General features: G+C 71.6%; 53 protein-coding genes (1 of these 53 running past the window's edge). 29 read left to right on the top strand and 24 right to left on the bottom strand.

The annotated features are described in order from the left end of the window. The 3 genes from LXN57_RS19355 to LXN57_RS19365 all read right to left on the bottom strand — a co-directional run. A partial coding sequence (locus tag LXN57_RS19355) for a hypothetical protein (protein WP_251799580.1) occupies nt 1-214 on the bottom strand: 214 nt, incomplete at its 3' end. A 31-nt stretch (nt 215-245) separates the two neighbouring features. Further along, the gene (locus tag LXN57_RS19360; protein WP_251799581.1) at nt 246-1,658 is read right to left on the bottom strand and encodes an SDR family NAD(P)-dependent oxidoreductase; all 1,413 of its coding nucleotides are present in this window, start codon (nt 1,656-1,658) and stop codon (nt 246-248) included. Nucleotides 1,659-1,935: 277 nt separating this feature from the next. Then, the gene (locus LXN57_RS19365; protein WP_251799582.1) at nt 1,936-2,847 is read right to left on the bottom strand and encodes a LysR family transcriptional regulator; all 912 of its coding nucleotides are present in this window, start codon (nt 2,845-2,847) and stop codon (nt 1,936-1,938) included. Between the two features lie 70 nt (nt 2,848-2,917). On the opposite strand from LXN57_RS19365, the gene LXN57_RS19370 reads away from it, so the two are divergent. Continuing rightward, nucleotides 2,918-3,823, top strand: a complete 906-nt coding sequence (locus tag LXN57_RS19370; protein ID WP_251799583.1) for a DMT family transporter — start codon at nt 2,918-2,920, stop codon at nt 3,821-3,823. 317 nt (nt 3,824-4,140) lie between these two features. Further along, complete coding sequence (locus LXN57_RS19375; RefSeq protein WP_251799584.1) at nt 4,141-4,878, top strand: SDR family NAD(P)-dependent oxidoreductase; 738 nt, start codon at nt 4,141-4,143, stop codon at nt 4,876-4,878. A gap of 22 nt (nt 4,879-4,900) precedes the next feature. Here LXN57_RS19375 and LXN57_RS19380 read toward each other — a convergent pair whose 3' ends face one another. Both LXN57_RS19380 and LXN57_RS19385 read right to left on the bottom strand, forming a co-directional pair. Next, entirely contained in the window at nt 4,901-10,306 is a 5,406-nt protein-coding gene (locus LXN57_RS19380) for an MMPL family transporter (protein ID WP_251799585.1), read from the bottom strand. Between the two features lie 62 nt (nt 10,307-10,368). Then, nucleotides 10,369-11,262, bottom strand: coding sequence for a hypothetical protein (locus LXN57_RS19385; protein WP_251799586.1), 894 nt, complete (start codon nt 11,260-11,262; stop codon nt 10,369-10,371). Nucleotides 11,263-11,502: 240 nt separating this feature from the next. On the opposite strand from LXN57_RS19385, the gene LXN57_RS19390 reads away from it, so the two are divergent. Further along, the gene (locus LXN57_RS19390; protein WP_251799587.1) at nt 11,503-12,123 is read left to right on the top strand and encodes an FKBP-type peptidyl-prolyl cis-trans isomerase; all 621 of its coding nucleotides are present in this window, start codon (nt 11,503-11,505) and stop codon (nt 12,121-12,123) included. A 14-nt stretch (nt 12,124-12,137) separates the two neighbouring features. Here the strand turns inward: LXN57_RS19390 and yaaA are convergent, their stop codons facing one another. After that, nucleotides 12,138-12,935: a peroxide stress protein YaaA gene (gene yaaA / locus LXN57_RS19395; RefSeq protein WP_251799588.1), complete on the bottom strand. Its 798-nt coding sequence runs from the start codon at nt 12,933-12,935 to the stop codon at nt 12,138-12,140. 9 nt (nt 12,936-12,944) lie between these two features. Then, entirely contained in the window at nt 12,945-13,280 is a 336-nt protein-coding gene (locus LXN57_RS19400) for an STAS domain-containing protein (RefSeq protein WP_251799589.1), read from the bottom strand. 180 nt (nt 13,281-13,460) lie between these two features. On the opposite strand from LXN57_RS19400, the gene pgm reads away from it, so the two are divergent. Together pgm and LXN57_RS19410 are read left to right on the top strand one after the other, a co-directional pair. Further along, nucleotides 13,461-15,104, top strand: coding sequence for a phosphoglucomutase (alpha-D-glucose-1,6-bisphosphate-dependent) (pgm, locus tag LXN57_RS19405; RefSeq protein WP_251799590.1), 1,644 nt, complete (start codon nt 13,461-13,463; stop codon nt 15,102-15,104). A gap of 70 nt (nt 15,105-15,174) precedes the next feature. Further along, nucleotides 15,175-17,484: a putative bifunctional diguanylate cyclase/phosphodiesterase gene (locus LXN57_RS19410; RefSeq protein WP_251799591.1), complete on the top strand. Its 2,310-nt coding sequence runs from the start codon at nt 15,175-15,177 to the stop codon at nt 17,482-17,484. Here LXN57_RS19410 and LXN57_RS19415 read toward each other — a convergent pair. Next, the gene (locus LXN57_RS19415) at nt 17,388-18,416 is read right to left on the bottom strand and encodes an FAD-dependent oxidoreductase (RefSeq protein ID WP_251799592.1); all 1,029 of its coding nucleotides are present in this window, start codon (nt 18,414-18,416) and stop codon (nt 17,388-17,390) included. The genes LXN57_RS19410 and LXN57_RS19415 overlap by 97 nt on opposite strands. A 234-nt stretch (nt 18,417-18,650) precedes the next feature. Beyond that, a complete protein-coding gene (gene gnd / locus LXN57_RS19420) occupies nt 18,651-20,090 on the bottom strand; it encodes an NADP-dependent phosphogluconate dehydrogenase (protein WP_251799593.1) in 1,440 nt (479 codons plus the stop codon). Between the two features lie 174 nt (nt 20,091-20,264). Between gnd and LXN57_RS19425 the strand changes: the two genes are divergently transcribed. From LXN57_RS19425 to LXN57_RS19435, 3 genes are all read left to right on the top strand, one after another. Beyond that, the gene (locus LXN57_RS19425; protein WP_221380991.1) at nt 20,265-20,579 is read left to right on the top strand and encodes a type II toxin-antitoxin system PemK/MazF family toxin; all 315 of its coding nucleotides are present in this window, start codon (nt 20,265-20,267) and stop codon (nt 20,577-20,579) included. A 155-nt stretch (nt 20,580-20,734) separates the two neighbouring features. Continuing rightward, nucleotides 20,735-22,594, top strand: coding sequence for a SpoIIE family protein phosphatase (locus LXN57_RS19430; RefSeq protein WP_251799594.1), 1,860 nt, complete (start codon nt 20,735-20,737; stop codon nt 22,592-22,594). Between the two features lie 21 nt (nt 22,595-22,615). Then, nucleotides 22,616-24,490, top strand: coding sequence for a substrate-binding and GGDEF domain-containing protein (locus tag LXN57_RS19435; protein WP_285904644.1), 1,875 nt, complete (start codon nt 22,616-22,618; stop codon nt 24,488-24,490). Here the strand turns inward: LXN57_RS19435 and LXN57_RS19440 are convergent. Continuing rightward, nucleotides 24,444-25,346, bottom strand: a complete 903-nt coding sequence (locus LXN57_RS19440) for a ricin-type beta-trefoil lectin domain protein (protein ID WP_251799596.1) — start codon at nt 25,344-25,346, stop codon at nt 24,444-24,446. The genes LXN57_RS19435 and LXN57_RS19440 overlap by 47 nt on opposite strands. A 138-nt stretch (nt 25,347-25,484) precedes the next feature. Between LXN57_RS19440 and LXN57_RS19445 the strand changes: the two genes are divergently transcribed. Genes LXN57_RS19445 through LXN57_RS19465 form a run of 5 tightly spaced genes read left to right on the top strand, consistent with a single transcriptional unit; the run spans nt 25,485 to nt 29,169 of the window. Beyond that, nucleotides 25,485-25,883, top strand: a complete 399-nt coding sequence (locus LXN57_RS19445) for an NUDIX domain-containing protein (protein WP_251799597.1) — start codon at nt 25,485-25,487, stop codon at nt 25,881-25,883. A 17-nt stretch (nt 25,884-25,900) separates the two neighbouring features. Beyond that, nucleotides 25,901-27,091: an acyltransferase family protein gene (locus LXN57_RS19450; RefSeq protein WP_251799598.1), complete on the top strand. Its 1,191-nt coding sequence runs from the start codon at nt 25,901-25,903 to the stop codon at nt 27,089-27,091. Beyond that, the gene (locus LXN57_RS19455) at nt 27,072-28,325 is read left to right on the top strand and encodes an erythromycin esterase family protein (RefSeq protein ID WP_251799599.1); all 1,254 of its coding nucleotides are present in this window, start codon (nt 27,072-27,074) and stop codon (nt 28,323-28,325) included. Before LXN57_RS19450 ends, LXN57_RS19455 begins: the two co-directional genes overlap by 20 nt. A 56-nt stretch (nt 28,326-28,381) precedes the next feature. Continuing rightward, nucleotides 28,382-28,714 (top strand): ArsR/SmtB family transcription factor, encoded by a 333-nt coding sequence (locus tag LXN57_RS19460; RefSeq protein ID WP_251799600.1) that lies wholly within the window; start codon nt 28,382-28,384, stop codon nt 28,712-28,714. Then, entirely contained in the window at nt 28,711-29,169 is a 459-nt protein-coding gene (locus LXN57_RS19465; protein WP_251799601.1) for an SRPBCC family protein, read from the top strand. Before LXN57_RS19460 ends, LXN57_RS19465 begins: the two co-directional genes overlap by 4 nt. 201 nt (nt 29,170-29,370) lie before the next feature. On the opposite strand, the gene LXN57_RS19470 is transcribed toward LXN57_RS19465, so the two are convergent. Continuing rightward, nucleotides 29,371-29,778 (bottom strand): nitroreductase family deazaflavin-dependent oxidoreductase, encoded by a 408-nt coding sequence (locus LXN57_RS19470; protein WP_251799602.1) that lies wholly within the window; start codon nt 29,776-29,778, stop codon nt 29,371-29,373. A 168-nt stretch (nt 29,779-29,946) separates the two neighbouring features. On the opposite strand from LXN57_RS19470, the gene LXN57_RS19475 reads away from it, so the two are divergent. Next, on the top strand, nt 29,947-30,351 hold the full coding sequence (locus tag LXN57_RS19475; protein ID WP_251799603.1) for a hypothetical protein: 405 nt from the start codon (nt 29,947-29,949) through the stop codon (nt 30,349-30,351). 4 nt (nt 30,352-30,355) lie between these two features. Here the strand turns inward: LXN57_RS19475 and LXN57_RS19480 are convergent, their stop codons facing one another. Then, nucleotides 30,356-31,405, bottom strand: coding sequence for an alpha/beta hydrolase family protein (locus LXN57_RS19480; RefSeq protein ID WP_251799604.1), 1,050 nt, complete (start codon nt 31,403-31,405; stop codon nt 30,356-30,358). Between the two features lie 104 nt (nt 31,406-31,509). Between LXN57_RS19480 and LXN57_RS19485 the strand changes: the two genes are divergently transcribed. The 5 genes from LXN57_RS19485 to LXN57_RS19505 all read left to right on the top strand — a co-directional run bounded on the left by LXN57_RS19485 (nt 31,510) and on the right by LXN57_RS19505 (nt 35,841). Then, nucleotides 31,510-31,734 (top strand): hypothetical protein, encoded by a 225-nt coding sequence (locus tag LXN57_RS19485; protein ID WP_251799605.1) that lies wholly within the window; start codon nt 31,510-31,512, stop codon nt 31,732-31,734. A 60-nt stretch (nt 31,735-31,794) separates the two neighbouring features. Then, the gene (locus LXN57_RS19490) at nt 31,795-33,075 is read left to right on the top strand and encodes a GlnX family signal transduction membrane protein (protein ID WP_251799606.1); all 1,281 of its coding nucleotides are present in this window, start codon (nt 31,795-31,797) and stop codon (nt 33,073-33,075) included. Between the two features lie 10 nt (nt 33,076-33,085). Further along, nucleotides 33,086-34,132: a phosphate ABC transporter substrate-binding protein PstS gene (gene pstS, locus LXN57_RS19495; protein ID WP_251799607.1), complete on the top strand. Its 1,047-nt coding sequence runs from the start codon at nt 33,086-33,088 to the stop codon at nt 34,130-34,132. A gap of 281 nt (nt 34,133-34,413) precedes the next feature. Beyond that, nucleotides 34,414-34,869: a hypothetical protein gene (locus LXN57_RS19500; protein ID WP_251799608.1), complete on the top strand. Its 456-nt coding sequence runs from the start codon at nt 34,414-34,416 to the stop codon at nt 34,867-34,869. 132 nt (nt 34,870-35,001) lie between these two features. Beyond that, the gene (locus tag LXN57_RS19505; RefSeq protein WP_251799609.1) at nt 35,002-35,841 is read left to right on the top strand and encodes a hypothetical protein; all 840 of its coding nucleotides are present in this window, start codon (nt 35,002-35,004) and stop codon (nt 35,839-35,841) included. Nucleotides 35,842-36,049: 208 nt separating this feature from the next. Here LXN57_RS19505 and LXN57_RS19510 read toward each other — a convergent pair whose 3' ends face one another. The 6 genes from LXN57_RS19510 to LXN57_RS19535 all read right to left on the bottom strand — a co-directional run bounded on the left by LXN57_RS19510 (nt 36,050) and on the right by LXN57_RS19535 (nt 40,850). Continuing rightward, on the bottom strand, nt 36,050-37,069 hold the full coding sequence (locus tag LXN57_RS19510; RefSeq protein ID WP_251799610.1) for a helix-hairpin-helix domain-containing protein: 1,020 nt from the start codon (nt 37,067-37,069) through the stop codon (nt 36,050-36,052). Nucleotides 37,070-37,245: 176 nt separating this feature from the next. Continuing rightward, nucleotides 37,246-37,509 carry a GlsB/YeaQ/YmgE family stress response membrane protein gene (locus tag LXN57_RS19515; RefSeq protein ID WP_251799611.1) on the bottom strand — a complete coding sequence of 88 codons (264 nt, stop codon included), beginning with the start codon at nt 37,507-37,509 and terminating at the stop codon, nt 37,246-37,248. Nucleotides 37,510-37,539: 30 nt separating this feature from the next. Next, a complete protein-coding gene (locus tag LXN57_RS19520) occupies nt 37,540-38,331 on the bottom strand; it encodes an ABC transporter ATP-binding protein (protein WP_251799612.1) in 792 nt (263 codons plus the stop codon). A gap of 10 nt (nt 38,332-38,341) precedes the next feature. Then, nucleotides 38,342-39,106: an ABC transporter permease gene (locus LXN57_RS19525; RefSeq protein ID WP_251799613.1), complete on the bottom strand. Its 765-nt coding sequence runs from the start codon at nt 39,104-39,106 to the stop codon at nt 38,342-38,344. Beyond that, the gene (locus tag LXN57_RS19530; protein ID WP_251799614.1) at nt 39,103-39,876 is read right to left on the bottom strand and encodes an ABC transporter permease; all 774 of its coding nucleotides are present in this window, start codon (nt 39,874-39,876) and stop codon (nt 39,103-39,105) included. Before LXN57_RS19530 ends, LXN57_RS19525 begins: the two co-directional genes overlap by 4 nt. Next, nucleotides 39,873-40,850: an ABC transporter substrate-binding protein gene (locus LXN57_RS19535; RefSeq protein ID WP_251799615.1), complete on the bottom strand. Its 978-nt coding sequence runs from the start codon at nt 40,848-40,850 to the stop codon at nt 39,873-39,875. The genes LXN57_RS19530 and LXN57_RS19535 overlap by 4 nt, the downstream gene beginning before the upstream one ends. A 226-nt stretch (nt 40,851-41,076) precedes the next feature. On the opposite strand from LXN57_RS19535, the gene LXN57_RS19540 reads away from it, so the two are divergent. From LXN57_RS19540 to LXN57_RS19565, 6 genes are all read left to right on the top strand, one after another. Further along, complete coding sequence (locus tag LXN57_RS19540; protein ID WP_251799616.1) at nt 41,077-41,859, top strand: IclR family transcriptional regulator domain-containing protein; 783 nt, start codon at nt 41,077-41,079, stop codon at nt 41,857-41,859. A 211-nt stretch (nt 41,860-42,070) separates the two neighbouring features. Then, complete coding sequence (locus tag LXN57_RS19545) at nt 42,071-42,577, top strand: EXPERA domain-containing protein (protein ID WP_251799617.1); 507 nt, start codon at nt 42,071-42,073, stop codon at nt 42,575-42,577. Then, entirely contained in the window at nt 42,574-43,008 is a 435-nt protein-coding gene (locus LXN57_RS19550; RefSeq protein ID WP_251799618.1) for a hypothetical protein, read from the top strand. The genes LXN57_RS19545 and LXN57_RS19550 overlap by 4 nt, the downstream gene beginning before the upstream one ends. Before the next feature lie 23 nt (nt 43,009-43,031). After that, complete coding sequence (locus LXN57_RS19555) at nt 43,032-44,363, top strand: cytochrome P450 (RefSeq protein WP_251799619.1); 1,332 nt, start codon at nt 43,032-43,034, stop codon at nt 44,361-44,363. Nucleotides 44,364-44,773: 410 nt separating this feature from the next. Beyond that, complete coding sequence (locus LXN57_RS19560) at nt 44,774-46,135, top strand: glycoside hydrolase family 10 protein (protein WP_251799620.1); 1,362 nt, start codon at nt 44,774-44,776, stop codon at nt 46,133-46,135. Then, nucleotides 46,132-47,430 carry an extracellular catalytic domain type 1 short-chain-length polyhydroxyalkanoate depolymerase gene (locus tag LXN57_RS19565; RefSeq protein ID WP_251799621.1) on the top strand — a complete coding sequence of 433 codons (1,299 nt, stop codon included), beginning with the start codon at nt 46,132-46,134 and terminating at the stop codon, nt 47,428-47,430. Before LXN57_RS19560 ends, LXN57_RS19565 begins: the two co-directional genes overlap by 4 nt. A gap of 197 nt (nt 47,431-47,627) precedes the next feature. On the opposite strand, the gene LXN57_RS19570 is transcribed toward LXN57_RS19565, so the two are convergent. The 6 genes from LXN57_RS19570 to LXN57_RS19595 form a co-directional block, all read right to left on the bottom strand. Further along, nucleotides 47,628-48,449, bottom strand: coding sequence for a polysaccharide deacetylase family protein (locus tag LXN57_RS19570; protein ID WP_251799622.1), 822 nt, complete (start codon nt 48,447-48,449; stop codon nt 47,628-47,630). A gap of 197 nt (nt 48,450-48,646) precedes the next feature. Further along, on the bottom strand, nt 48,647-49,759 hold the full coding sequence (locus tag LXN57_RS19575) for a hypothetical protein (RefSeq protein WP_251799623.1): 1,113 nt from the start codon (nt 49,757-49,759) through the stop codon (nt 48,647-48,649). Further along, nucleotides 49,756-50,469 carry a TIGR03943 family putative permease subunit gene (locus LXN57_RS19580; protein WP_251799624.1) on the bottom strand — a complete coding sequence of 238 codons (714 nt, stop codon included), beginning with the start codon at nt 50,467-50,469 and terminating at the stop codon, nt 49,756-49,758. Before LXN57_RS19580 ends, LXN57_RS19575 begins: the two co-directional genes overlap by 4 nt. Next, on the bottom strand, nt 50,466-51,407 hold the full coding sequence (locus tag LXN57_RS19585; RefSeq protein WP_251799635.1) for a permease: 942 nt from the start codon (nt 51,405-51,407) through the stop codon (nt 50,466-50,468). Before LXN57_RS19585 ends, LXN57_RS19580 begins: the two co-directional genes overlap by 4 nt. Nucleotides 51,408-51,662: 255 nt before the next feature. After that, nucleotides 51,663-52,820, bottom strand: a complete 1,158-nt coding sequence (locus LXN57_RS19590; RefSeq protein WP_251799625.1) for a 4-hydroxybenzoate 3-monooxygenase — start codon at nt 52,818-52,820, stop codon at nt 51,663-51,665. 45 nt (nt 52,821-52,865) lie between these two features. Next, on the bottom strand, nt 52,866-53,585 hold the full coding sequence (locus tag LXN57_RS19595; RefSeq protein ID WP_251799626.1) for an IclR family transcriptional regulator: 720 nt from the start codon (nt 53,583-53,585) through the stop codon (nt 52,866-52,868). An 80-nt stretch (nt 53,586-53,665) separates the two neighbouring features. Between LXN57_RS19595 and pcaH the strand changes: the two genes are divergently transcribed. The 4 genes in view from pcaH to pcaDC are tightly spaced (at most 10 nt apart) and all read left to right on the top strand, a layout consistent with a single transcriptional unit that may run on beyond the window. Continuing rightward, complete coding sequence (pcaH, locus tag LXN57_RS19600; RefSeq protein ID WP_251799627.1) at nt 53,666-54,391, top strand: protocatechuate 3,4-dioxygenase subunit beta; 726 nt, start codon at nt 53,666-53,668, stop codon at nt 54,389-54,391. Beyond that, a complete protein-coding gene (gene pcaG / locus LXN57_RS19605) occupies nt 54,388-54,930 on the top strand; it encodes a protocatechuate 3,4-dioxygenase subunit alpha (RefSeq protein WP_251799628.1) in 543 nt (180 codons plus the stop codon). The genes pcaH and pcaG overlap by 4 nt, the downstream gene beginning before the upstream one ends. A 10-nt stretch (nt 54,931-54,940) precedes the next feature. Further along, entirely contained in the window at nt 54,941-56,377 is a 1,437-nt protein-coding gene (locus tag LXN57_RS19610) for a lyase family protein (protein ID WP_251799629.1), read from the top strand. Next, on the top strand, nt 56,377-57,053 hold the 5' portion of the coding sequence (pcaDC, locus tag LXN57_RS48600) for a bifunctional 3-oxoadipate enol-lactonase/4-carboxymuconolactone decarboxylase PcaDC (protein WP_251799630.1). It continues 466 nt past the right edge of the window; the window shows 677 of its 1,143 coding nt (coding positions 1-677); its start codon is at nt 56,377-56,379; its stop codon lies beyond the right edge, outside the window. Before LXN57_RS19610 ends, pcaDC begins: the two co-directional genes overlap by 1 nt.

Below are 57,053 nucleotides of genomic sequence, written 5' to 3' on the forward strand. Positions count from 1 at the left end.
CCGCGACCGTCGTGACGGTGACCGTCGTGACGGTGACCGTCGTGACGGTGACCGCCGTGACGGTGACCGCCGCGATGGCGACCGCCGTGACGGTGACCGCCGCGATGGCGACCGCCGTGACGGTGACCGCCGTGATGGTGACCGCCGTGATGGTGACCGTCGCGATGGCTGACCTGCGGTCCCACAGCTGATAGAGCGACACGCGGCTAGCCACGACCCATCGCGGGTCGTGGCTCGTCCGCGCGTCACCAGTCGACCGGGGCGTAGTCCTTCAGGAAGACGCCGTACAGGTCCTCGCCCTTCTCGCCGCGCACAATCGGGTCGTACACCCGGGCTGCGCCGTCGACCAGGTCGAGCGGGGCGTGGAAGCCCTCCTCGGCGAGCCGCATCTTGGTCGGGTGCGGGCGTTCGTCGGTGATCCAGCCCGTGTCGACGCTGGTCATCAGGATGCCGTCGGCGAACATGTCGACCGCGCTGGTGCGGGTCAGCATGTTGAGCGCGGCCTTCGCCATGTTGGTGTGCGGGTGCCCGGCGCCCTTGTAGCCGCGGGCGAAGATGCCCTCCATGGCCGACACGTTCACCACGTAGCGCCGCGGGTGCGGCGAGCGCGTCATCGCCGTACGCAAGCGGCTGACCAGCACGAACGGGGCCGTGACGTTGCAGAGCTGCACCTCCAGCAGTTCCAGCGGGTCGACCTCGTGCACGCGGTCGCTCCAGCTGTTCGTCGGCGCGGTGTCGGGCACCAGGCCGCCGGCGTCGATAGCCACCGACCGGGCGGTCAGCGCCATCTCGGTGATCTGCTGCGGCGTGAGCACGGGAGCGCCCGAAGTCAGCGCGGCGGCCGGCGAGGCGCCCGCGGTGCCGAAATACTCCAGCTCGGGCAGCGGCCCGTCGGGCAGGGGCTCGGCCTCGGCGGCGGCGATGGCCGCGTACGAACCGGGCGAGCGACGCACCGTCTGGGCCGCGTTGTTGACGAGGATGTCGAGGTGGCCCCGGGCCGCCACCGAGTCGGCCAGCCCGACCACCTGGGCCGGGTCGCGCAGGTCGAGGCCCACCACCCGCAGCCGGTGCAGCCACTCGGCGCTGTCCGGCATGGCGGAGAATCGCCGCACCGCGTCGTGCGGGAAGCGCGTGGTGATCGTCAGGTCGGCGCCGTCGCGCAGCAGCCGCAGCGCGATGTACATGCCGATCTTGGCGCGGCCGCCGGTGAGCAGCGCCCGCCGGCCGGTGAGGTCGGTGCGGGCGTCCCGGCGGTCGTGGTTGAGGACGGCGCAGTCCGGGCAGAGCTGGTGGTAGAACGCGTCGACCTGGGTGAACCGCTGCTTGCAGACGTAGCAGCCGCGCGCCTGCCGCAGCACCCCGGCGGTGCCCGACCCGACCGAGGTGCGCAGCGGGATGCCCGCCGTCTCGTCGTCGATCCGCCCCGGCGCGCCGGTGGCCGTCGCCTCGGTGACCGCACGGTCGGCGGCCAGGATCGCGTCGCGTCGCTCCCGCCGGCGCGTGAGCTTCACCGTCTTGAACAGCCCGGCGGTGGCCCGCCGCACCGCGACCGCGTCGGGGTGTTCCGCGGGCAGCGCCTCCACCTCGGCGATCACCGAAAGGCAGAGCGCCAGGCGCTCCGCATCAACCCTGGCGGCCGTCACAGGTTCGCCCGTCATGCCCACTGACCATCCCTCACAAGCAAATTCTGACCTAGGAACTGTACTGATCCCGCAAATTCATCGGCCGCGGCCATCCCGTACGAAGAGCTTCCCACCGACTTCCGCTTCCACCACGGCCTGTGGATGGGGGACGTGCCGGTTCGGCGGGCTGTGGAAAACTCGGCGGCGAAATTTGGCGTTGTCTCTAGGGTGGGGGTCCCCCAGGGCGGGTGGGCTGTGGGGGCTGTGGGCTGTGGGGGCTGTGGGCTGTGGGGGCTGTGGGCTGTGGGGGCTGTCAGGCCGGCACGGGGAGGCCGGCGACAGTGTCTCGCAGGGCCTGGACCAGGGCGTCCGTCAGCGGATTGGGGCGACGGCGCGGGGTGACGATGCCGATGTAGCGGCACGGGCAGGGTGGGGCCAGCGGCACGGCGGCGAGGCCGGGCTGGGCCCCAGCGGTCAGGGCGATCTGGGGAATCATGCTGATGCCGACCTCGGCCCGCACCAGCGACTGGGCGAAGACGTAGTCGGTGCCGCGGCACGCCGTGCGGATCTCGAAGCCGGCCAGGGCCGCGTAGTGCCCGAGCATGTCGACGATCTCGAGGCAGCCGTGGACCCAGCGCTCGCCGGCCAGTTCGGCGATGGTGACCGACTCGCGGCCGGCCAGGGGGTGCGCCGCGGGCAACACGATCCACATCGGGTCGTCCAGGAGCGGCGCATAGGTGAGGCCGGAGCGGTCTCCCGGTCGTACGGGGGGAAGCTCGTCGAAGTGATAGACGAGCGCGAGGTCGGCGGCGCCGGAGCGCACGAGGGGCAGGGCGTCCTCGGGCTCGTTCTCGAGGACGGTGAACTCGACGCCTGGCCGTTCGGCGGCGAACCGGGTCAGCGCGGCGGGCAGCAGGCTCTGGCCACCGCTGGTGAACGTGGCCACGGTCAGGCTGTCGGCCGCGCCCAGCCGGGCTATCTCGTGCTCGGCGTGGGCCAGCTCGGCCGCGATCGCCTCGCCCGCGTCGACCAGCACCCGCCCGGCGCCGGTGAGCTCGACCCCGCGTGTGCTGCGGAGGACGACCGCCGTCCCGAGTTCGCGCTCCAGGGTGGCGATCTGCTGCGACACGGCCGACGGGGTCAGGCGCAGGGAGGTCGCGGCCCGGTTGAAGCTGCCGAGCCGCGCCACCTCGCGGAGCACGGCCACGCGGCGTACGTCGATCATAAGCTCACCTAATCACCACATCAGCAAGTCGGTACTACCGCTTACTACCGTACGGGAGCAGTGTCGAGGTGTGAATCGACGCGCCTGGTTTCTCTTCCTCGTGGTCTCGGTGCTCTGGGGCATCCCGTACTTCCTGATCAAGATCGCCATCGAGGACCTGTCGCCGCTGCTCGTGGTCTTCGGCCGGGTGGCGATCGCCGCGCTCGTGCTGCTGCCGATTGCCGCCGCCCGGGGCTCGCTGGCCAAGCTGCGCGGCCGCATGGGCCCAGTGGTCGTGCTGTCGTTCATCCACATCCTCGGGCCGTTCCTGCTGATCACGTACGGCGAGACGCACATCAGCTCCTCGCTGACCGGCCTGCTCATCGCCGTCGAACCGGTGGCGATCGCGCTGCTCATGGCGCGCTCCGAGCGGCTCACCCCGATCCGCGTCGCCGGTCTCGTGCTCGGCTTCGGCGGCGTCGCGCTGCTGGTCGGCCTGGACCTCTCCGGCGACCGCCTGGGCCTGCTCGGCGCCGGCATGGTCCTGGTGGCCGCGATCCTCTACGCGGTCGCCACGATGCTCGTGCAGCGCCGCCTGTCCGACGTGCCCACCGAATCGCTGGTCGGCGCCACCACCGGCATCACCGCGCTGGCGCTGCTCCCTTTCACGGTCTTCGCGCTGCCCACCGAACCCGTGCGAACCGAGGCCTGGGCGTCCCTGGCAGTGCTGGGCGTCTTCTGTACGGCGCTGGCCCTGCTCGCCTTCTACCAGCTCATCCACCAGGTCGGTTCGACCCGCGCCGGCCTGGTCACCTACGTGAACCCGGTGGTCGCCGTGCTGCTCGGCGTGGCCCTGCTCGACGAGCACTTCGGCCTCAGCACGCTCGCCGGCTTCGCCCTCGTCGCCGCCGGCTGCTGGCTCTCGACCCGCCCAGCGCCCGCCCTGCCAGCGCCGACGCAAACGCTACTCGCCACAGCCCTGGCCGAACACCGCTAGTCGTGCTACTGGGCCACCACACACCCCCGCCCACCCAGGGGCAGCGGAGCGATCCTAGAACTTTCCGCAACCGCCCCCTGAGTTATCCACAGCCCACCGTCAGTGAACGGCCCGGTGTAGCGATCGTCGCGATCGGGCACCATCAGGACAGGCGAGGCCGAGCGACCCAGCGCCAGCGGGCCGCTCGGCCTCGCCGCCTCGCTGCGCCGTCACGTTCGCGCTGGTCGCCCTCTGCGGGTCGTTCGTCCGGCGGGGTCGTTCCGCACATCGATCTTCACCTGGTCTTTTTCCGGGTTGATCGGCATAAGGTGAACGCCATGGGGCGGCGGATTCTGATCACTGGGGCTCGGCGTGGCATCGGGGCGGCCATCGCCGTCGGGCTGGCCCGGCCGGGGCACAAGTTGTGGCTGCATCATCTGGCCGCCGCCGAGGAAGCCGAGAGCGTCGCCCGGCTCTGCCGCGATCTGGGAGCCGAGGCCACGCTGCTCGACGCCGACCTGGGCGACCCCGGCGCGGTGCGCGACCTGGCCGACCGCGCCGGATCCATCGACGTGCTGGTCAACAACGCGGCCAAGGCCTCCAACGTGGACTTCGCCGAGCTGCCGCTTCCCGAGTGGCAGCAGACGTTCGCGGTCAACGTCACCGCGCCGATGCTGCTCGCCCAGGCGCTCAGCGCGGGCATGGCCGAGCGGGGCTGGGGCCGCATCGTCAACGTGGTCTCGCCGACCGTGCGGATGGGCGGCCCGTCCGGCCCGGCCTACGTGTCGAGCAAAGCGGCGCTGATCGGCCTCACCCGGTCGCTGGCCCGCGCGCTCGGTCCGGCCGGGATCACGGTCAACGCGCTGTCGCCGGGCGCCATCCGCACCGAGGGCGAGGCCGAGCTGGCCGGGGGACGTGACGTCGAGGCGCACGCCCCGCTGCTGGCCACCCAGGCGCTGCCGAGGGCGTTGGTCCCGGAGGACCTGGTCGCCACCGTACGGCTGCTGGTCTCGGAGGGCTCGGGCGCGCTCACCGGCCAGGTGCTCGAGGTCGGCGGCGGCCTGGTCTTCCGCTGAGCCCTCCGTCGTCCGGCCGGCGCTACTCGGCCGGCTTGTCGCTGTCGGGCTTGCGACGCGGTTTCGGCAGCTGGTCGGCCAGCGTGGCCGGTCGGCGTGCGGGCTTCGGCGCCTCGGCCGGGCGGTTCGTCTTCTCCGAGGTCGCGCGACGGGAACGGCTGCTGTACTGCGCCAGGTCGGCCGGGCGCGACTCCCGCAGGTGGTCACCGAGGTCGGCCGGGCGGGTCTCGCGCAGGTGGTCACCGAGGTCGGCGGGCCGGCGCGGGGGCGCCGACGGCGACGCGTGCGCCGGGGAGGGGTCGACCGGCGGGGCCGCCTCCAGGGCCGGCTGGGCCGGTGGCGTTGCCGGGCCGGCGGCCTCCTGGCCGGGCCGGAACGAGTACGGCTGTTGCCCCAGCGTCGCGGGCCGCCGCAGCGGGGTCGGGTCCGGCTCGGCGCCCCGGCGCGGGGAGAAGACTCCACCCAGGTCCGTGCGTCGCCCGCTGGTCTCGGCGACTGACGGGTCGGTCCGCGGCGGCTCGCCGGCGGACGGACGGGCCAACTCGGAACGGGGCGGCAGCGGATCAGCGGCGGGCGGCAACAGGGGCCGCCGGGGCAGCGGTTCGGCCACGGACGCGCTCGACGGCTCCGGCAGCGGCGGCGCGGAGCGCTGAGGCGGCACGATCCGCGAGGGCAGGGGTTCGGTCGCGGCGGGCGGTGTGACGTTCCGTCGGGGCAGAGGCTCTGTTGCGGCGGGCGGTGTGATGTTTCGTTGAGGGAGGGGCTCTGTTGCGGCGGGCGGCGTGACCCTCCGTCGCGGCCGGGGGTCGGCGGCGGTCTCGGCGGCCGGGGTGAGGCGTTTCGGCAGCGGATCCGCGCCCGTTCCGGGCACGAAAGGTACCGAGCGAGGGGAATCGGCGGCGGTCCCGGGGGCCGGCGCGGGGCGCTTCGTCCGGGGCTCGGCGGCCGGCGCGGGGCGCTTCGGCAGCGGGTCGGTCTTCGAGGTCGAGGATTCGAGGCGGCGGGCGCGTTCGATCGCGGTGGCGTCCAGCTGCCGGGTCGATTCGAGGCCGGGCACCTGGAGCCGCCGGGTGGCGTCGAGGTCGGGAGCTTTGAAGCTGCGGGTGACGTCGAGCTCCGGCTCGGGTTCCTCGACACTCGCCGGGGTCACGGCTGCGGCGTACGTCGACGCCGGCTCCGGCGTCGATACCGGCGAACTCGACGTCGATTCGGGAGCGGTGTCCGGGTAGCTCGACGTCGGCTCAGGTGCGGTGACCCGGAAGCTGGAGGTCGGCTCAGGCGCGGTGCTCGGGTAGCTCGACGTCGGCTCAGGTGCGGTGCTCGGGTAGCTCGACGACGCGGGAGTGGTGCTCGGGTAGGTCGGCGTCGGCTCGTCGGGTGTGGCGGCCGGTTGATCGGGAGTGGTGGGCTGGTCGAGGTCGGGCAGGACGATGCTGCCCGAGGTCGCCGGGTCGGGCGCCTCGAAGGTGCGGGCGACCTGCCGGTTCGGCGCCTCGAACTTGGGGGCTTCGAAGGTCGTCGTCGCATCCAGGTCGGGGGCGTCGAGGCTGCGCGTGAGGCTGAGGTCGGCGAGGTTGCGGGTGCTCTCGAAATCGGGCCGGTCGCCGAAGTAGGGGACCGTCGACTCCGGCGGGGACGGCAGCTCCAGCGAACTGGCGAACGTCCCGGCCGACGACGGCGCGAAGAAGAAGTCGTCGGGCGCCGAGTAGTCCGGGGGCGTGCTCCGCGACTCCGAGCGGTAGACGCCGGGCATCGGGTAGTACGGCTCCGGCAGGTACGAGGAAGCGAACAGCTGATCCGCTACGGGCTCGCCCTCGACCACCTCGTCGGCAACCGGATCCTCAACGGCAGCCGCCGAGGCTTCGGCGATCGGCGGCGCGGAATTCTCAGCGGTCGGCGAGGTAGCGGCGTCAGCGACGGGCGACCGGTAGCCCTCGGCGGTCGGCGAGGTAACGGTGTCGGCGCCGAAAGACGGGTGGCCCTCACTGGTCGGCGAGGTAGCGGCTTCAGCGACGGACGACGGGTGATCCTCGGCGATCGACGAGCCAGCGGCTTCAGCGACCGGCGACTGCCGACCCTCGCCGACTACCGATTCGTCGCCATCTGCGACCGGCGAGTCGGCGACCAGCGTGGCGTCACCGGCCGCCGGGGCAGTGGTTTCGGCGACCGGCGAGGAGTCGTCGCCAGCGGCCGTCGGCGCGCTCAGGCTAGGCGAGGCCGAGGGCGCATCCTCAGCGAGCAGTGAGCGGTTGTCGCCCGCGAACGGCGATGGGTCTTCGTCTACGGCCGTCGGGGCAGTAGTTCCCGTAACCGACAGGGGGTAGTCGTCGGCGGTTGCCGGCGCGCTGGGGGTGAGTGACGTCGAGGGCGCATCTTCGGTGAGCGGCGAGCGGTTGTCGTCCGCGAACGGCGATGGGTCGTCGTCATCGGCCGGTACGCCAGTGGCTTCGGCAATGAGCCGGGGGCCGTTGTCGGCGTTTGCCGGCGCGCTGGGGATGAGTGATGTTGAGGGCGCATCCTCAGGGACCGACGAGCGGTCTTCGCCCACGGCCGCCGACAGATCATCGTCAACAGACGGCGAAGCGGTGCTCTGAGCGGTCGGCGAAGGATCGTCGTCAACGATCGCCGACGCGTCATCCTCAGCGACCGGCGGGGCAGTGCCCTCAGCAATCGGTGCGGCGCCGGGTTCATCGGCGTCCGCAGAGTCAGCATCCACCGAGCTGATCTCATCGGAAGCACCGGAAGTAGGAGCCGAGGCAGCGGAAGCAGAACCCGAAGCGGCCGGAGCCGGAGCCGTCGGGGCAGCCGGGGCCGGAGCGGGCGAAGTTGAAGTGGCCGAAGCCGAAGCAGACGGGATAGAAGCGGCCTGCGCCGAGGGCTTCTCGTTCGAAGAAGCGGCGGTCAGGTCAACGTCGGGCGAGGCGTCGACCGCCTTCGCGGCGTCGTCCGCCGCGGGAGAGGCGGCGTCGTCCGCCGCGGGAGAGGCTGCGGCGGGGTGCTCGTCGACGATTTCCGCGTCGACGTGCTCGTCGTCCGGTTCGTCGTTTTCGGCCGGCGCGACCTCGTCGTCCTCGATGATCTCGGCGTCGACGATGTCGTCGTCCGCGGGCGGGGGCGGCGTCTCGCCGGTGATCTTCGGGAGGAGCTGGGTGGCTGCTTCCTCCCCGATGGGCAGCGGCCGCGCCATCATCCCCGGCGGCAGCAGCATCACGCCCGCCGCCTCGCGGTCCCAGGCGGAGTACTTCGGGGCTGATGGCCCCGGCGGCAGCGCGAGCACCACCGTGGACTCGCCCACCACTTGCCGCGCGGACGGCAACGCCGGCGGCTCTTCGCCCGCGTGCTCGGACAGGCCGGCCTTCTCCTGCAACCTTCGCAGTGCCGCCGGCGCCCACCAGGCCGCGTTGCCCAGCAGCCCCAGCACGGCGGGCACGAGCAGCATCCGGACGACCGTGGCGTCCAGCAGCAGCGCCACGATCATGCCGACGCCCACGAACCTCATGGTCGTCACCGACGACAGCGCGAACGCGCCGGTCACCACGATCAGCAGCACCGCCGCCGCGCTGATCACCCGGCCCGTACGGGCCAGGCCGATCGTCACCGCCTCGTTGGTCGAGGCGCCGTGGGCCCGCGCCTCCACCATGCGGGAGAGCAGGAAGACCTCGTAGTCGGTGGACAGCCCGAAGACCACGGCCGCCATCAGCACGACGATGCCCGCTTCGAGCGGCGCCGGCGTCACGTCGAGCCAGGAGGCGCCGTGGCCGTCCTGGAAGATCCAGACCAGGACGCCGAAGGTGGCGCTGAGGCTCAGCGCGCTCATCACCACCGCCTTGATCGGCAGCAGGATCGAGCCGAACGCGAAGAACATCAGCAGCAGCGTCGCCCCGACCAGCATGGCGACCATCAACGGCAGTTTCGCCGCGGTGGCCGCGAGGCTGTCGACGTTGCGGGCCGTCGTGCCGCCGACCAGCAGCTCGGCGCCGTTGGGCACGGGCAGCGAACGGATCTGGTCGACCACCTCGCGCGCCTCGGTGCTGAACGGGTCGGAGGTGCGCAGCGCCGCGTTGAAGACGGTGATGTCGCCCGCGCGCTGGGCCGGGCCGATCTGGGCGAGGCCGGGGATCTGGCGCAGCGTGACCGCGAACCCGGCCGAGTCGGCCTGGCCGCGCAGCACGATCGGCAAGCCGTTGCTGCTGAGCTGCGGATAGTCGGCCTTGAGAGTCTCGATGGCCTGCCGGGCCGAGTTGCCCGCGGGCAGGGTGCGCTCGTCGGCCTCGCCGAACCGGACGCCGGCGATCGGCGCCGCGAGCACGATCAGGCCGGCCAGGATGGGCAGCGCCACCACGACCGGGCGGCGCAGCACCGCGGCGGCCAGGCGACCCCAGAAGGTGCCTTCCCGGCTGCGGCCGGGCAGCTTGATCGGCAGCTTGTCGACGCGGGGGCCGAGGATGGCCAGGAGCGCGGGCAGCAACGTCAGGGACAGGAGCGCGGCCAGGCCGACCGCGGCCAGACCGCCGTACGCCAGGGACTTGAGGAAACCCTGCGGGAACAGCAGCAGACCGGCCAGCGCGATCATCAGGAGGGTCGCCGAGAAGACGACCGTGCGCCCGGCGGTGGCGACCGTCCGGCGCACGGCCTCGGCCGGGGTTCGTCCGGCCGACTGCTCTTCGCGGAACCGGCCCACCATGAACAGGCCGTAGTCGATGGCCATGCCGAGGCCGAGCAGGCTGGCCACGTTGACCGCGAACGAGTTGACCTCGTGCACGCCGGCGACGGCGTGCAGGATGCCGAGCGATCCGAGGACGGCTGCCCCGCCCACGAGTACCGGCAGCGAGGCGGCGACCAGCGAGCCGAAGAGGAAGAGCAGCAGGATCAGGACGATCGGCAGCGAGATGATCTCGGCCTTGGCCAGGTCCTCGGTCGAGAGGGTGGAGGTCGTGTCGGCCAGCACGACAGCGCCGGCGAGCTGCACCGTGGTGCCCGGGACGGCGAGCTCGTCCTTGACCTCACGGTACGACTCGAGCTTGGCCCCGTCGTCCGCGCCGACCAGCGTGACCAGGGCGACGCCGCTGGCCTTGTCCTGGGCGACGAACTGGGGCGACCGGGTCGACCAGTACGACGTGCTGCTCTTCACGGCCGACTTGGGCAGCCCGGTCAGCCTGGCCCGGATGCGCTGGCCGAGCGCGACGTCGGTGATCTTGACCTTGGTCGGCGTGTAGATGACCACGAGGTCACCGCCCTGGGCGCCGAACGCCTTCTGGACGGCCTCGGTGGCCTGGGACGACTCGCTGTCCGGGTCGTTGTAGCCACCCTCGGTGAGCTGGCCGAAAACACCGAGCCCCCAGATGCCCGCGCTGATCACCGCGACGAGCGCGACGGACAGCACCGGCCACCGGAAGCGGGCGACCCACGATCCCCAGCCCGCGAACACGTCAACCCCTCTGGTCGTTCCTCACTACCGCCGGATCCCGGCTGGAGTGCTATGAGAACACTTCATGAAAGCGTCGCCGCTTCCAGGGCTACCCCTGCGCAACCTTTCCCATACGCGGCGTCGGTGGTCCAGGTCAGCCGTACCTGGCCGGACTTCGGCGCCTGGTAGGCCACGGTCAGAACCGCCGTGCGCAGCGTGTCACCGCGTTGCTCCAGAACGGTAGTGCCGGTGGACTCGCCCGTGCTCAGCCGCGCGGTCAGCTTTCCGCGTGCCGCGAAGACACCTACATAGAGCTTGAGGACACGCGGCGTGGTGCCGGCCGGCGCCGTGAGCGTAAACCCGTTGCCCTTGCCGCAGGTGCGGATGCCGGTCGTTGTGCCGGCGCTGCTCGCCACCGGGTCACCGCCGCTCCACGTGAACTTCTGCGGGCTCAGCGAGTGCCGGAAACGTGGCGCGGTCGGGGCGCCCTCGAGGATGCGGAAGTCGCCCTTTTTGTCCCGCTCGAGCGAGAATGTGCCGTCGAGCCCCCAGTGCACCCAGTCGCTCTCGCCCTCGGCCGGCAGGTCGACCACCGTGGGCACGGAGTCCTTGGCCAGCCGGAGCTGGTCGCGCGAGGGCGGCGGCACGGTGGTGGCCCGGGTGATGCTGGGTGACGGCGAGGGTGACGCGCTGCCCAGCGGAATGAGCCCCGGACTGCTGCTGCTACCGGTAGGCGGGGGCAGTCGCAGGTCGCCCAGGGCCGGCGCCGGCGGGTCGATGGGCGGGGCCGGCTCGTCGTTGCCCTTCAGCCCGCGGGTGGCGACGAAGCCGAACCCGATGACGACGAGCACCCCGGCCAGGATCACCGCGGCCGAGGAGAGCACCTCGTTCCACTGACGACCGCCTTCGGCGAACCCCGAGGAGCGGGCGCGATGGCCGGTCCGGCGCCTGCGGCGACCATCTGCGGTCGACGGCAACCGACCCTCCCGATCAACAGCACGAAAGTAATTCACCAATTCACAGCGCGAAGAGAGCTGTGCAGGGCGTCAACAATGGCACTTCGATGCGTGACGGTGAAGAGCGGAATGAGTGACCGCCCGTTCGGGTGATCACGGGCCTAGGTGGTTCGGACGAGGTTCCGCGTGGGCTTCGTCACGAGGACAGGTACCGTGTCCGAAGTTTCCGGCCGACGCCGATAACAGGAGAGTCGACGACATATGAGCACCGAGACCGCCCGACCCATCACCGGCGACACTGCCAAGCGCCGCAGCCAGGCCATTGCCGGCGCCGTCGCCGGGCTGGCCGTGGTCGCCGTCCTGGTGACCGTCTTCGTCACCGTGCGGGGCGGTGACCCCGAGCCCGCGACGCCACCGGCCGCCTCCGCCGCTGTGCCGTCGGAGCCCGGCGCGGAGGCCCCGACCGAGGCTGTGCCGTCGGAGGAAGCGCCGCCGGCCGCCGAGGGCCAGCCCGCGCCGGTCGACACCCCGGCCGCGCTGTCGAAGGAGCCCGTGGTCAAGGGCGGCACCGGCGCCGTCAGCAAGCTCAAGGTGACCGTCCTCGTGCCCGGCAAGGGCCCCGCGGTCAAGGCCGGCCAGACCGTCACGGCCAACTACGTGCTGGTCGGTTACAAGACCGGCCAGATCATCGACTCGTCGTGGCAGCGCGGCGAGCCGTTCAGCACCCCGATCGGCACCGGCCGCGTCATCCAGGGCTGGGACAAGAGCATCCCCGGCCAGAAGGTCGGCAGCCGCATCCAGATCGACGTGCCGGCCGCCCAGGCCTACGGCGACGAGCAGGGCGACCTGCGCTTCGTCGTCGACATCCTGGCCGCCAAGTAGGGCCGCCAAGTAGGTCAGAGCTCGGCCACCACGACGTCGAGCTGACGGGGGCGGCCCGCCGCGACGGGCTGCTCCTCGACGGTGTGTTTGAGGTCGCGCAGCGCCGCGACGATCTCGTCGACCGAGGCCGGTTCCGCGCCGGCCTCGGCCAGGGCCCGCACGATGCGGCCCTTGGTCGCCTTGTTGAAGTGGCTGACCACCGAGCGCCGGGCCACCCCGTCGACGACGCGTTCGTGCAGCACCCGTACGGTCGCCGTGCCGTTGCCGGGCGGGGTCCACATGGCGCCGTACGCGCCCGAACGCAGGTCGAGCACCGGCCCGCCGGCGGCCACCGGGTCGAGCGCCTTCGGCAACACCTTTTTCCAGTACGCCGTGAGCCCGCCCACCGACGGCAGGGTCACCCCGACCGAGAGCCGGTAGGCCGGGATCCGGTCGTCGAGGCGCACCACGCCCCACAACCCCGAGAACACGACGGCCCGCTGGTCGACCCAGGCCCGCGCCCCCGGGGCGAGGCTGTGCGCGTCCAGCGCCTCGTAGAGCACCCCGCTGTAGATCGAGGCAGCCGGCGCCGCCGGGGCCGAGTGCAGCACGGCGTTCCGGCTGACCTCGTCCACCTGCCCGGCCGAGAGTCCCAGCGTGGCCAGCGAATCGGCCACCGCCCGCGCGCTGGTGCGCCTGCTCATCGCCACGAGCCGGGTCAGCACCCGCTTCCGGGCCGTCCCGAGCGCCGGCAACCACAGCGCGCCCGGGTCGACGGGTTCACCCACGGTAGCGGCGGTCTTGCCCTCGGAAGGCGGCAGCAGAATCAGCACCCCGCGAGACTAACGTCCGGCCAGCGCGTCACCCACCGTCGGATAGACGCCCAGCCGCGAGGTCAGCCCGACCGTGTCCAGCAGCTGCTGGAGGAACTCGCCGGGCGCGGCCAGCCGCAACCAGCCCCCGCCGGCGGCGGCCCGGTTGTGACCCACGATCAGCGCGCTCAGCCCGGTCGAGTCGCAGAACTCGACGCCGGACAGGTCGACCACGATCCGGGGCTCCGGACGGCCGAGCACCTGGTCGAGCGTCGTCGTCAGGGTCGTCCCGCTGTCGATGTCGAGATGGCCACGGATCGTGACCACCACCGACGCGTCGCTGTTGTCGACCACCGAGACGTGCATGACGACCCCCGTTCTCCCACGCCGTTGTCAACGGGTTGTCTCTGCCCAATCGGTGACCGAAAGTCACCTTGTTGATGTACCGGAACTCAAGTGCCGGACAACGGAGTACCGATCCGCTGTCAGGGGCATGGGGTATCGATACGCTCCAGGCAGGTTCATGCCCCGAAGGAGGCCACCACCATGTCCGCCAACCCCCGCGCCGGACAGCCCGCCGAGCCGCGCGATCTCATCGACGTGCCCAAGGTGGTCTCGCGCTACTACACCGAGCACCCCGACCCGGGGGTCGTCGGCGAGCGCGTCGCGTTCGGCACCTCCGGCCACCGCGGGTCCAGCCTGCGCAACGCGTTCAACGAGGACCACATCGCCGCGACCAGCCAGGCGATCGTCGAGTACCGCCGGGCCCAGGGCACCGACGGTCCGCTGTTCCTCGGCCGTGACACCCACGCGCTCAGCGAGCCTGCCATGATCACCGCGCTCGAGGTGTTCGCGGCCAACGAGGTCACCACGCTGATCGACAGCCGCGACGGCTATACCCCGACCCCGGCCGTGTCGCACGCGATCCTCACCTACAACCGGGGCCGGTCGAGCGGCCTTGCCGACGGCGTGGTGGTCACGCCGTCGCACAACCCGCCCGACGACGGCGGCTTCAAGTACAACCCGCCCAACGGCGGCCCGGCCGACACCGACGCCACCACATGGATCCAGGACCGGGCGAACGAGCTCATCGCGGCCGGCCTGCGTGACGTCAAGCGGGTGCCGGCGTCCCGGGCCCTGCAGTCGTCCATGGTCTCCGGCTACGACTTCCTCGACGCGTACGTCGGCGACCTGCCCGCAGTCATCGACCTCGACGCGATCCGGTCGGCCGGGCTGCGCATCGGCGCCGATCCGCTGGGCGGGGCCAGTGTCGCCTACTGGGGCGCGATCGCCGAGCGGCACGCGCTCGACCTGACCGTGGTGAACCCGAACGTCGACCCGACCTTCGGCTTCATGACGCTCGACTGGGACGGCAAGATCCGGATGGACTGCTCCTCCCCGTACGCGATGGCGTCCCTGATCCAGCAGAAGGACCGTTTCCAGCTGGCCACCGGCAACGACGCCGACGCCGACCGGCACGGCATCGTCACGCCCGACGCGGGACTGATGAACCCCAACCACTACCTCGCGGTGGCGATCAACTATCTGTTCGCGGCCCGCACCGACTGGCCGGCCGGGGCCGCCATCGGCAAGACGCTGGTGTCGTCCTCGATGATCGACCGCGTCGCCGCCGACCTGGGCCGCCGCCTGGACGAGGTGCCGGTGGGGTTCAAGTGGTTCGTGCCCGGCCTGCTCGACGGCTCGATCGGCTTCGGCGGCGAGGAGAGCGCCGGCGGCTCGTTCCTGCGCCGCGACGGCGGCCCGTGGAGCACCGACAAGGACGGCCTGCTGCTCGACCTGCTCGCCTCCGAGATCCTCGCCGTCACCGGGCGCACGCCCAGCGAGCACTACCGCGACCTGACCGCGAAGTTCGGCGAGCCCGCGTACGCCCGGATCGACGCCCCCGCCACCCGCGACGAGAAGGCGGTGCTGGCCAAGCTCTCGCCCGAGCAGGTCACCGCCAAGGAGCTGGCCGGCGAGCCGATCACCGCCGTGCTGACCAGCGCGCCCGGCAACGGCGCCCCGATCGGCGGCCTCAAGGTCGTCACCGAGCCCGGCTGGTTCGCCGCCCGCCCGTCCGGCACCGAGGACGTTTACAAGATCTACGCCGAGTCCTTCCGTGGCCCCGACCATCTGGCCCGGATCCAGGAGGAGGCCCGGGCCGTGGTGTCGGCGGCGCTGCGGGGCTGAACTTCTCAGAAAACGCGTCCGGTGGCCGACAGGAAGGCGGTAGGGACCCCGACTAAGCCCTAGGACGCGCATGACTGAACCCGTGGGGCCCGCCGCCCGGCGTGCCGGTAGCGGGCTCACACCTCTGCTGGTCGCGATCGTGGCTGCCCTGGCGGTCACGGTGTGGCTTTTCGTGCGCGACCCGCAGGATGTGGTGCTCGGCTATATCGGCGGGCCCGTTGCCCTGATCGCCGCGGCGTGGTCGCTGCAACGCATCGGCTCCATGGTTGTGCTGCCGCGGGTCGTGCGCGCCTTCTGGCGCCAGCTCGGCCACGGCGCGGTCATCCTGCTGATCAGCTCGAGCACCGCGCTGGCGCTGGCCAACAACAACGCGGGCATGTCCACGTATGTCGCCGTGCCGATGCTGACCGGCATGTTCTGGGTGATGTCGGCCTTCCTGCGCCTGCCGATGGGCGACCGTACGCCGCTGGGCTGGGCCCGGGTGCTGCTGGACGGGGCCACCGTGGCCGTCGCGGGCGCCCTGATCTTCTGGTACGTGGTGCTCAGCTTCGCGCCGGCCGGCACCGATCTGGCCACCCGGTCCACGGCCGGTGTCGTCGGCGTGGCCGGCCTGCTCTGCCTGGTCGTCATCGGCAAGGCCGCGGGCCGCCCGGACGGCCCGATCGATTCCCTCTCGCTGCGCCTGCTGGCCGTCGCGCCGATGGTCGCGGTCGCCCTCGCCGTGCTGCTCATCGCCGGCAACGACTTCTTCCGCCTGCTGCTGTCGGTGCTCGGCAGCCCGCTCGTCGCCGTCTCGTTCGCCGCCGCCGCGTACCGGCAGCGGGTGGCCCTGCGACACCCGAACGCCGCCCCGGCCCCCGTACGCCGGCGGCGCTCGGTCTACGAGCTGATGCCTTTCATCGCCGTCGTCGCCACCGCCGCCCTGTTCACCACCGTCTCCGCTCAGCAGATGAACCGCCGCGAGCAGACGGTCATCATCGGCGCCGTGCTGATCACGGCGCTGGTCGTGGCTCGCCAGCTGATCGGGCTGAGCGACAACCGGCGGATGCTGAGCGGGCTGCGCGAGCAACAGGCCGAGCTCGAGCGGCTGGCGATGACCGACCCGCTGACCGGCCTGGCCAACCGCACCCGGTTCACGGCCGCGCTGGCCGAGCGCCTGACCGGGCACCAGGCGGCGACCGTGCTGCTGATCGACATCGACGACTTCAAGATGGTCAACGACACGATGGGCCCGGCCGTCGGCGACCAGCTGCTCTACCAGGTCGCGCAGCGGCTGCGGCGCACGCGGTCCGAGGTCGACCTGCCGGCCCGGCTCGGCGGCGACGAGTTCGCCGTGCTGCTCGACATCGAGGAGGAGGCCTCGGCCGAGGCGGCCGCCGACCGCCTCATCCAGGCCCTGGCCGAGCCGTTCAAGGTCGGCGAGCACCTGCTGCTGGCCCACGCCAGCGTGGGTGTGGCCATCGCCGGCTCCGGCGAGACCGCCGACGAGGTGCTGCGCAACGCCGACATCGCCATGTACGCGGCCAAGGAGGGCGGCAAGGCGGCCTGGGCGAGGTTCGAGCCGCGTATGCGGCAGGAGGTCGTCAACCACGCCCGCCTGGGCAGCGAGCTGCACAACGCGATCATCCGGCACGAGCTGTTCCTGCTCTACCAGCCGGTCTTCGACATCGTCACCGGCCGGCTGCACGGCGCCGAGGCGCTGGTGCGCTGGAAGCATCCCACGCGTGGTTTCGTCTCGCCGGGCGACTTCATCCCGGTCGCGGAGCGGTCCGGGCTCATCGTGCCGCTCGGCTCGTGGGTGCTGCGCGAGGCGTGCGAGCAGCTGGCCCGCTGGCAGCGGGAGCACGGCGAGGGCGCGATCAAGGCGATCAACGTCAACGTGGCGGTCCGGCAGCTGCGCGAGTCGGGCTTCGTCGACGAGGTGGCGACGGTGCTCAGCGAGACCGGCCTGCTGCCGCGCAACCTCGTGCTGGAGGTGACCGAGTCGTCGGTGGCCGACGGCCGTCAGGTGCGCGAGACGCTGCACGCCCTGCACGAGATGGGCGTACGGCTGGCCCTGGACGACTTCGGCACCGGCAGCTCCTCACTGAGCCTGTTGCGGGCCTTCCCGGTCGACGTCCTCAAACTCGACAAGTCGTTCGTCGACGGCATCGCCGACGGCGAGGACCGGGGCCGTCTGGCCGTGGCCGCGGCGGTCGCCCAGCTGGCCGAATACCTCCAGCTCAGCGCCGTCGCCGAGGGCATCGAGAACGAGACCCAGCTCAACCGCCTGCGCGAGATGGGCTACCGCTTGGGCCAGGGCTTCTTCATGGCCAAGCCCCTCCCGGCCGACGAGGCCGGCGCCCTCATGTCGAACGCGCCGGTCCTGCGCGCGGTCTGAGCCAGACGCAGCCCCGCGTCGGCCAGCGGCAGACCGACCTCCACAGCCAGGGCGAACAGCAGCGGATCGGCGAGCCGCCGCTGCCACCGCAGCGCGGGCCGGGCCTCGTCGACGGCGCGCGGCGCGTATTGGAGCAACCGGGCCTGATAGGCCGCCAGGGCCCGCTCCAACGGCATGGTGCTCAGATCACGGGCGAGATGAACGGCGTCCAGGATCGCCGTGCTCGCCCCTGCGCCGGCCGTCGGTGGCATGGGGTGGACGGCGTCGCCGAGCAGCGTCACGCGCCCGGCAGGCCACGGCTCGAGCGCCGCTGGGAAGTAGAACGGGAAAGCGGCCACGCTGCCGGGTTCGGAACCGTCGACCAGCGCGTGGAAGTCGCCGGTCCAGCTCGCCGTGAGCCGGTGCGCCAGCGCCTGCAGGTCGCCGTCGGCCGAATCCAGGGGAGCGGCGACCGACCAGACCACGTACGGGTCCTCGGCCGCCGGATCGTTTCCCCGCCCGGCCTGCAGGCTGAGGAAGGCGCCCACACCCGCTGGGCCGATCATGAACGCGAGCCCTTCGCGCAGGTCGGCCGGTATGCGCTGCGGAAGTCGCGCTCGCCCGGCCAGGCCGATGATCCCGGACCGGCGGGCCGTCGGCCGGCTCACCCACTGCTCGGCGATCCGTGAGCCGGTGCCGTCAGCCGCGACCACCAGGTCGAACTCGGCGCCCGGAGGCTCGGTCACCGTCGTGCCCCAGCGGATGTGACTCTCGAGGCCGCGGGCCAGGATGGCGCGCAACGGGCGGCGGCCGATCAGCAGCACCTCGCCGGAATGGCGGACCGGGATCCGCAGGCGGGTGCGGCCCCGGTGGTCGAGCACGGCGAACTGCTGGAACGCGTCGTTGCCGGCGCCGCAGTCACGCAGCGCCCGCACCGACGATTCCGGCAGCACCTCGGTGAGCGTTCCGGCGCCGTTTTCCTAGGTAGCTCACAAGCGCAACTGTCTTTCTGGCTCCGCTTCGCTGCGCGGGCGATCGCCCTTTTAGCTGGTGAGAAGGCAGGCCATTTTCCGCCGCCCGCAAAGAGCGCGGGCGTCGAAAAATGACATGCCATCTCACCAGCGGGCGATCGCCGGGTAGCTCAGTGGCTACGCGTTTACGCAGATTTGGCGGATGGTGCTCGTTGGCTAGGCGTCCACCTCGGGGCGGTTCTCGGCGGCCCACAGGGTGTGGAAGGCGCCCTTCTTGTCGACGCGCTGGTAGGTGTGGGCGCCGAAGAAGTCGCGCTGGCCCTGGATCAGGGCGGCGGGCAGGCGCTCGGCGCGCAGGCCGTCGTAGTAGGCCAGCGCGGACGCGAAGCCCGGAGCCGGGATGCCGTGCCGGGCAGCGGTGACGACGACCCGGCGCCAGGCGTCCTGGGCGCCGCTGACGGCGTCGAGGAAGTACTGGTCGACGAGCAGGGTGGGCAGCTCGGGCGACTTGTCGTACGCCTGCTTGATGAAGTCGAGGAACTTGGCGCGGATGATGCAGCCCGCGCGCCAGATCTTCGCCATCGCGCCCGGGTCGATCGACCAGCCGTACTCCTTGCTGGCCGCCTGGATCTGCTGGAAGCCCTGCGCGTAGGCCACGATCTTGGAGGCGAACAGCGCCTGCTCGACGTCGGCCTGCAGGTCGCCCTCGTGCGTGCCGGCCGTCGCCGACGGGCCGGGCAGGCCCGCGTCGGCCGCGGCCTTCCGGACGTCGGCCCCGCCGGACAGCGCCCGCGCGAACACCGACTCGGCGATGCCGCTGACCGGGACGCCGAGGTCGAGGGCGGCCTGCACGGTCCAGCGGCCGGTGCCCTTCTGCTCGGCCTGGTCGACCACGATGTCGACGAACGGCTTGCCCGTCGCGGCGTCGGTCTGCTTCAGCACCTCGGCCGTGATCTCGATCAGGTACGACCCCAGGCGCCCCTCGTTCCAGCCGCGGAACACGTCGGCGATCTCGGACGGGGAGTGCCCGCCGACCTGACGCAGCAGGTCGTAGGCCTCGGCGATGAGCTGCATGTCGGCGTACTCGATGCCGTTGTGCACCATCTTGACGAAGTGCCCGGCGCCGTCCGGCCCGACGTGCACGCAGCACGGCTCGCCGTCGACCTTGGCCGAGATGTCCTCGAGCAGCGGGCCCAGCGCCTGGTACGACTCGACCGAGCCGCCCGGCATGATGCTCGGGCCGTGCAGCGCGCCCTCCTCGCCGCCCGACACGCCCGTGCCGACGAAGTGCAGGCCGCGCTCGCGCAGCGCCGCCTCACGCCGGCGTGTGTCGAGGTAGTGCGCGTTGCCCGCGTCGATGAGCATGTCGCCCTCTTCGAGCAGCGGGGCGAACTCGTCGATCACGGCGTCGGTCGGCCCCCCGGCCTTGACCATGATGATGACGCGGCGCGGGCGCTCCAGGCTCGCGACGAAATCCTCGGCGGATTCCGACGGGAGGAACGTGCCCTCGTGCCCGAATTCCTCGACGAGTTCCTTGGTGCGGTTGTAGGAGCGGTTGTGCACGGCCACGGTGTGCCCGTGCCGGGCGAAGTTGCGAGCCAGGTTCCGTCCCATAACCGCGAGGCCGGTGACCCCGATTTGTGCCTTCTCCGACATCATTGACACCCTTCCCTAGCAGCAAGCCACGCCGCCTATTCTTACGGCTCCGTGTCGATCAGGGTTCATCACCGTCCCACCCGGTGAGTACGACGGCATTTTCGGCCGGTGTGCCCCGCGGTGGCCTAAGATCGCGCGGCGGTAGGGTTGAGCAATGCCGACGGGGACGCCCACATGAAGCGCGGCGAGATCTGGACCATCGGCAACCGCACCGACCTGCGCTACCGCGTTCTCGTGCTCTCGGCCGACTCGTACAACGAACGCAAGAACGCGTCGCCGTTCTGCGCGCCGATCGTGCGCCAGCGCGGCGTCACCGAGTTGCCGCCGTACGCGGTGCCCCTCACCGAACAGGACCCGATCACCGGCGTCGTCGTGGTCAACCGGATGCGCCGGATCCCGCCCGAGGTGGGTGCGGAGCGCATCGGCATGGTGACCGGTTCGAGCATGGCCCGTCTCACCGACGCCATGCGCTCCCTTTTCGAGCTGTGAAACCCCTTGCGCCACCCCATCGGGGCACCCCCGGTCGGGTGACCAGCGTCCCGTCCCGCCGCAGGTAGCGAGCGGTCGAGATGAACGGCCGATGACGACCCCCGCTCCGCCGGCGTATTCAGGAACCGGACAACTGAGCCTGGGGAGGCCATGCAGTGACACAGGCGTACGCGGCGGCGGTCGAGAGCCTCCGCCCGAGCGCCCCGCCCGGGGCCGGCGAGGCGGGCCGCCTCACCATCGAGCGCGCGGTCGGCCTGCTGGCCGGCCGGGCCCGCTGCCGCCTGGCCGACGCTCATCGTCATCTGCTGCGCATGGCCACCGAAGAGAACCGCGGCCTGCTCGAGGTGGCGACCAGCGTGATCCGTCTGCTCGACGTGGCCGACTCCGACACCCCGATGATGTCGGGCCTCGACATCGGTCGCGTCCCGCTCCAGGTCACCGTGCCGGTGCGCCGGTTCGCGCCGTGGATCGGCATGGTGCAGCGGGTCCTCGACATCACGCCCGGCATGGCCGCCTTCCTCAGCGCCGAACGTGACCCCGCCGGCCGGCTGACCGAGCTGGTCTGGGTCGCGGCGAGCCCCGAGGCGGTCGCCCCGAACGGCCTGCGCGGCGCCCAGCTGCTCGGCCTGCGCACCTCGGAGCACTTCCCCGAGGTCGTGGCGAGCGACCGCTGGGCCGTTTACCAGCAGGTTCTCGACACCGGGGCACCCACCGTGCTCGGCCCGTTCGCACACCGCGACGGGATGTACACGGTGCGGGCCCACCGGCTCGGCGAGGGGCTGTTGGTCAACTGGACCAGGCACGACGAGGTCCCGGGCGGGCTGGGCGACCGGCTGGCCAGCACCGAGCGCCTCGGCAACCTCGGCTGGGGGGAGTGGGACCTGGTCAGCGGCGAGGTCTACTGGTCCGACCAGCTCTACCGCATCTACGAGCGCGACCCGAGGCTCGGCCCGCTCGCCCCGGGCGCCGCCGACGGCAGCGCGGTCGAGGCGGACGAGCCCCTGCGGGCCGCGGCCAAGGCCCAGCTCGATCGAGGCGAGCGGGTCGACGTGGTCACCCGGGTGCGCGTCAACGGGCGGGTCAAACATCTGCGTACGGTGGCCGACGCCAGCCGTGACGCCGACGGCCGCCCGCTGCGCGTCTACGGCATCGTGCAGGACGTCACCGCGCAGGAGGCGGGCGCCAAGCGGCTGGCCGACGTCGAGCGGCAGCTCGATGAGCAGCGCCGCAGCCTGGCCGCCGAGCACGAGCTGGCCGCCCGGCTCCAGCGGATCATCCTGCCCATCCCCGACGGCCCGATCGTGCTGCCCGGGCTCAAGGTGGCGCTTCGCTACCTGCCGGCCGGTCAGGAAGACCTGGTCGGCGGCGACTGGTACCACGCGGCCGAGCTGCGCGACGGCTCGGTGCTGCTGGCCGTGGGCGACGTCGCCGGGCACGGCACACCGGCCGCCACCACCATGGCCCAGCTGCGGCACGCACTGCGCGCGCTGGCGGTCACCACCAGCTGCCCGGCCGAGCTGCTCAAACACCTGAACACGCTGTCGTGCGAGCTGGCCCGCGAGACGCCCGAGCTGGCGTCCACCGCCGTGGTCGCCCGCTTCCACCCGGCCCGCAACGAGATCGTCTGGGCCCAGGCCGGTCACCCGCCGCCGCTGCTGAGCCGGGGCGGCCGCACGGCTGCGCTGGAACGGCCCGAGGGCCCGATGCTGGGCGTGGTCGAGGACGCGACCTACCAGACCGCCCGGCTCGACTTCCGGGTCGGTGACGTGCTGCTGCTCTACACCGACGGGCTGGTCGAGCACCGCCGCCGCGGCCCCGACGACGGCCTGGCCTCGGTGATCGCCACCGTCGACGAGGCCGTGCGGGCCGCCCCCGGGCAGCCGCTGGCCCAGCTGCTCTCGCGGCTGCGGCGCACCAATCCCGACGACGACACCTGCATCCTGGCCGCCCGGCCGGTCAGCGGGGAAACCCAGGATTTGCGCCGATATCTCTCATCTGCGACCCTTGACGGCTGATTTCGGGAGATCATGTCGGCCGTGGGTGGTCGCACGTACGGTGTCCTGTCGCCCTTCGTCGGGGGCGACTACTACGGGACCATCATCGCTGGGGCGAACGAGGCGGCCGTGCGCGCAGGCGACCGCCTCCTCGCGCTGCAGACGCTCGATCCGGGCTCGTACAACGCCGACCGCAGCGGGGTACCCGACTACCGGCGGCCGGTCGCGTGGCGGCATCTGGCCGGGGTCATCGTGCTGGCCGGGGCGATCTCCGAGTCGTACGGGAAATCGCTGCGGGACGTGGGCATCCCCGTGGTGACCGTCGGCCACGAGCTGGCCGACTGCTCGGCTGTCCTCACCGACAACAGCGGCGGCGTCCAGGCCGCGGTCACGCACCTGCTCGAGCACGGTCACGAACGGATAGCGTTCGCCGGGCACGTGGCCCACTTCGACATTCGGGAGAGGCACGCGGGTTACGTGACCGCGCTGCGCGAACACGGACTGACCCCGCCGCCCGGCCTGCTGTTCGACACCATCGACAACCACGAGAGCGGCGGCGAGCTGGTGGCCGACCTGCTGGTGGCGGCCGGGATGCCGACCACGGCCGTGGTGTGCGGCACCGACCGCAACGCGATGGGCGTGATCCGCCGGCTGACCGGCCTCGGCCATCACGTCCCCGGCGACCTGGCGGTGGTCGGCTTCGACGACGTGGCCGGCGCCATGTACATGAAGCCCAGCCTCTCGACCGTGCGGCAGTCCGCGGACCGGATCGGCGCGGCCGCGATCGGGCTGCTGAGCGGGCTGATCGGCCGGCTCGACCCGCCCCGGGTCGTCCACCGGGTGCCGGCCTCGTTCGTGCGGCGCGACTCGTGCGGCTGCCCGCCGAGCGGCCTGCCCGTCACCGAGGACCTCACCCGCTACCTGTTCGGCCAGGTGTGCAGCCTCCAGGAGACGCTGAACGTGCAGCACGAGCTCGGCATCGACCTGCTCGGCCCGCACGACCGCGATCCCCGCGAGATGGCCTGGCTGAAGCGCACCACGGCCTTCGCCGGTTGCCTCGGTCTGTGGCGCGACGGCGCCGTGCCCGCGCTCGACACCGAACTGCGGATCGAGGGCGAGTATCCGACCGGGCACGAGCTGGCCGGCACGACGATGCCGGTCAGCGAGTTCCCGCCCCGGGAGCTGTTCGAGCTGGCCGACGGCGCGGCCGGTGACGCTGTCTTCGTCGTGCCGGTGCGCAGCGCGACCCGCGACTGGGGCGTGCTGGCCGCGGTCGGCCACATCCAGCAGAGCACCCCGCCCGGCAGCGAGATGATGAACCAGTCGGGCGCCCTGCTGGCCGCGGCCCTCGACCGGGGCGCGATGGTTTCCGCGCTGCGCGAGCAGGAGGAGCAACTGCGCGACGCGGCCCTGCACGACCCGCTGACCGGCCTGCCCAACCGGGTGCTGCTGGCCGATCGGATGCTTCAGGCCGGACTGCGCGCCGCCCGGCAGCCCGGCCACCGCTTCGCCGTGCTGCTGCTCGACCTCAACGGCTTCAAGGCGGTCAACGACTCGCTCGGCCACGCCGCCGGCGACGTGCTGCTGATCGAGGTGGCCCGGCGCCTGACCGGCCTGCTGCGCGAGTCGGACACGGTGGCCCGGCTCGGCGGCGACGAGTTCGTGGTGCTGCTCGACGGCCTGCCCACCGACGGCGCCGAGCGGCTGGTGAAGGACAGCATCGCCGCCCGGCTGACCGAGCCCTACGCCATCGACGGCGGCCGGGTCACGGTCGGGGTGAGCATCGGCGTGGCCCTGAGCCGCGACGGTTCCGACCCGGAGGGCCTGCTGCGCGAGGCCGACGCCGCGATGTACCGCGCGAAGCTCGCCTCTAAGGCAGCGACCACGTCTGGCTCGAGTCGCCCGAGCACGCGCTGACCGTGGTCGTGGCGCCGGACCGGCCGGGGTCGGTCAGGCAGCCGCCGCCGGACGAGTTGATCAGAGTGCCGTCGCCGCCGGCCCGCCACTGGGACGACTCACCGTCGCCGCAGTCGGTGACCCGGACCGTGCCGTCACCGGTCGACTGCGCGCACTTGTCGTTGACCCGCAGAGTGCCGTCGGTGGCGAGGGTGAACGACTGGTAGGCCACGGACATGCAGCCGGAGACCTGCACCGGGCTGCCGTTCGAGCCGAACAGGCTGCCCAGCGCGAGGCAGCGGCCGCTGGCCGCCGTGACCTTGCCGGTGCGATCGGACGCGGGCGGGGCCAGGGTCGGGTCGGCCGCCGGCGGCGCGGCTGCGCTCGTCGGCGGAGGCACCGAGCCGGTCGGCACGAGCGGCGCCAGCGACTGGACCGACGCGCTGGGCGAGGCCGACACCGAAGGGCTGGCCGAGACGCTCGCCGACGGGCTGACCGATCCCTTCGCCGAGGGCGCGACGCTGGGGATCTGGTCGAGCGGCGCCTGGCCCGGTGCGGCGGGCAGGGCCACGCCGGGCTGAGGCAGGGCCGGGTCGGCGGCCGGTCCGAAGATCAGGTAGCCGACCACGCCGAGCGCCAGGGCGACACCGCCCACGAAGATTCCGGCCCGGGCCAGCGGGTGCATGGTCAGCCGCGGCTTGCCCGGCTCGGGCGGCTCGTCCTCGACGGCCGGCTGGACGAGGGTGTCGGCCTCGTCCTTCTGATCGGCAGGCGCGGGCCAGGTCTCGGGCTCCTCGTCGGGCGCCCGTTCGGCCTCGGCCACGGCCTTGACGTACGGCCGCACCAGTACGGGATCCTCGCGCTTCTGGTCCTCCACCAAGGCTCCCCTAGACAAGATCGAGGTCCACGGTGGACCGGTAGGAGAACATACGCTATATCGGGTCCCTTCGATCACCCGATACCGGACTTTTACCGTAGGTATTGGTCTGATCATCGATGCGGAATGATGATCTCCATGAGAGGCCCCGACGTTTCCTGTGTTTTCGTCTGCCACGACGGCGAGGGGCGCATCCTGCTCGCCCGTCGATCCGCCCGTGCTCGCGACGAGCCCGGCGCCTGGGACTGCGGGGCCGGCGCCCTCGAGTTCGGCGAGACCTTCGAGCAGGCGGTCACCCGCGAGGTCACCGAGGAGTACGCGACCCCGCCGCTGACGATCGACCTGCTGGGTGTCCGCAATGTGCTGCGCCCGGGCTCGCACTGGGTGGCGATCGTCTTCGCCGTGCGCCTGGATCCGGCGGCGGCCCGGATCGGTGAGCCGCACAAGTTCGACGAACTCGGCTGGTTCCCGCTCGACGCCCTTCCCGAGCCGCTGCACAGCCAGCTGCCGGCGACTCTGGAGCTGTTCGCGGTCTGACGGCGTATGGTGCCCGGATGCCTGCCGCGCCGCGGATGGCTTGGCTCGACGGGCTGCGGGCCGTTGCTGTCCTGCTCGTCCTCTACGCCCACCAGAGCCGTTACGTGCTCACCGACGCTCGCGCCGTCAGCGCCGAGTGGCTGCACGCGGGGCCGGCCGGGGTCATGCTGTTCTTCCTGGTCAGCGGGTACATCATTCCGGCCTCGCTGGAGCGGCACGGCAGCCTGCGCCGGTTCTGGGTGGGCCGCGCCGGTCGTCTGCTTCCGCTCTACGCCGCGGTTGCGCTCGCGGTCGTGGTGCTCGGCTACTACCGCCCGGCCGACCCGGCGACGGCCGCCGTGGCCCACGCGACGATGGTGCCGTTCCTGCTCGGCGTCGTCCCGGCCAGCCCGGTGTTCTGGACGCTCAGCTTCGAGATGGTCTTCTACCTGCTCGTCGCGGCGCTGTTCGCGCTCCGCCTGCATCGGGCCGACAGTGTCGTCGCCGTGCTGCTGGCCGTCGGCGCCGTCCTGACCGCCCCGCTGGCGCCCCAGGCCGTGCGTACGCCGTACGCCGCCGCGGCGCTCGCCCTCGGCCTGGTCGCCCTGCTCAGCAGGCGCCGGTGGGCGGTCACCGCGGGTGCGGTGGTGCTCGGTGGCTTGGCGCTGACCCTGGTGACCGCGGGCGCCGCCCCGTCGCACGCCTGGGACGGGCTGCTCATCGTGGCGGTCATGTTCACCGGCACGACGATCTACCGGGCGGACAGCGGCCGCACCGGCTGGTGGCCGGTCGCCGTCGTGGCGCCGGTGGTGGCGGCCGGGCTGCTGTTCAACTGGTCGGCCGAGCTGGTGTCGCTGGACGCCCTGACCCCGCGCTACGTGGCCCGGGCGGTGATCACGCTGCTGGTGTTCGCGGGCGCGTTCGCCGCCGGCCTGCTGACCCGCCGATGGCGTACGCCGCGGTGGCTGGCCTGGATCGGCGTGGTCAGCTACTCGGTCTATCTGAACCACTACGTGCTGTTGCTGGTGATGCGGCCACTGTTCCCGGCCGGACTGGGGCTCGGGTCGCAGTTCGCGCTCGGCCTCGCGTACCTGTGCGTGGTCTTTGCCACTTCGTGGGTGACCCACCGCTACCTCGAGCTGCCGGGTCAGCGCTGGGCCCGCCGAATGTCGGACGTATGGGACGAACCGGTCGGGGTACGTCCACCCCATGCACCGGTACGGGGATGAGGTAGCCGCCATCGCCCGGCCCCTGGTCGACGAGGGGGACCTCGACGTCCTGCTCGACCGGGTAGGCGACGCGCGGGTCGTGATGATCGGCGAGGCCAGCCACGGGACGCACGAGTACTACGTGTGGCGGTCCGCGCTGACCCGGCGCCTGATCGCGGAGCGTGGCTTCTCGTTCGTCGCGGTCGAGGGGGACTGGCCGGACTGCGAGCGCGTCGACGCGTCCGTTCGGGGTGGCAGCGCGACGCCGATCGAGGCCCTGCTCGGTTACGAACGGTGGCCGACGTGGATGTGGGGCAACGAGGAGGTCGTCGACTTCGCCGACTGGCTGCGCACGTTCAACGCCGGCCGGGACGTGCCGGTCGGGTTCCACGGCCTCGACGTCTACTCGATGTGGGAGTCGCTGCGCGAGATCCTGACCTGGCTGCGCGAGCACGATCCCGACGGCGTCGAGCCGGCGCTGGCCGCCTATCACTGCCTCTCGGCGTACTCGGAGGACCCGCAGTCGTACGCGTGGGCGGCGAAGTTCCTGCGGGCGAGCTGCGCGGACGCCGTCGTCCGGATGCTCATCGACCTGCGCGGGCGCGACCTCGCCGTGTGGCAGAACGCCGAGGTGGTGGCCGGGGCGGAGCACTACTATCGCGCGATGGTCGCCGGCGGCCCGACGGCGTGGAACGTGCGCGACCGCCACATGGACGCCACGCTGGCCCGCCTGCTCGATCACTACGGCGACGGCTCGCGGGCGGTCGTCTGGGCGCACAACACGCACGTCGGCGACGCCAACGCCACCGACCAGGCCGCGCTGGGCGAGGTCACGATCGGTTCGCTGGCCCGCGAGCGCTTCGGCGCCGACCGGGTCGTGCTGGTCGGCCTGGGCGGCCACCGCGGCTCGGTGATCGCCGGCCGCACGTGGGGCGCGCCGATGGCCGAGCTGCCGGTGCCGCCCGGTCGTCCCGGCTCGCTCGAGGACGTGCTGCACGCGACGGCCCCGCCGCGGGCGCTGTTCGTCTTCCCGCCGCTGGGGGAGCGGCCCGATGTGCTCGTCGACGAGCTGCCGCACCGGGCGATCGGCGTCGTCTACCGCCCCGAGCAGGAACGACTGGCCAACTACGTGCCGTCGGTGATCGGCGACCGCTACGACGCGTTCCTCTGGTTCGACGAGACGCGCGCTCTGCGCCCGCTGCATCCGCTGCATGTGGACACCCACGAACTCGAGACGTACCCGACGGGGGTTTGACTTTCCGGCGCGAGAGCGTATGTTCAACCTATCAGTTTATAAACCAGGTGGTTGTCATGCCGGATCAGATCGACGGCGTCTTCTCCGCTCTCGCCGACCCCACGCGCCGCGCGATCCTCGCCCGGCTCGCCACGGGCGACGCGACCTCGGGGGAACTCGCCGGAGCCTTTCCCATCAGCGCCCAGGCCGTGTCCAAACACCTGAACGTGCTCGAGGCGGCCGGCCTGATCGTCCGCACCCGCGAGGCCCAGCGGCGCTGGTGCCGCATCGTCCCCGCCCAGGTGCGCACGGTCGCGGATTGGGCGTCGCAATACGAACGGCTGTGGGCGGAAAGGTACGACGCGCTCGACACCTATCTGGGCCAACTCGCTTCCGAGGAGGAATCGTGAGCATCGCCGTGGAAACCCCCACCGACAAGACCCTCGTGATGAGCCGCAGTTTCGCCGCGCCGCGCGACGTCGTTTTCGCCTGCCACACCCAGCCGGAGCACATCCGTCACTGGTGGGGCCGGGGCAACCCGCTCGACGTCGAGATCGACTTCCGGGTCGGCGGCAGGTGGCGCTTCGTCGAGCACGCCGACGGAAACGAGCACGCCTTTCGCGGCGAGATCAAGGCCATCGATGCGCCCAACAGCTTCACCTGGACCTTCGAGTACGAGCCGATGGCCGGCCACATCCTGACCGAGCAGTACGTCTTCACCGAGGAGAACGGCCGCACCACGGTGACGTCGACCTCCACCTTCGACTCCCAGGAGGACCGCGACGGCATGATCCAATCCGGCATGGAAAGCGGAGCGGAACAGTCGTACGCGGCGTTGGACAATTATCTGCTGAAAATCGCCTGAGTTTTCCGCGGACCGACGGCAAGGGCCAAGATGCAGATGTCGTAGCGGGGTGGGTGGTACGGACCGCAACTCCCGTCGAGGGCCCGGGCGGGGCGAGCAGGGCGCTGGCGCGCCCGGAACGCTCACCCCGCCCGGGCGACCTGCGTGCGTGGTCACGCTCCTTCGGCGCCGCTCAACAGCTTGACGAGCCCGCCGCTGTTCTCAGATCCGGCTCAGGGCCACCACGGGGATCGTCCTGGTCGTCTTGGCCTGGTAGTCCGCCCACCCGGGGTCGTCGGCGGCCGCGCGCGCGAACGCCTGATCCCGTTCCTCGCCGGTCAGGGGAACGGCCGTCGCCTCGTACGTCTCGGAGCCGGTTTCGACGGTCACCCGTGGATGCTTCCGGACGTTGTGGAACCAGTCCGGGTTCTGCGGCGCGCCCGCGGCCGAGGCGATCACCAGGATGCGTTCGCCGTCGGGCTGGACGCCCAGGGGAGTGGTGTGCGCGTTGCCGGAGCGGGCGCCCCGGGTCGTCAGGAGGATCAGCTCGCTGCCGGCGAACGGGCCGCCCACGCGGCCTCCGTTGGCGCGGAACTCGTCGATGATCTGCTGGTTGAAAGGGTTGGGCATGGGTCGCTTTCTGTCGGTCCCGGAAGGAAAGAGCAAACGGGCGGAACAGAAAGCAGCGGCGGGCCACGGGCCCGCCCGCGGGTCACGCCTCAGCCGGGCGCCCCACTCGGTAATGGCCCAAGGCCGACCCGGCAGTCACGAACCACACAATACCGCTACGGTTCAGCTGTGGAGCGCGGCGAGGTATGGCGGATCGACTTGGACGGTCCGCAGCCTGTCGTGTTGCTGAGCGTCCACGAGCCGGGCAGCGCGGTGCTGCGGGCGATCCAGGTGGTTCCTCCCGCCACTGCCGAGCAGAAGCGCGGCTTCAGCTTTCTGGACGTGGACGAGCTTCCGGCCGAAGCCGGGACCGGTCGTGGATCGCAGATCACCGGCATCGAGGTGCCGATCGGCGCACCGGAGGGCCTCGATCCGGCCGGGGTAGTGCGCCTGGCGTTGCCGCACGAGGGCCGCATCTTCTGCACCTGGCAGGTCACTCTGGCCGCGGAACACCTCGTCGAGCGGGTCGGGACGCTGTCGTCGGCGGCGATGCGAAGGCTCGACCATGCCCTGCGCCTCGCGGGGGAGACGTGACATCTCAACGGCTGAGGACGGTGGCCTCGTGGACCTCGGGGTAGGCCGGCGCCTTCCAGGTGTCGCCGGTGACGGCGGAGTGCAGGAACGAGCCCGTGTAGTCCACGGTGATGTCCAGCGCCCGCCGGCCGTCGAGTGAGCCGAGCGGCAGCGCCCAGCGCAATGGCGCCGCCACCCGGAACGCGGCCAGGTCGGTGAACGACAGGCGGCCGGCGCCGGTCAGGGTGAAGGAGCGGCCGGGCATCGACGGGCTCTGGCCGGCGTTGAGCAGCAGCAGCGGGCGACTGAAGCCGTCGGTGGCGGCGGCGCCGGTGGGGGAGCCGTCCAGCGAGACCGCCGCGGCGCATCGGCCGTCCAGGCGGCACGCCTCGATCGCTGCTGTGCCGCCCAGGCCGTGACCCACGTACGCGATCCGGCTGTTGTCGGCCCGGGCCCCGAACTGCTGGGCGGCGCGGGCGGAGGCGAAGCGCGCGTCGGCTGCCCACACCGAGACCAGTTGGTCCTCGCGGCCCGACGAGGAGCCGGCGGCGCTGGCGGCGACCGGGCGGCCGTCGATGACGCTGAGGCGCGAGCTGTAGGTCGGCGTCACCCCGACCACGACGTTGCCGCGCGCGGCCAGTCCGGCGGCCACCGCCGCGTACTGCGGGGCCGAAAGCCCCAGGTCGGGCAGCAGCACGACGATCGGGAAGCGGCCCCGGGCCCAGGGGATCTCGTCGCGGGTTCCCGTGCGTACGCGATCGAGCCTGGTCGTGGCCCAGCCGAAGCGCTGCAGACCGGCCCATTCGCCCGGCGCGTAGGCCGACTCCGGACCGCGCGCGCCGGCCGCGGCCGGATACCAGACCCAGGTCGACAGCATGCGGGGCGTGCCACCGACGGGGGCGAACTGGTCGGTGCGGGACCGGTCGACCCACAGATCGGTCAGGCGGCCGACCGGATGCTGCCCGGACGGGGCGAGGCTGACTGCGCGCTGGGACTGCGCCCTCGCGTACGTCAGGAAGCCCGCCACCAACGCGAGCACGATGACCGCCACCGCCAGGATCCGACCGATTCGCACCGGTGAATTGTGCCGCATCGCGCCGGGGATGCCCGTCCTGTCCCGAATGGCGGCCGGACCGGTGCCCGCCGCGCGGCCGGATTCAATTTCGGGTCATTGTGCGAATGCCGTTCCGCAAGCATTTCGTGTGTGGGGTCGCCGACGTCGATACCAGCCGTCCGGGCGTCGTAAAGGGGGCCAGAATTTATACGGAGGGTGAGATCGTGGTGGACGTGCGAACGATGTCGGACGCCTGCGGCAAGGTCGCCGCGCGACTCGCGGCGGCCGATGCCGCACCAGAGGTTACGCGGAGCAACGTCCTGAAGAATGGCGGATGGACGCCGGGTTAACGGCCGGGAATGGCGTCCTCCGATGATCGAAGAATGGTGTGGGTGCATTACCTTGAGGCCGTGCCCGTAGTGCAAAGGGCCTTCCGGCCCGAGACTCCGGCCCGGCTGCGGCTCTGGGCCGGCGCCACCGCCCTGACCGCCGCCGTCCTGCTCGTCGCGGCCTGCCTCGTCATGGCCCGCGTGCAGCAGCAGGCCCGCATCATCGGCGACGAGGCGGCCCCGCAGGCGGCGAACGCGGCCGACCTCTACTTCGCCCTCAGCGACATGGACGCCCAGGTCGCCCGTCTCGTGCTCACCTCCGGCCGCGACGACCTGGCCGGCAGCAACATCGACGCGCTCGGCGCCTACCGGGAACGCGGCCGCCAGGTCGACGAGAGCCTGCAACGCTCGCTCACCACCGCGACGAGCGAGGAGGAACGCGCCATCGTGCTCGGGCTCCTGCACGACCTGGGCGCCTACCGCGAGCGCGTCTGGCAGGCGCTCACCGCGGGCCCGGCCGCCGCCGGCTACTACACACAGGCCACCAACGTCCTCCACCTCGACCTGCTGCCCGCCGCCACGAGCCTGCGCGAGGCCGGCGAGGAAAGGCTCGATTCGGCGTACGGAAGCAAGCGCGCGACCGAGATCGCCGGGGTGACCCTCGCCGCGGTCGTGGGCGGGCTGCTGCTGATCCTGCTGATCGGGTTCCAGGTGTGGCTGGCCCGGCGGTTCCGTCGTCTGTTCAACCCGGCGCTGATCACCGCCACGGTGCTGACCGCGCTGCTGCTGGCGCCGATGGCGACGGTGCTGATCCTGCAGGGGCAGGTGCTGAGCCGGGCCCGCGACGAGAGCCTGATCCCGTTCCTCGACCTGACCCGGGCCCGCGCGATCAGCTACGACGCCTCAGCCGACACGTCGCGCTACCTGATCAGCAATCGCCTCGACGTCTACCGCCGGGACTTCGACCGCAAGGCCGACGCGCTCGAGGCCGGCGACTCCGGTCTGCCGACGGTGGCCGGCGGTCCCGACATCGGCCCGTACTACACCGAGCAGGTGGTCGAGCGCTGGAAGGCGTACCGCGCCGGCCACGAGCGGATCGTCGAACTCGCCGACACCGGAAGGAAGGCCGAAGCGGTCACCGCGCTGACCGGCATCCGGCGCGGCGACGCGTCCTTCGACTTCTCGTACTACGACGCGGCCGTCGCCGAGATAGCCGCGTCCCGCCGGGACGACTTCGACACGGCCCTGCGCGACGCCGGCATCCTGCTCACCGGCTGGCCGTTCGTCCCCGCCGTAGCCCTGGGCCTGGTGATCCTGCTGGTGCCGCTGTCGGTCCGCAAACGCTTCGCCGAGTACCGCTGAGGAGCCGGCCATGAGAAACCGCGTGATCGCCGCGGCCCTCCTGCTGCTCGGCGTAGCCGCGTGCGACTCGTCGAGCACCCCCGACCGCGCCTGGATCGACTGTGCCCCGGGCGCGATCACCGCGCAGGGCTCGTCGGCGCAGACCAACGTCGTGAGCGCCTGGATCAAGGACTACCAGGTGAGCTGTGCCGAGGCGACCATCGAGTACGCCAGTGTGGGCTCCGGCCAGGGCCGCCGCTCCTTCTACGCCGGCACCGGCGACTTCGTGGGGTCCGACTCGCCGATCGCCGCCACCGAACAGGCACAGGCGACAGCGCGCTGCCGGGGCCCGGTGCTGCACCTGCCGATGGTGGTGGGCCCGATCGCCCTCGCGTACACCGTCACCGGCGTCGACGACCTCAACCTGTCCCCGCCCACGATCGCCCGCATCTTCACCGGCCGGATCACCCGCTGGAACGACGCGAGGATCAAGGCCGACAACCCCGGCGTGACGTTGCCGTCCACGCCCGTCCGGCCGGTGCACCGTTCCGACAACTCCGGCACGACCGACAACTTCACGAAGTTCCTGGCCGCCACGGCCCCCGCCGACTGGACGCTGAAGACGGGCTCGGCCTGGCCCGCCTCCGGCGGTGTGGCCGCCGACGGCAGCAACCGCGTCGTGTCAGCGATCGAACGCACGGACGGCGCGATCGGCTACGTCGAATCCTCGTACGCCCGCTTCTCCAACCTGCCGACCGCAAGAATCGGCAACGCGGCCGGCGATTTCGTGCCCCTGAGCGACGCCGCAGCCGCCCGCACGGTGTCCGGCGCCAAGGTCACCGGCGCCCGGGGCGACCTGCGGCTGGAACTCGACTACCGGATCGACGACCCGCTGGCGTACCCGCTCGTCCTGGTCACCTACGAGATCGCCTGCCGGCAGGGCTCCTCGGAACTGGCCAAGAGCTTCCTGGGGTACGCCGCGAGCCGCGCGGGCCAGGACAAGGCCGCAGCCACCGGTTACGCCGCGCTGCCCGAAGAGCTACGGGCCCGGGTCGAACAGTCGGTGGCGTCGCTCTGAGCCCCCGCCCGGCGACAGGGCCGATGCTTCGGCCGAGACAGCAGCCGGCCCCGAACTGCCGCGCCGGTGCCCGCGGGCAGAGCCGCAGGTCCGCCGGGCAAAGCTGGCCCGCGGCCATCCAGAAGCAGCACCAGCTTCATGCGACGGTCAATGCAGTTCGGGGTGAACGGATCCTTTCCGCCTTCGGCGGTACCTTGATCACCACCGACTGACGAAGCGGGTTGGAGATGGCGACGGGTAGCGTTTGGGGCATCTCCCGACGAGCGGCTTTGGTTGGCTTCGTGACAGCCGCGGTAGCCGTTCCCGCGGCGCTGCTCGCCTGGGCGCCGTGGTCCAGCACCCTGCCCGAAGTCGAGCGGGGAAACGCCCGGTGCCCGTCGCCGCCCTCCGCCCCGCCGCCGGCGCAGTCCGGGACCGGTCCGCTGGTCCCGGACGTCCGCTACCACATGGTGCAGCTGTGCCCGCCCGCGTCGGCGGGGCGGACCTCGTTCCGAATCCTCAACGACCGGACGTCCACCGAGATCGTGAACCGGATCAACGCCCTCTCCACGGCGCCACCGTCACCGGTGTGCGCCACCGCCGCCGGGTCCCCGATCGACCTGGTCCTGCGGGCCGGCAGCACCGAGACGATCATCCGCCTCGACACCGGACCATGCGGCTCCGCCCACCACGACGGGGTGGTCCGATACGGCGCCCACGACCTTTACCGCTACACCACCGACCTGCTCGAGCACTGACCCGACCAGCGGCGGGCCGACCCTGCCTACAGCAAGCACGCCGGGCCGGTGACACGGGGAGCGTCAACTTCGCCACCCGGAGTCTGCTGCGGGACCGGTCGCACGGATCGTGGTGTGTGTTGAATGAGTGGCATGCATATGCGTCCCGCGGAATTGGCGGCGATCCGTGCCGGCGATGTCGACCTGGCGTTCCGCCGGTGGGAACGGCCTCGGGTCAAGGTCGGTACCCGGATGCGGACCGCGGTCGGACTGGTCGAGGTCACGTCCGTCGATCGCGTGCCGGTGAGGACGCTGACCACTGCGGACGCCCGCCGGGCTGGGCTGGCTTCGCTGGCGGCGCTGCGGCAGGGGTTGGACCGCTTGCGCTCCGACCGGCCGGTTTATCGGATCGGGCTGCGGTACGCCGGCGCTGACCCGCGGCAGGCGTTACGGGAGGCGGTGCCCGACGCTGGGGAGATCGAAGCGATCGGCGTATGGCTGGACCGGCTCGACCGTGCCTCGCCGACCGGGCCGTGGACCCGGGCGACGCTGTTGCTGATCGACGAGCTGCCGGCCACCCGGGCGCCCGACCTCGCCCAGCGGGTGGGCCGCGACACCGCCTCGTTCAAGCAGAACGTGCGCAAGCTGAAGGAGCGCGGCCTGACCGAATCGCTGGACATCGGGTACCGGCTCTCGGCGCGCGGCGCCGCCGTTCTGGACCACGAGGGGCGTCCCCGGTTGACCGGCGGCCGGTCGGAACCGGAACCGGGCATCCCACTGCCACACCTCGGCGCTGCCGCGACCCGTGCGCTCAACGCGCGCGGGGTGGTCCGGCTCGATCAGGTGGCCGAACTCAGTGCCGGCGAGGTGCAGGCACTGCACGGAGTCGGGCCCTACGCCCTTCGCCATCTGCGCTCGGCGTTGGACGCGGCCGGGCTTGCTTTCCGCGACGAACCCGGCGCATCGCCGCCCGCCATGCCGGAGAGGTCCTGAACATGTCGTCCGCACGCCGAAACCGAAGCGGTTATGGCGCGCTCAGGACGAGCCGCGGTTCATGTCCTGGTTCCACACTCGGCAACCTCGAGGCAATTGAACGGCGACGTGGAGGGGTGCCTGGTCGCGCGGCGGACAGGCGAGAGTGGCGGTAGAGACGACGATGCCCGGCGGGACGTGAAGTCCGCCGGGCATCGCCTGGTGGTGCTCAGTTGCTGGTGTCGAGCAGCTGCTTGGCGCGCTCCGGCCACGTCGGCAGGCTGGGAGCGAGGCGCAGGCCGGCCGAGGTGACCGCGTTGCGCAGGGTCGGCACGTCGGTCTCGGCCAGCTGGCGGAACGTCGTGATGCCGCCGGCCGCGAGGGCCATCGCCATCTTGGGGCCGATCCCGGCGATCTTGGTGAGGTCGTCGGGCTCGGTTACCGCGCCCACGGCGACCGGGGCCGGGACGGCGGCGACCTCGTCGGCCTCGGCGATCCCGGGCACAGCGGCGGTGGTGTCAGAGCTGGAGAAGACCGGGGCGATGACCGGCGACGCGACGGCGGGCTCGCTGATGGCGGCCGGGGCGGGCACGGCGGCGGGCTTGGGCTTCGCCGGCGTACGGGTCCGGGCCGCGCGCGGCTTCGGGGCGGGCTTGGCCACGGGCTCCGGCTCGGCGGGCGGCTCCACCACGGCCACCGGCTCGGCGGCGACGGCCACCGCGACCGGCTCCACCTTGGTGACCGAGATCGGCTCGGGCGTGGTGACGCGCTCCGCGTCGGCCTGGGCCTCGAATTCCGGGGCAGCGGCGGCCTCGGGCTTGGTGGTGGTCGCGGGCTCGTCGGCCACGGCGACCGGCTCGAACTCGGCGGTGACCGGCTCCGAAGTCTCGGCCGGCGCCGGCTCGACGACGGGCTCGGCCGCGGTGATGACGACGGGCTCAGCGTCCGCGACGGGCTCAGCGTCCGCGACCGGCTTGGTCTCCGTAGCCGGTTCGGCCACGGCGACAGCGCCGGCAGTCGGTTCGGTGTGAGTGGCGGCGACGGGTTCGGGAGTCGGCTCGGTGGCCGGCTCGGCCTTCGGCTCGTCCTCGGTGGAAGTGGCTTGGGCGGCCGTCGCCGGCGCGCTGGTGGTGGCGCCGGGGGCGGGCGTCTCAACGGCGGCGGGCTTGGGGGACCGCTGCGCGCGCAGCAGCCAACCGGCCACGAAACCGACGACGACCCCGGCAACAAGGGAGAGGAACGATGCCATCTGAAGGGCTCCGAACAATGAGAGCTGCGTATGTGGCGCGCAGCATCGCACATCGCCCCGTATGCACACCATGAGGGTGGTACCGACGGAGCGACAAAAGACATTGCTCCGTCACCCGCCGTCAGTGATCCGTCACGCCGGTGGTATTCCGCAAAGGACCGGAAACAAAGATGTCGTCAACGGTGCGACCGGGCCCGGGTCACCAGGGCGACCCCGCCCGCGGCCAGCGCCACCTGCAGGATCAGCTCGATCCAGTCGACGCCGCGGGTGTCGTCGGCGCCGATGGCGGCGGCCAGGAACGTGCCGATCAGCGCGGCGACAATGCCGATCAACAGGGTCAGCCAAATTGAGATCTTCTGCCGGCCCGGAAGGACCAGCCGGCCCAGCGCGCCGATGACGAGTCCGATGATGATGGCGGTGACAATCCCGGAGATCTCCATGTGACAGCTCCCGTCCTGAGGTTCTCTCCTTCAGGATGACGCGCCCGCGCCACCGGGCTGAAGCTTGGCTGCCTGAATCTGCTCGTAGACGTGAGTTCGCAGTTCGGTGAAGCGCGGGTCGGCCCGGGTGTGCAGCTGGTCGCGGGCCGCGGGAAGGTCGACTGTGATCTCGTCCTGCACGACCGTCGGCGACGACGACAGCATCAGGACCCGTTGCCCGAGGTAGACCGCCTCGTCGATGTCGTGCGTGATGAACAGGACGGTCACCTCGAGGCGTTGCCACAGCGCGCGCACCAGGTCTTCCAGGTCGGCCCGGGTCTGCGCGTCGACCGCGGCGAACGGCTCGTCCATCAGCAGGGTCGACGGCTCGTACGCCACCGCCCGGGCGATCGCCACCCGCTGCTGCATGCCGCCCGAGAGCTGCCACGGGTATGCCGACTCGGTACCGGCGAGCCCGACTGCGTCGAGTGCCTGTTCGACCAGGGTGGCCCGTCGATGGCGAGTGATCTTTTTCTGCTTGAGCGGGAGCTCGACGTTGTCGCGCACCGACATCCACGGGAACAGACTGCGCCCGTACTCCTGGAAAACCATCGCCAGACCCGGCGGGGGACCGCTGACCTCGCGCCCGTCCAGGCGGACCTTCCCGCCGCTGGGCTCGAGCAGGCCGGCGATGCAGCGCAGCAGCGTGGTCTTGCCGCAGCCGGACGGCCCGACCAGGCAGACCAGTTCGCCGCTGTCGACCGTGAACGTCAGATCGCGCAGCGCCTCGACCTCGCGCGCCCCCGACCGGTAGACCTTGTTCAGCGAAGAAACCTCAAGCATGTCGGACCTCTCAGGATCTGCGCTGCGCCTCGCGCAGACCGTGGTACCAGCGGAGCGCCCGCCCCTCGGCGAGCCGGAACAGCAGCGACAGCACGAAACCGAGCAGGCCGAGCAGGATGATCCCGCTCCACATCTCGGGGATGGCGAAGCTGCGCTGGAACTGGACGATGGTGAAGCCGAGCCCGTTGCTGGCCGCGAACATCTCGCTGATCACCATGAGGATGATCGCGATCGAGAGGGCCTGCCGCAGACCGGCGGCGATCTGCGGTGATGCGGCCGGCAGGATCACCCGCCCGATGCGGGCCGGGCCACTTATCCCGTACGCCCGGGCCGTGTCGATCTGGATGCTGTCCACCGCCCGCACGCCCTCGACCGTGTTGAGCAGCACCGGCCACACGCACCCGAAGGCGATGACGATGACCTTCATGCCGTCCCCGATGCCGGCGAACAGAATGATGACCGGCACCAGCACGGGCGGCGGCACGGCGCGGAAGAACTCGAGCACCGGCTCGACCGTGGCCCGCACCCACCGGTTCAGGCCGACGGTGACGCCGACGGCCACCCCCAGCACGGCGGCCACCGCGTACCCGGCCGTCAGCCGCAGCAGGCTCGGCACCACGTCGGCGGTGAACCGGTCGAGCGTCCACGTCTTCCCGAACGACTCGAGGATCTTCGACAGCGGGGGAGCGTAGAAGCTCTCGCTGCCCGCGCTGAGCAGGTACCAGGCCGCGAACAACACGACCGGCAACCCGAGCACGTAGGCCACCCGCTTCATGCCGGCACCTCCCCGCGTACGGACTGATGCCACGCCAGCGACCGGCGCTCGAACACCCGGGCGGCCAGGTTGATGCCCACGCCGAGCAGGCCGGTCACCGCGATCAGGGCGTACATCAGCGGCACCGCCCCCGACGTCTGCGCCACCGCGATCGACTTGCCCAGGCCGGGCGCGCCGATGACGAGCTCCGCGGTGACGGCCAGCACGAGAGCGACCGAAGCAGCCAGCCGTACGCCGGTGAAGACGTACGGCAGGGCGGTCGGCCACAGCACGTACCGCACCCGCGCCCACGGGCCGAACCGGAAGCTGCGGGCGGTCTCGTCGGCGATCGGGTCGACGTCGGCCACGCCGTACAGCACCTGCACCAGCACCTGCCAGAACGCGGCGTACACCACGAGCAGCAGCGTCGAGCCGAGGTCGGTGCCGTAGAGCAGCACCGCGAGCGGGATCAGCGCCACCGACGGGATCGGCCGCAGGAACTCGATCGTGGACGCGGTGGCCGCGCGCAACACCGGCACCGCGCCGATGAGGATGCCCACGACGACACCGGCCGCCACCGCGATGAGCAGCCCGATCGCCCAGCCCGTCAGGGTGTCGCCGACCGCCCGCCAGAACTCGCCGGTGACGAGCTCGTCACCCAGGGCGGCCGCTATCCGGCTCGTCGGCGGCAGGTAGTCGTCGTTGACCAGCCCGAGCCGCGGCAGCGCTTCGACCAGGACGAGCAGACCGGCCAGCCCGGCCACGCCGAGCAGGCCGGCGCCGCGCGTCATGGAAGCAGCTTCGCCACGTCAGGGGTGGCGCCGTCGAAGATGCCGTCCTGCCCGCCGAGCTTGGCCAGCGTGTCGACCGACTCCTTGTTGATCTCGGTCGGCCACTTGGGCAGCGTCAGCTCGGCCCGGGTCTTCTCGTCGATCTTCGTGTAGCTGCCGAGCACCCCGCGCACCTCGTCCGGGTGCCCGTCGGCGTAGGTCAGCGACTCGTTGATCGCCTCGGTGAACCGCTTGACCAGGTCGGCGTCCTCACCGGCAAGCTTGGCCGAGGTGAAGTACGCGGCCACGCTCAGATTCGGCGCCGCGTCGACGTAGTTGGACGCCACCATCCGCCCACCGGCCGCCTTGACCTGCGTCAGCGAGGGCTCCACGACCCAGACCGCGTCGACCTGACCCTCCTCGAGCGCGGCCGGCGCGTTCGCGAACGGCACCTCGACGAAGTTGATGTTCTTCGGATCGCCGCCGGCCTTGCGCACCGATTCCCGTACGGTCGTGTCGCCGATGTTCTTGAGCGTGTTGACCGAGACCTTCTTGCCGACCAGGTCGGCGGCTGTCCTGATCGGGCTGTCCGCCTTGACCATGACCGCGCCGAAGTCCTTGCCCTGCTCGCCGGTCGACGCGACGCCGTTGGCCACGGTCTTGATCGGAACATTCTTGGTCTGCGCGATCAGCAGCGACGTGAAGTTGCTGAAGCCGAACTGGAACTGCCCGCTGACCACACCCGGCACGATGGCCGCGCCGCCCTGCCCGCTCTCCATGGTCAGCTCGATGTTGCGGCTCTTGAAGAAGCCCTTCTGCTGACCGAGATAGATCGGGGCCACATCGACGATCGGGATGACTCCCACCTTCACCTGGTCGACGCCGCCGGCATCGGTGTCGCCACCGGATCCACCGTCCGATCCACAGGCGGCAGCCGAGCCGATCAGCGCGACCAGCGCCATCCCCGTAGCTATCCCCGTGAAGACACGTCGCATTCGTTTCCTCCGGTAGGCTGTGCGCATTGCGAACGAAAGTTCTCGATGTGAACGCTAGGATGTGGCCCGTGTCACGTCAACGATCTTCATCGATCGGTATGCGGTCGAGATCGGCCGACCCCCCGCTCACCACCGACCCGGCGCCACCGACTTCCGCGCCGGTGTCGCCCCAGTCCGCGCCGGTGTTGCTCGCGCCCGCGCCGGGGTCGCTCGTGGCCGAGCCGCGATGAGAGAACCCCACCACGTCCAGTCGCTGAAACGCGGCCTCGCCGTCATCCGCGCCTTCGACGCCGACCATCCCGAGCTGACCCTGAGCGAGGTCGCCCGAATCTGTGATCTGACCCGGGCCGCCGCCCGGCGCTTCCTGCTCACCCTGGCCGACCTGGGCTACGTCCGCACCGACGGCCGCCATTTCAGCCTGACGCCGCGGGTCCTGGAACTCGGCTACGCGTTCCTCTCCAGCCTCTCCCTGCCGGAGGTGGCCGCACCCCACCTGGAACGCCTCGTCTCCCAGGTCCACGAGAGCTCCTCACTGTCCATCCTGGACGGCGACGACGTCGTCTACGTGGCCCGAGTCCCCACGAGCCGCATCATGGCCGTCTCGATCAACCTCGGAACCCGTTTCCCCGCGTACGCCACCTCGATGGGCCGGGTGCTGCTGGCCGCCTTGCCCGAGCCCGACCTGCAGGCCTACCTGACCCGCGCCCGCCTCGACCGCCTGACCGCCAAGACGCTGACCACCCCCGCCGCGCTGCACACCGAGCTGGCCCGGGTGGCTGCCCAGGGCTACGCCATCATCGACCAGGAACTGGAAGAGGGCCTGAGAGCAATCGCAGCCCCCATCCACAACCGGGCAGGCGCAGTAGCCGGAGCCGTAAACATCTCAGTACACGCAGCCCGAGCCACACTCGACACCATGCGCCGCCGCCTGCTCCCCCCGCTGTTGGCGGCCACCGCCGCGATAGACGCCGACCTACGCCTCAACGCCCACCACGCGGCCCGAGCCTGAAACCGAGCTCAGCCGCCGCTCGCGAGCGGGGCGCCCGCACCTATGGCCGTCGGAGGGTGGTGTTCGTGTCCGAGACATGATGATTGATCGGGTGGCCCCTCGCCGGGAGCGACCGCTCATTTTCTCCTGGCCGTCAGCTGTCGCTGTCGGGGAAGCCGGCCGACGGCTGGGCGGTGGACCTGCCGGTGAAAGATGCCTAAGATCCACCGGGATGGATTCCTCACCTCCGGCGCCGTTGCGTGAACGGCCCGTCGATCTGCTGTTCGTGGTGTTCTTCGTGTTCAACGCGGTCGTCGTCACCTACACGATCGATATCGAGCAGCTGGTCATCGACGATCCGGAGCGATTCAGCTATCCGATCTGGCCACCGCCGGCCGTCGTCGACTTCATCCACTGGTACGGGCGGTCGTTCGACCCGTTACTGATGGCCCGGCCGGCGTTCTGGCAGATGACCATCTGGATCGACGTCCTGCTCTTCGGCCCGTTCTATCTGGCCGCCGTCTACGCGTTCGTCCGGTCGCGGTCCTGGATCCGGGTGCCGGCCCTGATTTGGTCCGGCATGATGGCGTCCAATGTGCTCATCATCCTGATGGAGCAGCGCTTCGGAGTCTCCGCCAGCCCGCACTTCGGTGTCGTGCTCGGGGCCTACCTGCCGTGGCTGCTCGGGGCGATCGCGATGTTCCTGCGGATGCGAAAAGCCGAGGCCTTCCCCCGATGATCGATGCCGGCGTGTTGCGGGAGGCCCTGCCGGGGCAATGGCGGGTGCTGGCCACGACGTTCCCGATGTGGTTGACCGGGCGACGGCTCGACCCGTGTTTCACGTACGGCCTGCTGCCCGGCTCGCCGCTCGTCCTCCGCGACGAGGTCAGCTACCGGACCACGGCGGGCGCCACCCGGCGAATCACCGGGGTGGACCGCTTCGACTCCGTGTCGGGGCGGTTCACGTGGCGCGGCACGGGGCCGCTGAGCCTGCTGTCGAGCCGGTGGCGGGTGACCCATCTGAGCGACGACCGCGAGCTGATCGTCCTCACCTTCGACCGTTCCTTGGTCACTCCGGCCGGCACGGACGTGATCGGGCGCGGCACGGGGCAGCGACCGGACGCCCGGGACCGCATCCCGCCGGACGACACACTGCACTGGCTTCGCTGACCCCCGACGTAAGGAGTCCCGGCATGGCCGTCGACCAACTCGCGCCGCCGCCCGCGGTGCCCGGGATCCCGCTGCTGGGCAACGCGCTGCCGATGATGGGCGACGTCCAGGGTTTCCTCGTGGACACGTACCGCCGGATGGGCCCGGTCTTCCAGGTCCGAGCTTTGAACCAGTCGTTCGTCATCATGGCCGGCGAGAGCGCCAACCGATTCCTGATCGAGCACGGCGAGGCGGTTTTCACCAGCGCGGAGAGCTTCGGCGGGCTGGATCAGCAGTTCAACATGCGGGTGCACGTGCTGCGCGGGCGCCCGCACCGTCACCTGCGCAAGCAACTGGCGGCCGGCGTGTCCCGGGACCTGCTCGCCGCGCGCTGGGACGATGTCATGGCCGTCACCGACCGCACTCTGCGGTCGTGGGAGGGCGATCCCGCACTGCCGGTGGTCGACCGGTTCCAGCGGCTCGCCGCCGATCAGCTCTCCATCGCGTTCACCGGGGCGAGCTCGGCGGCCCGGTTCGAGCAGCTGCGGTCGGCGTTCGAGCTGGTTCTGGACGCCACCATCACCGGCAAATGGCCGCGTGCGGTGCTGCGTTGGCCGGCCCACCGGCGGGCCCGGGCTGAGATCCTGGCCTTCGCCCGGGAGGCGCTGGAGCAGCGTGCCCAGCATCCCACCGGAGGGCCGGCCGACCTGCTCGACCGGGCGCTCGCCGCGACGGACGAGAACGGGCAGCCGTACCCGCCGGAGGTGCGGGCGGGCATGGCGCTACAGGGCTACTTCGCCGGCATCAACACGGTCGCCTATCTCTACAGCTTCATGCTGTACGCGCTGCTACGGCACCCCGAGGTGTTGGACCGCGTACGCGCCGAAGTCGACGCGGGCGGACCCCTCACCTTCGAGCGGCTGCGTGACATGCCGGCGCTGCACGGACTGGTGCTCGAGACGTTGCGCGTCTACCCGCCGGCGCCGGGCTCCGCACGTACGGTGACGAAGGCCTTCGACTTCGAGGGTTTCCGCATCGAGCAGGGCCGCCGGGTCATCGTGGCCGCGTCGGTGCCGCACCTGCTACCGGAGCACTTCCCCGAGCCCGAGCGGTTCGACATCGACCGTGATTTCGCGGCGGCGCGCAAGGCCTCGGTGTACGCGCCGTTCTCGGTGGGCGGCCACACCTGCCTCGGCGCCGGGATGACCGAGGTCCTCGCGGTCGCGACCATGGCGACGCTGGTCCGACGCCTGACGGTCGAGCTGCCGCGCCCCGAACGGCCGCTGCGGATCACCGCGACACCGGGCCCCAACCCGGGCAAGCGCTTCAAGGTCGCGGTGTCATCCCGGCAGGAGCAGGCCGACTACTCTACGTGACTCAACGGCGAGTGTGCTCTCCCACTCACGCCTGCGCAAGCGGCACGGTGCGAACGCGCACCCCACCACCCACCGCACGGTGAAACCCCGGCAAGGCCGGGCCCGAGGGTGCCCACGCCGGGCGTAACTGCTCCTCAGCCTGGCGTGGGCACCCTCGGGCCCGGCCGTCCCAGCGCAAGCAAGCAACATCGCCCCCCGCGAAGGGGAATTCCCCGAAACTTCCGGCAACACAACACAGGCATAACACCAGCCCAGAACCACGAAAGACACAACCAGGGAACAACTGGAAAGAACATTGGCCGTTGTGGATACCGGAACGCGGCGATAATGTCTCGATCGATCCGGGTCACTTTCTGTCGCATCCCCGGGAGCGCTCCCACCGACGCTCCACAGCTCGGAAAGGCACCTCCATGGACCCACGCCCCAGGCGCCGCCGTGTCCTCATCGCTGCCGCAGCCGCCGTTGTGGCTGCTGCCGGTGCGGTCGCCCTTGCCCCGACCGCTGAAGCGGCCACCACCCTCGGCGCGTCCGCCGCCGAGCAAGGCCGCTACTTCGGCACAGCCGTAGCCGCGTACAAGCTCTCCGACTCCACGTACTCCGGGATCCTCAACCGCGAGTTCAACAGCGTCACCGCCGAGAACGAGATGAAGTGGGACGCCACCGAGCCCACCCAGGGCAGCTTCTCGTACGGCAGCGCGGACCAGATCGTGGCCCGGGCCAAGTCCATCGGGGCCAAGGTGCGCGGCCACGCCCTGGCCTGGCACCAGCAGCAACCGGGCTGGGCTCAGAACATGAGCGGCACCGCGCTGCGCAACGCCATGCTCAACCATGTCACCCAGGTCGCGACCCACTACAAGGGTCAGATCGACTCGTGGGACGTCGTCAACGAGGCCTTCGCCGACGGCAGTTCCGGCGCCCGCCGCGACTCCAACCTGCAGCGGACCGGCAACGACTGGATCGAGGCCGCCTTCCGGGCCGCCCGGACCGCCGATCCGGCCGCGAAGCTCTGTTACAACGACTACAACACCGATGGTCAGAACGCGAAGAGCAACGCCGTCTTCGCCATGGTGCAGGACTTCAAGGCGCGCGGTGTCCCGATCGACTGCGTCGGCTTCCAGTCGCACTTCAACGCGCAGTCGCCGCTGCCTTCGGACTACCAGGCCAACCTGCAGCGGTTCGCCAATCTCGGCGTCGACGTGCAGATCACCGAGCTGGACATCGAGGGTTCCGGAACGGCCCAGGCCAACGCGTACGGCTCGGCGGTGCGCGCCTGTCTGGCGGTGACCCGCTGCAACGGCATCACCGTGTGGGGCATCCGCGACTCGGATTCGTGGCGGGCCAGCGGCACTCCGCTGCTGTTCGACAACAGTGGCAACAAGAAGGCCGCGTACACCGCCGCCTTGGACGCCCTGAACGGCGGGAGCACGCCCCCGCCGAGCACGGCAACGCCGCCGCCGAGCACTACCACCCCGCCTCCGGCCGGTGACGGCTGCACCGCGACGGTCTCGGTGAACCAGTGGACCGGCGGCTTCGTCGCCACCGTGAAGATCACCGCGGGCGCCGCGCGCATCAACGGCTGGACCGCCGGCCTCGCCCTGCCGTCCGGCTCGTCGGTCACGAACTCGTGGAACGCGCAGGCCAGCGGCTCGAGCGGCACGGTCAGCTTCACCAACGTCGCCTACAACGGCGGGGTGAACGCGGGCGCCAGCACCGAGTTCGGATTCCAGGGCACCGGCACCGGGCCGTCCACCGCGACCTGCGCGTCACGATGAGAAGGCTCCTGGCCGCTGCCCTGATGGCGGTGGGCCTCGCCCTGGTTGCTCCGGCCGGACCGGCGTCGGCCGCGAGCCTGCAGGAGGTCACCGGCTTCGGCGCCAACCCGACCAACCTGCGCATGCACCTCTATGTGCCGGACCGCGTCGCCGCCAACCCGGCGCTGCTGGTCGCCGTGCATTACTGCACCGGGTCGGGGCCGGCCTTCTTCTCCGGTACGGAGTTCGCCTCGCTCGCCGATCAGCACGGGTTCATCGTCGTGTACCCGTCGGCGACCCGGTCGGGGCAGTGTTACGACGTGTCGACGGCGGGTGCTCTGCGGCACGACAGCACGAGCGACCCGGCCGGCATCGTGTCGATGGTGCGCTACGTGCAGCAGCGGTACGGCACCGACCCGAACCGCACGTTCGTCACCGGCGCGTCCTCGGGCGCGATGATGACCAACGTCCTGCTCGGTGACTATCCGGACGTGTTCGCGGCCGGGTCCGCGTTCTCGGGCGTCCCGTTCGGCTGTTTCGCCACGACCGACGGCTCGATGTGGAACAGCGCCTGCGCCAACGGTCAGGTGAGCCGGACCGCGCAGGCGTGGGGCGATCTGGTGCGCGCGGCCTATCCCGGCTACACCGGCCGACGCCCGCGCATGCAGGTCTTCCACGGCACGACGGACGACATTCTGCGGTACCCGAACTTCGGCGAGCAGATCAAGCAGTGGACGAACGTGCTCGGCGTGAGCGCGACGCCGGTGCTCACCGATTCGCCGCAGAGCAATTGGACCCGTACGCGCTACGGGTCCACGGCAGTGACGGCGCCGGTCGAGGGCATCAGCGTGGCCGGGGTCGGCCATTCGCTGCCGCTGAGCGGGATGGCGCGGCTGGCCATCGCGTTCTTCGGCTTGGATTCGAGCACGCCGACGACGCCGCCACCGACCACGCCGCCACCGACCACGCCGCCACCGACGACGCCTCCGCCGGCCGGCGGAGCGTGCCGGGTGACGACGACGGTGAACTCGTGGAACACCGGGTTGACGGCGCAGGTGACGATCGCCAACACCGGCGGCTCGGCGGTCAACGGCTGGAGCCTCGGCTTCACGCTGCCGGCCGGCCAGACGATCACCTCGGGCTGGAACGCGACCTACTCGCCCGCGTCGGGGTCCGTGACCGCACGGAACGTCAGCTACAACGGCACGATCGCGGCCGGCTCGTCGGTCTCGATCGGTTTCCAGGCCAACCACACCGGGAGCAGCGCGGCGCCGAGTGGCTTCACTCTCAACGGCGCGGCCTGTTCCGCCGCCTGAGCCGCGCGGCCGGCCATCGGGCTAGGCCGGCCGCGCTTTCAGGTGCGGGCGCCGCGACCGGTTTCGTCCCCGGCCGCGGCGCCCATCGGCGTCGGAGTATCTGTGTCGCGGCGCTCATTGGCGTCAGGGCGGCTGGTCGCGGTGCCCGTCGACGTCAGGGCAGCTGTTCGGGTTTGCCGGCTGTGGGGCCGCCGGGGTCAGGGCAGGTAGTCCTCGAGGCGGGCCGGGGTCAGGCCCGCCCGGTGGATCGCCTGGAGGACGGCCAGGAAGTCGTCGGGGAAGCGGTCGCGGAAGTGCATGAGGATGATGTCGCCGGGCTTGACGGCTGAGCCCTCCTGGAAGCGGACCTTGCCCTTGTTGGTGGTCTCCTTCCAGAAGAAGGCGGCCTTCATCCCGCAGTCGTGCGACGCCCGCAGCGTGGTGTGGTCGTAGCTGCCGAACGGGGGCCGGAACAGCACCGGGCGGCGACCGTAGTGCGTCGCCAGCTGGTCGGCTCCGCCGCAGATCTCGTGCTTCTGGGCGGCGTACGACCGGCCCTTGAGGTTGGGGTGGCTGATCGTGTGGTTCTCGATGGTGGCCCCGGCCGACTGCAGCTTGGCGAAGTACTGCGGGTCGGACCGGATGGCGTCGGCCTCGAGGAACAGGGTGACCGGCACGTCGGCCGCCTCGAGCAGCCGCTGAGCGAGCGGGTGCTTGACCCAGCCGTCGTCGATCGTGATGAAGGCGACCTTCTGGTCGGTCGGGATCCGGGAGAACCACCCGGCCGTTCCGTCGGCGGGCAGCTTCACCTTGGGCGCGGCCGGGGGTGGTGGCGCGAACCGGGGCACCCGGGCGCGCAGGTTGGCGGGCAGGTGCGACAACGCGACCGCGCGGGCCTGCGGCCGCTCCGCTGCGACCGCCGGTGCACTGAGAGTTACGGTGGCCGAGGCGCTGGGCGCCGGCCCGGCGGGCCGGTCGCTGCCACTGCAACCAGCGAGAACTGCCATCATTAGAGCCGCCGTCAAGGCCCTCGTCCGCATGCGTGCTCCCTCACGGTAAGTGAGTGTCCTCCGTGAAGACGTGCGGGAGCGGATGTTCGGTGGCGCGGTGTGGGACTTGTCATGACGCCTAGGAGTGCCGCGCGAAGCGCTGCGGTGTTGGAACCGGGTATTCGGGGGGCGCCGCCGGCCGCGATCTTGGGCCTCGCCGCAGCCCCGCCCCAGCTGCGAAGCAGACCCTAGGGCACGGTCCGGAGGTCCAGGGTGTGCCAGGTGATCTCTTCGTCGCCGGCAGTGGTCGACCACCAGAGCATGCCGCCGCGGGCGAAGGCGCCGTCGGCGTCGGGCGCGACGTCGACCGTACGGCCGGTGGTGATGTCATACACGACCAGCGCGGCCGCCCCGGTGAGGTCGGTGTCGGGGCCCGGCTCCGAGAGGATCTCGAAGCGATCGAGGACGGCGACGTCGGTGATCGCGGACTGGGCGGCGCCCCCGGCGATCTTGCGGCGGTCGGCGCCGTCCGGGCGGACGAGGTCGATGCGGGTCAGCGTCTCCTCGCCCATCACCATGGCCCGGCACCACACCGGTCCGCAGGTGAGCACGTCGAGGCCGCTGACGGCGATCTTCACGTCGCGCGACGTGGCCAGGTTACGCAGGCGGGGCTCGCCGGAGGTGCTGCCGTCGTCGACCAGCCACGGCCAGGCCGACTGCGACCACTGACCCTGCTCGGTGCGTACGGTGACCTTTCCGCCGCCGACGGGGACCGAGCGGATCTCGGTGGCCTCGGCGACATCGCCCGGCGCGGCCGCCCAGCGCAGCTTGCCGTCGGCCACCACCAGGTCGTACTGGTTGCCGAAGAACACCGCCCGGCCGGTGTCGGCGGTCAGCGGGCGGGCCGGGCCGCCGCTGCGGTCGGCTGTCCACAGCCGTACGGCCGGAGAGGTGGCGGTCGACTCGGCCCAGAAGATCTGGTTGGGGTCGGCCGTGAACGCCTCGAACTGCGGGTTGTCGCCGAGCGGCAGACGGCGCAGTTCGCGCAGCTGGGAGCCGGAGCGCAGCAGCAGCCGTGACTGGTCGCCGGCCGGCGACGGCGCGGTGCCGACCGCGGTGGTCGCGTCGAGAAAGATCGTCGGCGTGAACAACGGCCCGTCGGGCAGAGCGGCGGGAAGATCGGCCCGTTTCGCGCCGGGCCACACGGACTTCGCGTCGGTGCGAGTCGGCGGCGGAGGTGCGGGCGCGTCGCCGGTGCCGCCGAACAACAGGAAGGAGCCGGCGCCGAGGGCGATCACCAGGGCTGCCGCGGCCGGCCACCGGCGCTGTCGGCGGTCCGGCGCGGGCGCCGTCGGGGTCATGCGTAGGGCTGCTTGGGCTCGGGGATCTCCTGCCACGTGCGTACGTCGAAGTAGGCCACGTCGACGTTGTTGACCGGATCTTTGGCCGTGCGTGCGGTGTAGACGCCGGTGAGCTGGACCCACGTGTCGGCGGGGACGTCGATCGGCGTGCGTCCGTCGAGGCCGACCTTGATGGGGCGGCCGTCGGCGGCGCAGCACGAGAGCACCATGCGGGCCAGCATCGGCGACCCGTCCGGCGCGACGGTGATGAAGCCGGTGAGACTGATTTCGCGCCCGTCGAGGCTCTTGCCCGCGTCGAACAGGGCCCGCGACGCGTAGTCGACCAGGCTGAGCTCGACCGGGTCACCCGCGGGCAACGCCGGATAGTCGGACCCGCCTACCGGTTCGGCGACGACGCTGCCGGCCTGATTGGCCGCGTACGACCCCAGGGCCGGCGGCGCGACCAGCAGCAGCCCCAGCACGGGCAGGATCAGCAGCCACCCCACACTGGGCCCGTGGTGCTCGTGCCCGTGGTCGTCCTCGTCGGACGGCGTCTCGCGGAACGAGTACCAGAGGGTCATGACCGCGGCGGCCACCAGCAACAGCCCGGTCGCGATCAGGAACGGGCGGAGCCCTTCCTTGACGTAGCGCAGGTAGAGGTCGGTGACGGACGCGCGCAGGATCGCGCCGCCGAACAGCAGCAGCACGACGCCCTGGGTCAGTTTGTTCACAGCAGGACCACCCCGAAAGCCGTGCCGATCAGCACCGCCACCACGAAGGTGGCGGGGGCGAAGCGGGAGGCGAACCGGCGGCCGAACACGCCGGTCTGCATCGAGATCAGCTTCAGGTCGACCATCGGGCCGACGACCAGGAAGACCAGCCGCGACGTGAGCGAGAACTGGCTCAGCGAGGCGGCCACGAACGCGTCGGCCTCACTGCAGATCGAGAGCAGGACGGCCAGGACGGCCAGGACGAGGATCGACAGCACGGCGTTGGCGGCCAGACTCGTCAGCCAGGCCTCGGGCACGACCACGTTGATGGTGGCGGCGGCGGCCGCGCCGATCACCAGGAAGCCGCCGGCGTGCAGCACGTCGTGCCGGCAGGCGGCCCAGAAGGCCTGCCACTTGGGCAGGGTGTCGAGCTCGGGCCGGTGCGGCAGCCGGATCCAATCGTTCCTGCCCAGGCGCAGCCACAGCCATCCGATCAGCACCGCCACGACCAGGCTGGCGAGCCCGCGGGCGACAGCCATCTCGGGCCGGCCGGGGAAGGCGATGACGGTGGCGGTGAGGACGATCGGGTTGATGGCCGGCGCGGCCAGCAGGAACGCCAGCGCCGCGGCCGGAGTGACCCCGCGCCGGATGAGCGAGCCGGCGATCGGCACGCTGCCGCATTCGCAACCGGGCAGAACGACGCCCGCCAGCCCTGCCGTCGGCACAGCCAGCGCGGGATGGCTCGGCAGGGCCTTGGCCCAGAACGAGCGCGGAACGAAGACCGCGATCACTGCCGACAGCGCCACGCCGAAGGCCAGGAACGGCGCGGCCTGCACGAGGACCGAGACGAACACCGTGGTCCAGGTCTGCAGCGCGGGCCCGGAGACCAGATCGGACAGCGGGTCGCGCAAGACCACGAGCAGCACGAGCAGCCCGGCGAGGATCTCGAGCTGGCCGATCCGGCGTTCGCCTGTCGACGCCGGCGACGGCGGGCCGGTGTCGAGCTGATGCGAGGGTTCCTCGGCGTCGAGGCGGGGCGAGGACAAGTGAGGCTCCAATGCGGTCGGACGCGCCCCACCATAGCGGTCCCGGTCCGCCTTTCCAGTCCCCGCACGGGCGAATCCACCCGCACGTTGACCTGCGGATATATTCACTTGTGCATACATGCGGCGTGGCCTGCGGGGTACGATCCGGCGCGTACGAGGGAGGGATCCTCAGAACCCGAGCGGAAGACCGGCGTAATTCTCCGCCAGCCCGGTCGCTCCGGCCGTGCTCGTGGTGACCCATCGCAGCTGGGAGAGCTGCAGCTGCGCGTCGAACGGGTCGCCGCCGGCGTGCAGCATGGTCGTCATCCACCACGAGAAGTGCGTGCACCGCCAGACCCGGCGCAGCGCGTCGTCGGAATAGCTGTCCGCGAGCCGGGAATCGCCCTCGCGCAGCAGAGCGACCAGCGCGGCGCTCAACAGCGCCACGTCGGCGACAGCCAGGTTCAAGCCCTTGGCGCCGGTCGGCGGCACGATGTGGGCGGCGTCGCCGGCCAGGAACAGGCGGCCGCGCCGCATCGGGGTCTGCACGTAGCTGCGCATCGGCAGCACGCTCTTGTCGGTGACCGGGCCGGGCGTCAGCTTCCAGCCGTCCTGACCGTGGCCGAGCCGGGTGGCCAGCTCGGCCCAGATCCGGTCGTCGGGCCAGTCGGCCGGGTCGGTGCCGTTGGGCACCTGCAGATAGAGGCGGCTGACGGTCTCGGAGCGCATCGAGTGCAGCGCGAAACCGCCGGGGTGCCAGGCGTAGATCAGCTCGTCGGTCGAGGGCGCGACGTCGGCCAGGATCCCGAGCCACGAGTACGGGTACACCCGCTCGTACGTCTCGGCCGGTGCGGCCGCCGCGCGGGACGGGCCGAACGAGCCGTCACACCCCGCGATGACGTCGGCGTCGAGGCGCTGCCGGGCTCCCGTCGAGTCGATGAAGGTGACGTACGGGTCCGCGTCCACCGAGTGCGGCTCGACCTCCGTCACCTCGTAGTGGACCTCGGCCGTGCCCGCCGCGACCAGGTCCTTCTGCACCTCGGTCTGGCCGTAGACCCACACGCTGCGCCCCGCCAGGTCGACGAAGTCGAGGTGGTGGCGCTCGCCGGGCATCTGCAGATAGATGCCGCGGTGCTCGTGCCCCTCGGCCCGCAGCCGCTCGCCGAGCCCGGCCGACTCGAGCAGTTCCACGGTCGAGCTCTCCAGGATCCCGGCCCGGATGCGCGCGGCCACGTACTCCTGCGAGCGGGTCTCGAGCACCACCGCGTCGACGCCGCCGCGGTGCAGCAGGTGGGCGAGGAGCAGTCCGGCCGGGCCGGCGCCGATGATGGCGACCTGTGTGCGCATGGGGTCAGCCAACGGCAGTGCGGGCCGGGCGGCAAGGCCCCGTTTTCACTCAGCGGAAGCGAGCGTACGGGCGATCCCGCGCGCGGCCACCTGCAGGGCGGCCACGAGCCGGGCCTTGTCGCGGCGCAGATCGGGCACGACGATGCCGAGCGCGGCCACCACGCTGTCACCGCCCACGGGCACGGCCACCGAGCACGCGCCCAGGCTCATCTCCTCGCCGGTGGTCGCGTACCCCTCGGCCCGGACCCGCCGCAGTTGCTCGGCGAGCCGCGCCGGCTGGGTGACGGTGTACGGCGTGATCCGGGTCAGCCGGCCGAACGCCTCGGCGCGGACGGCCTCGGGGGCGTACGCCAGAAGGACCTTGCCCACCCCGGTGGCGTGCAGCGGAAGCCGCGAGCCGACCGCGCTGACGACCGGGACCGAGACGTGCCCGGCCAGCCGGTCGACGTAGAGCACCTCGCACCCGTCGCGGACCGCGAGATGCACCGTGGCCAGCGTGGCCCCGTACAGGTCGTGCAGGAAGGGCGAAGCCGCCTGGCGCAACCCGGACTGCACCGGCGCGAGCAGCCCGAGATCCCACAGCCGGCGCCCGATCACGTACTCGCCCGAGGCCAGCCGCGACAGCGCGCCCCACCGGTGCAGCTCGCCGACCAGCCGGTGCGCGGTGGCCAGCGGCAGCCCCGACCGGCGGGCGAGCTCGCTCAGCGTCAGGCTGCGATGCTCGGGGTCGAACGCGCCCAGCAGGTCGAGCGCGCGAGAGGTCACGCTGGCCGCCAAGGCCACCCCTTCCGTTCAATGGAAGGTAAGTATCGTGGCGTCCGGCGGGCTGGTCTAGCGTCGCCATCGTGACGACCCAGGCGGACATCAATCGTGAGATCGACGAGCTGCGGGGGAGTGGCGGTCCGCAGCCGCGCCGGGACTACCCGCCGTACCGCAGCAGCGTGCTGCGATATCCGACGCGGGACCTGCATCAGGTCGACCCCGAGGGCGTCGAGCTGTGGGCGCCGTGCTTCGGGGCCGCGGACATCGACGACGCCGAGGCCGACCTGACCATCCAGCGCTCGGGGGAGCCCCTGGGCGAGCGGATCATCGTCACCGGACGGGTGACCGACGGCGACGGCCGGCCCGTGCGCCACCAGCTCGTCGAGATCTGGCAGGCCAACGCGTCGGGCCGCTACTGGCATCAGCGCGACCAGCATCCGGCGCCGCTCGACCCGAACTTCATCGGGGCCGGACGCTGCCTGACCGACGGCGACGGCGTCTACACGTTCCGGACGGTCAAGCCGGGCGCCTACCCGTGGCGCAACCACGTCAACGCCTGGCGGCCCGCGCACATCCACTTCTCGCTGTTCGGCACGGACTTCACGCAGCGCCTGGTCACCCAGATGTACTTCCCGGGGGATCCGCTGTTCGACCTCGACCCCATCTACCAGTCGGTCACCGACGCCAAGGCCCGCGAGCTGCTGGTCGCCGCCTACGACCACAGCGTGACCACACCCGAGCGGAGCCTGGGCTACCGCTGGGACATCGTGCTCAGCGGCACGCACCGCACGCCCCTGGAGGAATCGTGAGCTACGCGCCGGGTCAGACCGTCGGACCGTTCTTCCACCTCGGGCTGCCCTTCGAAGGCGGCAACCTGCTGGTCCCGGCGGGACACCCCGACGCCGTACGCCTGCACGGGCGGGTCCTGGACGGCGAGGGAACTGCGGTGCCGGATGCTCTGATCGAGCTCTGGCAGGCCGGCCCGGACGGCCGGGCGCCGCGCGCGACCGGCTCGTTCCGCCGCGACGGCTTCACGTTCACCGGCTGGGGCCGCGCCCAGACCGACGGCGACGGGCACTACTGGTTCTCGACGCTGGCCCCCGGCCCGGCCGAGCCCGGCCGCCGCCCGTTCTTCGCGGTCACGATCTTCGCCCGCGGCCTCACCGACCGGCTCTTCACCCGCGCCTACCTGCCCGGCAGCGAACCGGACGCGCTGCTCGACGGCCTCGAACCGGAGCGCCGCGCTACGCTGATCACCACCCGCGAGCAGCGTGGGCTGCTCTTCGACATCCACCTGCAGGGCGAGGGTGAGACGGTGTTCCTGAGCTATCCCCGGCAGGCCCGATGAGCCGGCGCCGATGAGCGACCTGCTCTGGCCCGGCGACGCCCGCAGCGGCGAGATCTGCACCGACGCCAGCGTGCTGGCCGCCATGCTGCGCGTCGAGTCGGCCTGGCTCGATTCCTCCCCGCTCAGCGCCGCACCCCCTGCTCTGGATGCGCCCGCCTCCGGTTCGTCCGGCTCCGCTTCGCCCGGCTCCGGTCCGTTCGGTTCCGGCTTGCTCGAGCTGGCCGGGCCGGATGATCTGGCTGATCTGGCCGCGGCGGCGGAGGAAGGCGGCAACCCGGTCATCCCGTTGCTCGCCCTGTTGCGGTCGCGGCTCGGCGACGATCCGCGTGCGGCTTCGCTGCACCGGGGCCTGACCAGCCAGGACGTGCTCGACACAGCGTTGGTGCTCTGTCTGCGCGACGCCGCAGCGCGCATCCGTGACGACCTCGCGGCCCAGATCGTCAGCTTGGCCGCCCTGGCCGACCGCCACCGGCACACCGACATGGCCGGGCGCACGCTCACCCAGCACGCGGTGCCGATCACGTTCGGTCTGAAGGCCGCCGGCTGGCTGCAGGGGGTGCTCGACGCGCGTGACCTGCTGGCGGCCGCAGCCGACCTGCCCGTCCAGATCGGCGGTGCGGCCGGAAGCCTGGCCGCCGTCGTCGCCATCGAGGGTTCGCCGGACCGCGCCGTCGCCCGCGTCGCCGCCACTGCCGCGAGACTGGGCCTGCCGCCGCACCAGCCGTGGCACACGAGCCGGGCGTCGTTCACCCGCTTCGGGGACGCGCTCGTCACCTGCACCGACGCGTGGGGCCGGATAGCCAACGACGTGCTGACGCTGGCCCGGCCCGAGATCGGCGAACTGTCCCTGGCCCAGGGCGGCGGTTCGTCGGCGATGCCCAACAAGCGCAACCCGACCCTGGCCGTGCTGGTGCGCCGGGCGGCCCTGGCCGGGCCGTCACTGGCCGCGACCTTGCACACGGCCGCCGCCACGATGGTGGACGAGCGGGCCGACGGCGCCTGGCACGTCGAGTGGGCCACCCTGCGTACGCTTGCCCGCCGCGCAGTCACCGCCGGTTCCCAGACCACTGACATGCTTGCGGGTCTGCGCGTCGACGAGCAGCGGATGGCCGCGACGCTCGCCGCCGCCCGCCCCGGCATCGACGCCGAGCAGCGCAAGTACGGCATGGCCGGCGGCGCGCAGCCTGATGCCGATGCGACCGGCCTGTGGACAACCGGGCCGGCCGGGCTTGACAGCCGCGTAGAGTCCGTTTCCTCTTCCCCAGGGCGGGCGGGGGGTGGGGATGGCCCCGTCGGCGTTCGGGACGGATCTTCGACCCGCGCCGCCTCCGGTGACCCGCTCGTCTCGCCGGGCGGCTCGGCCCGCGGCGGTTCGGGGCGGCGGCCGTACCGTGGCGCTACGGACGAGATCATCGACGCCGCGCTGAAGCGGGCTGGGGAGAAGTGATGCTGACCGCCACCACGATCGTCGACGCGCCCGGACGCCCGCTGCTGCTGCTCGGTCCGTCGCTGGGCACCTCGGCCGAGGCGCTCTGGCGGCGCGCCGCCGAGCAGCTCCAGGGCGGGCACCACGTGGTCGGCTGGGACCTGCCCGGCCACGGCGGCAGCGAACCCGCGTACGGCGGCTTCGGGATCGCCGGTCTGGCCCGCGGGGTCCTCACGCTGGCCGATCAGCTGCGGCCGGGCGAGCCGTTCCGGTACGCGGGCGTCTCGGTGGGCGGCGCGGTCGGGTTGCAGCTGCTGCTCGACGCGCCGGGGCGGGTCGAGTCGGCCGCGCTGATCTGCACCGGGGCCAAGATAGGCGAGAGCACCGGCTGGCGGCAGCGGGCCGAGACCGTCCGGGCCGACGGGGTGCATGCCGTGGTCGGCGCCTCCCAGCAGCGGTGGTTCGCGCCCGGCTTCGCCCAGCGGTCGCCCACGGTGGCGGCGGCGCTGCTCGACTCGCTGCGGGCCGCCGACCCGGAAAGCTATGCGCTGGTGTGCGAGGCGCTGGCCGCGTTCGACGTACGGGAGCGGCTGGGCGAGATCACCACGCCGGTGCTGGCCATCGCCGGCGCCGACGATCTGCCGACGCCGCCCGAGGGCCTGGCCCGGATAGCGACCCGGGTCCGCAACGGCCGGCT

This window comes from Paractinoplanes hotanensis (assembly GCF_023717965.1).
GTDB classification, from domain to species: domain Bacteria; phylum Actinomycetota; class Actinomycetes; order Mycobacteriales; family Micromonosporaceae; genus Actinoplanes; species Actinoplanes polyasparticus.

Coding starts and splice junctions, on each gene's coding strand:
- LXN57_RS19485 (WP_251799605.1), top strand. CDS start 31,510: ATGCCGTTCCGCAAGCATTTCGTGTGTGGGGTCGCCGACGTCGATACC.
- gnd (WP_251799593.1), bottom strand. CDS start 20,090: ATGTCGGAGAAGGCACAAATCGGGGTCACCGGCCTCGCGGTTATGGGA.
- pstS (WP_251799607.1), top strand. CDS start 33,086: ATGAGAAACCGCGTGATCGCCGCGGCCCTCCTGCTGCTCGGCGTAGCC.
- LXN57_RS19570 (WP_251799622.1), bottom strand. CDS start 48,449: ATGCGGACGAGGGCCTTGACGGCGGCTCTAATGATGGCAGTTCTCGCT.
- LXN57_RS19450 (WP_251799598.1), top strand. CDS start 25,901: ATGCCTGCCGCGCCGCGGATGGCTTGGCTCGACGGGCTGCGGGCCGTT.
- LXN57_RS19575 (WP_251799623.1), bottom strand. CDS start 49,759: ATGACCCCGACGGCGCCCGCGCCGGACCGCCGACAGCGCCGGTGGCCG.
- LXN57_RS19550 (WP_251799618.1), top strand. CDS start 42,574: ATGATCGATGCCGGCGTGTTGCGGGAGGCCCTGCCGGGGCAATGGCGG.
- LXN57_RS19470 (WP_251799602.1), bottom strand. CDS start 29,778: ATGCCCAACCCTTTCAACCAGCAGATCATCGACGAGTTCCGCGCCAAC.
- pgm (WP_251799590.1), top strand. CDS start 13,461: ATGTCCGCCAACCCCCGCGCCGGACAGCCCGCCGAGCCGCGCGATCTC.
- LXN57_RS19530 (WP_251799614.1), bottom strand. CDS start 39,876: ATGACGCGCGGCGCCGGCCTGCTCGGCGTGGCCGGGCTGGCCGGTCTG.
- LXN57_RS19555 (WP_251799619.1), top strand. CDS start 43,032: ATGGCCGTCGACCAACTCGCGCCGCCGCCCGCGGTGCCCGGGATCCCG.
- LXN57_RS19425 (WP_221380991.1), top strand. CDS start 20,265: ATGAAGCGCGGCGAGATCTGGACCATCGGCAACCGCACCGACCTGCGC.
- LXN57_RS19560 (WP_251799620.1), top strand. CDS start 44,774: ATGGACCCACGCCCCAGGCGCCGCCGTGTCCTCATCGCTGCCGCAGCC.
- LXN57_RS19535 (WP_251799615.1), bottom strand. CDS start 40,850: ATGCGACGTGTCTTCACGGGGATAGCTACGGGGATGGCGCTGGTCGCG.
- LXN57_RS19505 (WP_251799609.1), top strand. CDS start 35,002: ATGCATATGCGTCCCGCGGAATTGGCGGCGATCCGTGCCGGCGATGTC.
- LXN57_RS19375 (WP_251799584.1), top strand. CDS start 4,141: ATGGGGCGGCGGATTCTGATCACTGGGGCTCGGCGTGGCATCGGGGCG.
- LXN57_RS19410 (WP_251799591.1), top strand. CDS start 15,175: ATGACTGAACCCGTGGGGCCCGCCGCCCGGCGTGCCGGTAGCGGGCTC.
- LXN57_RS19400 (WP_251799589.1), bottom strand. CDS start 13,280: ATGCACGTCTCGGTGGTCGACAACAGCGACGCGTCGGTGGTGGTCACG.
- LXN57_RS19540 (WP_251799616.1), top strand. CDS start 41,077: ATGAGAGAACCCCACCACGTCCAGTCGCTGAAACGCGGCCTCGCCGTC.
- LXN57_RS19590 (WP_251799625.1), bottom strand. CDS start 52,820: ATGCGCACACAGGTCGCCATCATCGGCGCCGGCCCGGCCGGACTGCTC.
- LXN57_RS19365 (WP_251799582.1), bottom strand. CDS start 2,847: ATGATCGACGTACGCCGCGTGGCCGTGCTCCGCGAGGTGGCGCGGCTC.
- LXN57_RS19525 (WP_251799613.1), bottom strand. CDS start 39,106: ATGAAGCGGGTGGCCTACGTGCTCGGGTTGCCGGTCGTGTTGTTCGCG.
- LXN57_RS19390 (WP_251799587.1), top strand. CDS start 11,503: ATGAGCACCGAGACCGCCCGACCCATCACCGGCGACACTGCCAAGCGC.
- LXN57_RS19455 (WP_251799599.1), top strand. CDS start 27,072: ATGCACCGGTACGGGGATGAGGTAGCCGCCATCGCCCGGCCCCTGGTC.
- LXN57_RS19445 (WP_251799597.1), top strand. CDS start 25,485: ATGAGAGGCCCCGACGTTTCCTGTGTTTTCGTCTGCCACGACGGCGAG.
- LXN57_RS19565 (WP_251799621.1), top strand. CDS start 46,132: ATGAGAAGGCTCCTGGCCGCTGCCCTGATGGCGGTGGGCCTCGCCCTG.
- LXN57_RS19545 (WP_251799617.1), top strand. CDS start 42,071: ATGGATTCCTCACCTCCGGCGCCGTTGCGTGAACGGCCCGTCGATCTG.
- LXN57_RS19515 (WP_251799611.1), bottom strand. CDS start 37,509: ATGGAGATCTCCGGGATTGTCACCGCCATCATCATCGGACTCGTCATC.
- LXN57_RS19360 (WP_251799581.1), bottom strand. CDS start 1,658: ATGACGGGCGAACCTGTGACGGCCGCCAGGGTTGATGCGGAGCGCCTG.
- LXN57_RS19610 (WP_251799629.1), top strand. CDS start 54,941: ATGAGCGACCTGCTCTGGCCCGGCGACGCCCGCAGCGGCGAGATCTGC.
- LXN57_RS19460 (WP_251799600.1), top strand. CDS start 28,382: ATGCCGGATCAGATCGACGGCGTCTTCTCCGCTCTCGCCGACCCCACG.
- LXN57_RS19510 (WP_251799610.1), bottom strand. CDS start 37,069: ATGGCATCGTTCCTCTCCCTTGTTGCCGGGGTCGTCGTCGGTTTCGTG.
- LXN57_RS19520 (WP_251799612.1), bottom strand. CDS start 38,331: ATGCTTGAGGTTTCTTCGCTGAACAAGGTCTACCGGTCGGGGGCGCGC.